Consider the following 57,671-nt stretch of genomic DNA (forward strand, 5'->3'; position numbering starts at 1 on the left):
GCGAGTGTGGTAAGGCAAGGGAGTAAAAGTGAAGGATTGTGAGTAAATGTTAGTAAAGTGACAACTGTTGATGAACCCCTAGCCGTTTCTATTCATCCAAGCGCAGCAGCTTACGGTAGAACCCTTTGGAAAAATCGACTGCACGAGAAGTCTTAAAAGTCATGATGACTTCTATTAAGAAGCTAACAAATTCATTATTAGCCAGGGTGATTTCATAACTGAGTTCTGCATTACCATCAAACTGCAAGCGACAGCGGGTAAGGTCTGATGGTAGCGCAGCCACATTCCAGGTAGCAACGAAGGGGATGCTCTCTCCTCCTTCTATTTTGCGTTTTCCCTCCAAAACCCCTTTTTCATAAAGACTTATAGCCTGGGGTAACAAATTGCGCTTATTACCTTGGTAGTAGGGCATATAGACGTTGACTCTCCGGGGGTCAGCGGGTGGCAGTTGATCGACAGTCATGTTCCCTCTTCCTTTTTTCTTGGGCGTCTAGATTCAGATTATGGTAGAATTCGCAAAATTTCTAGTTGGAGCGGTCTTCCCCGTTGAACCCGGACGCAATTGTCACTGGCATTATTTTACTGAGGAAGATCGGAGAAAGCAGAGGAATTTCAAATTTTAGATTTGAGATTTCAAATTTGAAATCTGCAATCTTCCTTCTTCCCCTAGCCTAAGAGTGCAGGGCGGCAAAAATAACCCATCAGTTCAAAAGTATTTAAATGCCTGACACTCAAAGGATTTTTGAATGCGTGACTTTTGCTCTTCGGCACTAGCCCCGATCTTCCTGGATCTATCATTGCCTAGTTGACGATCGATTGCACTCGGCTCGACTATGACAATGGCTAACCTTACTGTAAGGAACATAATGGCACCACTGGTTGCAAATTACTACTTAACATACCGCTGCAACGCTCGCTGTCATTTTTGTGACATTTGGGCTTTAGAACCGCCTAAAGAAGCGGATTTGGAGACAATTCGCCAAAATTTAGTCGATTTGCGTCGATTGGGGGTAAAATATATCGATTTCACTGGTGGAGAACCCCTGCTGCGGGCTGAGGTGGCTGAGATCTACACCGAAGCGAAACGGCTGGGATTCATAACCAGTATGACCACAAATACGATTCTTTATCCCAGACGAGCTTCTGAAATGAAGGGGTTGATTGACTTCCTGAATTTCTCTTTAGATGGCGGAGATGCCGAAACTCACGACCAGTCAAGGGGGGTCAAGATTTTTGACACTTTGGTCGAGTCGGTAGCTATAGCTAAATCCCTTGGCGAGTACCCCGTACTCAACCACACCGTCACCGCTCAAAATTACCAGCGCATTGCAGAGGTAGCCGAACTGGGGCTGCGTTTGGGCGTTCGAGTTTGGCTAAATCCAGCGTTTACAGCCCATAGCAACTACAATTCCAAGAAAAATCCTACCCCCGAAATCGTCCAATCCATAGAATCGGCAGCTAAGCAATACAACAACGTCGGGTACAATAAGGCAGCATTAGCTTTCATTGAAGCAGGGGGCAATGACACCAATAATCCCCGCTGTAAGGCGGTGGATGCCGTAATAGCTATTTCTCCAGACGACAAGCTCCTTTTACCTTGCTACCATTTTGCCCAAACGGGCGTTCCGATTAACGGTAGGCTATACGAGCTCTATCGGGAATCAGAAATAGTGGAAGAATACCGCCAATCTCAAGGCAAATTGTCGGTGTGTGAAGGCTGCACGGTCTGGTGTTATCTGATACCCAGCTTCTTCAAAGGTGTAGACAAATACTGGTGGTTGAATCAACTAACCTATGCCAGCGAATTCCTGGCCCGAAAACAATTCCTACAACGAGCTTGATGAAATCGGCTCTCTTTTATCCGAGCTGCCTCAGACTTTTGATGAGGAAGCTCAACCACCCTATCCTGGGTATGAGGGACGCAGGCGTAAAGCCGCTGTACTGCTGACAATAGTTTGGAGTGGCACGATCGCACTCCATCTATTCTCCTGGGGCACTTGGCTGGTCGTGGGCTTGACAACCCTCATGGGCATTCACGCTGTCCGCGTTTTGCGTTCGCGCCCTCCCGGCGTAGCCGTACCTTTGTCTGAGGAAACTCAGGATTCTTGGCCTTTTGTTTCTCTGCTGGTGGCGGCGAAAAATGAAGAAGCCGTCATCAGCAAATTGGTCAAGAATATTTGCAATCTCGATTACCCGGTAGATTTATACGAACTCTGGGTGATTGACGATCACAGCACAGACCAAACGCCAATATTGCTCAAGCAGCTAGCCCAGCAATACGAGCAACTGAAGATATTCCGGCGACCTGCCGGTGCTAGCGGCGGCAAATCGGGTGCCTTGAATCAAGTGCTACCCCTCACTCGCGGCCAAATTATCGCCGTGTTTGACGCCGATGCTCAAGTGCATTCCGATATGCTGCGCCGGGTACTGCCTGTTTTTGAGCAAGAACAGGTGGGTGCGGTGCAGGTACGAAAAGCGATCGCAAACGCCAATGTCAATTTCTGGACTCGCGGTCAAGCAGCTGAGATGGCTTTAGATAGCTTCTTTCAACAGCACCGCATTGCGATCGGCGGCATCGGTGAACTACGCGGAAACGGCCAGTTTATTCGCCGTTCTGCCCTAGAACGTTGTGGCGGCTTTAATGAAGAAACCATCACAGACGACCTCGATTTAACCATCCGCTTGCACCTCGATCGATGGGATATTGACTTTCTCATTGAGCCAGCAGTGGAAGAAGAAGGGGTCACCACTGCGATCGCCCTTTGGCATCAACGCAACCGCTGGGCAGAAGGAGGTTATCAGCGCTATTTAGATTATTGGCGTCCCATCCTCCGCAACCGCATGGGTACTCGGAAAACCTGGGATATGTTCATGTTTTGGATTACCCAGTACTTTCTACCCACAGCGGCATTGCCAGACTTTTTGATGTCTTTTGTCCGCAACAGTCTGCCCGTTTTCAGTCCCATCACGGGTCTGATGCTTGCCATGTCCCTGGTAGGTATGTTTAGAGGTTTGCGGCATATCCATAAAGAGGAAAAACTGACCTTTTCTACGATGTTTTTCACCTTGATTCAGACGCTGCGCGGCACTTTGTATATGCTTCACTGGGTAGCGATCATGGCTAGCGCCACCGCTCGAATGTCGGTGCGACCAAAGCGACTAAAGTGGGTTAAAACAGTACATAAAGGAAATGGGGAATAGGGACTGGGGAATTTCAAATTTAAAATTTAAGATTGCAAATGTAAATCTGAAATCTTAAATCTAAAATTTGAAATCTTCTTCCTCCTCATCTTCAAGTTCATCTGTCTCAAATTTAGCTAAAATATCACTTTTATTTAAGTGCAGTTGTTCTTGCTTAGTTGGAGATAGGGCAAGTTTTATATCTTCCCTCAATTCGATAATTTCGCCATCGAAAAAATAGGCCAGATGCTGGGCTGCGATCGCCACATTGGCTCTGTCGCCGATCGTCATTTCATCCTGCTGCTCCCAAATCCCTCTAGGCGTATCTGAAACGGGAGGGGTGATTGGTGGTGGTGATGGCGTAATTTCTGCGGGATGGTTTGGGGCTTCTACGATCTTCTGATATTCAACTTTTGGCGGTGATGGTGCAATTGTGGTAGCTGGTGGCGAAGCCAAAGTTTTTGGACTGCTACCACCCGACTTACCAGTATCAGAACGATCTGTGGGGGTTTGTAGCTGATTAGCAGAAGTATTCTGATTATCGATCGAATGTCCTACTGTCAAGCGTACCTTGACTGGACAATTGAAGGCTTTCTGAAAACCAGCTTCAATAGCGGGCAATTTTTTTTTAGCCGCATCCAGTAATGGCTGAGTACTCATACCGATCAGAGCTTGTTGATTCTTATAACTTAGCAAGCGTCCGTGTTGACGGAGCAGCGGTTTAGCCATTGGCGAATCGAGATGGAAAATTACTTTTTCCCAAATCTCATTTATAGACATTTCATCCAATGTCTCTTCATGTTGATTGGAAACAACATTATCTGGTTGAGAAATATCAATATTAGGTTTATTAGCCGGTGCATTAGGTACTTGATCCAAAACAGGATTAGTATCCTCTTTATTAAGTGTTATATTTTCAGTTTGAACAGGTGGATGAACGGAAATTGGCTCTGATTTTTCTGCTGCTTTTGTTGATTGATTCGACGAAAAGGTAGAATTTACATTTGGATTAATTGCCGGAGTTGACAGCGGTTTAGAAGTTGGTTGATTGCTAATCTCTGGAGGGCGGATACTTTCTCGCAAAGTTGGCAATAAGCTCAATAGCGTCACCTCTAACCACAGGCGCGGCTGAGTTGTATTTTTAATTTGAATTTCGCTATCTTTGAGATATTTTTGTCCAGCTAAAATATCGTTAATTTCCAAAGCGTTAAAATTACATAGGGCTTTCCAAGTTGGTTGGGTTACAGCAACTAAATCGGGACGGTTGGGTGCGCTTTTAGCAATTAGTAAATCTCGGTACAAACTTGCTAGATTCTGCAATACAATTAGAGGTTCTCGCCCTCGATCCATTAAGCGTCGGCTAATGTCTATCACATCTGTGGAGTTGTTGTCAGCGATCGCAATTAGCAAACTCATCAAATCTTGCTCTGGAACCGCCCCCACCAAATCCCAAACTTTTTCTAAGGTTACCTGACCGGATGATAAACTGAGTTGATCGAGGGTACTTTCTGCATCTCTCAGTCCCCCTTGGGCAATTTGGGCAACGAGAGTAATGGCATCATCGCTAATATTGATATTTTCTTTATTAGCAATATCCCGCAGATGGTTTACCATCGCGTCTAAGGGAATGCGCCGGAAATCAAAACGCTGACAGCGAGAGATAATCGTCGGCAATACTTTTTGAGGGTCAGTTGTTGCCAAGACAAATATAACCTGTTCTGGCGGTTCTTCTAATGTTTTTAATAAGGCGTTAAATGCGGCAGTGCTGAGCATATGACATTCATCAATAATATAAACCTTATAGCGACACTGCATCGGGGCAAATTGAGCCCGTTCGATTAATTCTCTAATATTGTCAACGCCTGTATTGCTGGCGGCGTCAATTTCAATTACGTCTAAAGCTGAACCTTTGGCGACTTCCTGGCAGATATTGCAGATCCCGCATGGTGTTTTCGTGGGAACTTTGCTAGAAATACAGTTGAGGGATTTAGCCAAAATTCTGGCACTGGAAGTTTTGCCGGTGCCTCTAGGCCCAGTAAACAAGTAAGCTGGAGCAATATGTTCTTGCTCGATCGCATTTATTAAGGTAGTTGCGATCGCATCTTGACCCACCAAATCCTTGAAAGTCTGAGGGCGGTATTTGTGGTGTAAGGGTTCGTAGGGCATGACAATTAAGATATAGCAAAGTGCTGAGTGGGGAGTGCGGAGTGCTGAGTGCTGAGTGGGGAGTGGGGAGTGGGGAGTGGGGAGTGGGGAGTCGAATGTCCTAACATATCTGACTATATGTTGCCAAAAAAAATGATTTAAGTAAGCCCGATCCAAATTACCATGCAATATTTTTCACGCCATCGCCGCCTCATTACTAATTTAGCCCTGGGGACATTTATCGGCTGGCAACTCCCGGCCATAAATCCCAACAGTGTTGGAGTAAATGCACAAGTAGCAGCCAATTGTCAAGGGCAGAAGCAAAATCAAGCCCAACAGGAGAAAACAAATTTTTTGGCGTTCGGCGGAGGCCCAGCGCCGTCAGCGAACGAAATTGCGATCGAAAAGAACATTCTCTACTTTCAGCGCACCTTAAGCGCAATGGGCTACAACCCCTCCCAGGCGTCCACCTACTTTGCCAACGGCAATGACGGACAGGCGACAGTTCGCTATCTCGATCCCACAGGACAACAGCAGTTTAAAGTACCACAGATTCCCAATCTCAAGGGTGCATCAACTATGGCCAACTTGGAGCGTTCCATTCAGGATTTGAGTAAGAACCCTAAATCTATTTTCCTCTACTTCACAGGACATGGCATTCCCAATCCCGAAGATATCGATAACAATGCCTTCCTGCTGTGGAATAAGGAGTTGCTGACGGTGCAGCAGTTTGCTACTATGCTAGATTCGCTGCCCGATCGCACACCTGTCGTCACCATGATGAGTCAGTGCTTCGCAGGCTCATTCGCTAATCTGATCTACCAAGGGGGCGATCCCAAACGTCCAGTTGCCCTACAAACCCGTTGCGGCTTCTTCGCCACCGTCAAAACTCGCCCTTCTGTCGGCTGTACGCCTGCTGTGAACGAAGCCGACTATCGCGATTACAGTTCCAGTTTCTTTGCCGGTTTAAGTGGGCGCAGTCGCACAGGTCAGCCAGTCTCCTCTGCTGACTATAACAAAGATGGGCAAGTTTCCTACGCGGAAGCCCACGCTTTTGCTAAAGTAGACGAGAAAACTACGGATTGGCCTATTTCTACTTCTGAGGCTTGGCTGCAAAATCAGGCGGACAAAATTACTCAGCAGGCGATCTTGAGTCGTCCGATTGCGGAACTTTTGCAAGCAGCTCGCCCGGAACAAAGTTATGCGGTCAATTCGATCGCCAAAATGTTTGACTTCAATCTGCAAAAGTCATTGCTGGCAAACCTCCAGGGACTCGATAACAGCAAAATCGAGACAGAAGAACAAAAGGCTTATATCATCCGTCTGGGGATGGAATTAACGAATATCGGCATGGAAAAGCAAATCCGCAGTTCGGAAAATAGCCAAGCTAGAGCAACCCTTGATAAGTTAATCAAATGCGAAAGTAGTTCTTGGAAGCAGTAGGCTAGGGGCTAGGAAAGTCAAAAGTCAAAAGTCAAAAGTCAAAACAAAAGAGGGCTAGGGGCTAGGGTCAGAGGGGCTAGGGGCTAGGGGCTAGGGGCTCCAGGGGAAAAAGAATGATAGATAATCTTCTAGCCCGAAGGGAGTAACCGAGGAGATGGTGAAGTCTCGTATTATTTGTACGGATGGATAGAGGTTTGTACAGAAATAGATGAAGTTGCGATCGAGCTACAATGCCCCTTCAATTTGATTAAGTGACATCACTCCGACCTGAAGGTGCGGAGCTTCTAAGAATCACTTCTTAGATTTCCTAGTTGCTCCCTTGCGGGTTTTCGACTTTGACCTAGACTGAGATATCTCAGTCCCCGGCAAACCGTCTGCATAGGCGTTTTGGATTCCGACGTATCCCGCCGTACTAATCAGTTCTATTCCTCTATTTCTGATTACTTGACCACTAGCTACATCTCTAGAGGTCGTAGATCCGCAACTAACACAATGATGTACTCTAATACTCAAGTCTTTTTTAACTTCTGCCCCACACTCAGGACATTCCTGAGAAGTCCCCCTTGCGCTAACTTCCGCGAAGAATTTACCACGCTTCCAACACACATACTTGGTGATAGTTCGGAACTGTCCAAAACCCGCATCAAGCATCTGTTTGCCAAGCATACCTTTTGCCAGAGTCCGGTAATCCAAGTCTTCCATGAAGACCATATCACCAGCGTCACAAAGGGCGTGAGCTTGTTTGAAATGGAAATCCTTGCGGGTATTGTCAATAGTGTAGTGAATTCTAGCAACCTTGATGCGTTGTTTCTCGTAGTTTTTAGAGCGCTTCTTTTTTCTAGAAAGTCTGCGTTGCAGCAATTTCAGCTTGCTTTGCATCACTTTCAGAAACTTAGGCGACTTTACAAGTACACCGTCACTGGTTGCCAAAAACTTTTCTATTCCTACATCTACTCCAATGGGATGACCGTATGGACTATGACTAGGAACGCTGACATCACATTGAATATTAATGTCAGCGTACCAAATATTTGCTTTGTTAATTATCCGAACTTGCTTAACCACAAATCCATTGGGAATTGGGCGATGCAAGTTAATTGGAATCAAACCCAGCTTGGGCAAAGCGATATGTATACCGATTACTGGATTTTTAGCAAATTGGGGAAACAACAAAGATTTGAATTGCCCAAACTTTTTAAATCTGGGGAATCCATGCCCAATTTTCTGAAATCCCTCCCAAGCTCGGTGCAACTGCTTGATAGCTTGCTGCAAAACCTGACTAGGTACTTCGCCCAATCGGGGGAATACCTTTTTAGCATTTGGCAGTGCGTTAAGTTGCTTTACTTCACTGGGAAAAGGACTATCAGCAGCCATGATGTATTCATGCCTAATCGAGCATCTGTCAACCAGACATTTCCGACTATTGCACCAGTCCTTAATTTCTCGCAGCCCATAGTTATAGGCAACGCGACAAATGTCCATCCACTCAATGAGCGACTGTTCTTGAGTGATGTTTGGGTAGATTCGATAGCGGTAATTCATGGTTAACATTCCACTATTTTAGCACATTTAGTGGTGAATGTGTCTCTGGTAAATATAAAGCCGTCCTACAAGGACGGGGTTTTAAACCCATTCTTCTGATAAAATCTGGGAAATAAGGTAAAGCGGGGATGCGAAAAATGAAAGGGCGGTTTTGGCGATATGCCTACAGTACGCTGAGGCGAATGCTAAGGAGGTGGTTTCGGCGTCCCGGCATCGGCAAAAAGCCCCAACCGACAAAATCTACCAAGCAATTAGAAACTGGGCCTTTAAATGATGCCGACTACGAATATTTTTTCATGCAGCTACTGGAAGGGGTCGATCATGGTTGGCGTCAGGAACAAGTTTTGAGAGTTTTTGAGGCGTTAGCCGAGCGTACCACAGTTGAACAATGGATCGCGTGGCTGCGTGGTTTTGGTGAAAAGCTGCTGACTTCTTCTACCCCAAATCATCAGTTAGCCAATGGGATGGTGCATTTAGGTGAGGTTGGTTGCGGCGAGTTTGGCGAAATTGCCAAGGAAATCGGTGTAAAGTTACTCGCACGCGCCCCCCATTCATACCAAGCGAATAACTCATTCGTCGATACAGGCGATCCCCAAGAGGCACAAGCATGGTTTCACCAAGGTATTCAACGATTTAATAATGGAGATTTTCAAGAAGCGATCGCTTCTTATGACAAGGCTTTAGCAATTCTACCAGAAGCCCACGAAGTCTGGTATAACCGCGCTAACGCCTTGTTTAAATTAGCACGCACTCAGGATGCGATCGCCAACTACGACAAAGCTTTGCAATACAAGCAGGACAAATCCGATGCCTGGAATAATCGTGGCAACGCCTTGTTTAAGTTAGGATCTGCGGAAGATGCCATATTAAGCTACGACAAAGCTTTAGAAATTGAACCAAACTACCAGCAAGCATGGTACAACCGAGGTGTAGCTCTGGGGAACGTGGGACGCCTGGAAGATGCTCTAGCTTCTTATGACAAAGCTGTGGCGATCGAACCTAAAGATCATCAAGCTTGGTTTAATCGAGGTTTGGTGCTGGGAAACTTAGGACGCCTGGAAGATGCTCTAGCCAGTTGGGACAAAGCCTTGGCATTGAAATCCGATCGCTACGAAGCCTGGTATAATCGCAGCGTAGCGCTGAGTAACTTAGGCCGCAACGATGAGGCTCTAGCTAGCTGGAACAAAGCTCAAGCTCTCAAACCAAGCTAAATCAATTTTTGGATTTTGGATGAAAGGATTTTGTTGATTAGCTAATTGCTATCTCCATCTCCCCTATTTTTTTGTACCCATATTTTCTTAAAATCAGAATCAATGCCACGCAGGGGAGGGGCAGCAAATGCTAAGGGGGATTTGGCAAAATATCTGGGCTACGCTGGCGCAAACGCTTCTAAAATGGTTTGAGCATTTATTTGGGTGGGGTTTTTGGTCACCGAGTCAGGTAAGCAAAGTACAACCTCCCCGCATTAAAGCTTACAAAAAAAAAGTAGAACCGCTTAAACTTCTAGACGATGCAGATTACGAGTTTCTGTTTATGCAGCTACTAGAAGGTGTGGCGTATGGTTGGGAACAAAAGAGGGTTTTGAGGTTTCTTGCTGCTTTAGAAAGTCGCACAAATGAGGCTGAATGGGTTGCTTGGTTGCGTCGCTTTGGTGAAAGATTGCTGGCAACACCCATGCCAAATTATCAGTTAGCAGCACAAATGATTAGTTTAGGTGAAGTTGGCTGTGGTAATTTGGGAGAAGTTGCCAAAGAAATTGGCAAGCGACTTTTGAGACGGGAGGAAAACGAACAAATTATTCATTTTCTCCTAGAAGATGTTGAACTAAATGGAAAGCAAATAGAAGCTCAAGCAGCTGAATTAATTTCGGTGAATGATTACTTATCAATCTTGCCGCCGAATGACAGTTTAGTCGAGCGAATTGCTAAGTTAATGCAAATTGAAACAAGGGAAGCACAAGAAATTATTGAAGCATTAATTGATAGATTCTTTGCTATTAATGCTATTAACAATAAATCTCAGGAATGGTTTCAAAAAGCCAATCAGCAATACATGAATGGCAATATTTTGGCAGCTATAGCCAGCTACGACAAAGTTTTATCAATCAAACCAAAGTTCCATGACGCCTGGTATAACCGGGGTGTAGCGCTTAAGGATTTAGGTCGTTATGAAGAAGCAATATTAAGCTACGATCGAGCGCTGGAACTCCAACCAGATTCTTCCGAAACTTGGAATAACCGGGGTGCTGCACTGAGAAGTTTAGGCCGGGTAGAAGAGGCGATCGCTAGTTACGATCGGGCTTTAGAATTGAAAGAAGATCGACATAAAAATTGGTACAACCGAGGTATTGCACTGTTTAATTTAGGCCGGATTGAAGATGCGATCGCTAGCTACGACAAAGCACTCCAATTGCAACCGGATTTTCACCAAGCCTGGAACAACCGTGGCAATGCGTTCATGAAATTGGGAAGATTTGCAGAAGCGATCGCCAACTATGACAAAGCTTTAGAAATAAAACCTGATAAAGCAGAAGCCTGGAATAACCGTGGCACAGCACTGTTTAACTCAAGCCATCTTGAAGAAGCAATTTCGAGTTACGACAAAGCTTTGTCAATTCAACCACACTTCGACGAAGCTCGGCAAAACCGGGAAAATGTGCTGAGGTTTGCACAGTTCCCTCGCGGGTAAGTTTGCAAACCATGAAAAATTAAATCTCGATAGCGGCGATTTGGCCTTCCTATAAGTGACAGATAGGAATTACCAAAAAAAAACCAGGTTATCTGAAAAATTCAGGGTTTAACAGCTAAATATGTACGAAGAAACCGGGTTTATAGCCCCCTCGTTGGCCTAAATATTGTAGAGACGTTTCATGAAACGTCTCTACAGTCGGTCAAGATAAGAGGGGTCATCGCAGCGGATTCCCTATAATGCTAAGAGAAGTCTAAAATCGAAATCAATGCGATGCAAGAGGGCGGTAGATGTTAAGGCGAATTTGGCAGAGAATCGTTCAGTTCTTTCGGCGCTCGTTTGGGAGTAGCACCTCAAGCCAGTCTTCTCGAACAGCACGGAGGAAGAAGCAAGCTTACTTGTCGCATGAGAGGGAACAGAGGCAGGCAGAACCGCCCAAATCCTTAGAAAATGCAGATTACGAGTTTCTGTTCATGCAACTGCTGGAAGGTGTGGGTCATGGCTGGCAACACCACCGAGTTTTGAAATTTATGGCAGAGTTAGAAGGGCGCACCACTGAGAAACAATGGGTGTTGTGGTTGCGCGGCTTTGGCGAAAGATTGGTGGTGTCACCGACACGCCATCAGGATTTAGCAGTTGCTATGCTTCAACTAGCTGAAGTTGGCTGTGGGGAATTGGGAGAGGTAGCTGGTGAAATCGGTCGCGATTTGTTAGAACGCTTAGATAGGCAACAACCGACACGACAAATTCCCACAAATCTAAACCCTCTTGAAGTCGTTCCGGTTGCTGGGGTGGCAAATTTCTCAGAGGAAGTGGAACCTATTTCTCTCGATCGGTTGTGGGATATCTTACAGCAGGATACGGATTTAGCTCAGCAAATGGCTGAGATATTTGAAGTTCAGACAACCAATCCGCAAAGCATTATTGAGGCGCTGATTAATCAAGGGACTGTAGCCTCTGAATCGACTACAGAGGATGCAGAATTCTGGTTTAATCAAGGTTTTCGGGAATATGAGGCGGGTGATTTTGAAGGGGCGATCGCAAGTTTCGATCGCGTTGTTGACCTCAACCCCGACGATCGCGAAGCTTGGTATAACCGGGGTAATGCTTTATCTGAGTTAGGGCGATTAGAAGAAGCGATCGCTTCTTTCGATCGCGCTATTGAAATTAAACCTGACGACTACGAAGCCTGGAACGACCGGGGTATAAACCTACACGACTTAGGGCGCTTAGAAGAAGCGATCGCTAGTTTCGATCGCGCTATTGAAATCAAGCCTGACAACTACGACACCTGGAACGATCGGGCCATAACGCTGCACAGCTTAGGACAATATGAGGAAGCGATCTCTAGTTTCGATCGCGCTGTGGCGATCGAACCCAATTACCAAGAAGTCTGGAACAATCGAGGTATTGTGCTGTCTAAGTTGGGACGCTATGAAGACGCGATCGCAAGCTTTGATAAAGCGCTAGAAATCAAGATTGACAAATGGGAAGCCTGGATTAACCGAGGTGCTGCGGCTGCAACTTCACTCTTCTTTGACCCTCTGCTGGCTTCCGCAAGTGCGATCGCCAAACAAAACCCATCTTTGCACCAACGCGGCTATGAAGGTCAATTAGCAAGCTATCAAGAAGCATTGAAATATGTTAGTCAAGACACTCAACCAGAAGGCTGGGCTTGGCTGCACAAACATATCGCTCAAGCTTACTACGATCGAGGCTGCATCGATTCCAAACCCCGTGAATATTGGCGTAAAGCTGTAAACGAATATCGCGAAGCACTCAAAACTCTCACCGAAGCAAGATTTCCCGAACTGCATCTAGAAATATTGCAAGACCTTTTCAAAGCCCTTTTGAGTTTAGGACAAACACCAGAAGCAGCACAATTACAAGAACGCGGTTCTGATTTATTGCAGCGCTTACTCAACGAGCAAAATCGTTCTGACTGGTATAAAAAACAAGTAGCTCTTAAATTTGTACCCTTTAACCAGTTGACCGTTGATTTAGCCGTTCAATCCAATCAATTCGTGCAAGCTTTAGAACTGGCAGAAAAAAACAAAACCGCCTGCTTAACATTGCTTTTGGACGGCTGGAGCAATAATATTACCTCACCTAAGTGGGTCGATATTCAACAATTGCTCAATCCCACAACAGCAATAGTTTACTGGCATCTAAGTCCATCTGCCCTACATACCTTCATTCTCAAACACAACGCGCCAGAACCCATTGTTTTGAAAGAAACCCCAGTTGCTGAAGAAACAAAATTTCCCAGCCGCGTAGTAGAATTTGAAAACTGGGTCAAAGATTGGAATCAACAATACAAAGAATATCGCAGCAGCAAAGATAAAAATCATCGCTGGCGGCAAGAATTAGAAGCTAAGCTAACCCATATAGGTAACATTCTCGATATCTCAGAAGTTATCGAAGAACTCGCAGACATCACCAAACTGATATTGATTCCCCACCGCGACTTGCATCGCTTTCCCCTGCATTACCTGTTTCCAGATAACTTCACAATTACCTATCTACCCAGTGCAAAAATCGGTTTAAATCTCAAGGTTGAGCAAGATGGGTGGCAGACAAAAAAATTGCTGAGTGTGGAATATCCCGACAGTCTGGGATTAGAAAAACTGCTTTATCCTGAAATTGAGGCAGCTGCCATTACCGAAATGTTTGACAATCCGACGCGCCTCCCCGACGAAGACGCCACAAAAGAACAGGTAATAGCAGCACTTTTTGATCAACACAATATCTTTCACTTCACGGGTCACGGTAGCTATAACTTCGCAATACCAAAGCTTTCAGCTTTAGCCTTAACTGGAAAAGACTTACTGACGCTAGAAGAGATTTGTCAGCTTCCCCTGAGTGACTACCAGCTAATCTGCCTTTGTGCTTGCGAAACCGCCGTCACTAGCAACCAAACGATCGCTACAGAATACGTGGGACTGGTTAGTGGTTTTGTCAGACAAGGCGCATCCCATGTCCTCAGCACCCTGTGGACGGTTCCAGAAGATTCCAGCGCCTTATTAGCGATCGAATTCTACCAACGCCTAAAAGCTCACCTTCCACCTGCTCAAGCCCTCAAAGAAGCCCAACAGTGGCTGCGTACCGTCACTAATACCGAACTAGCCCAAATGTATAAAAACCTCTCCATCCAGTTAACAGAATACGCACCTGGGGTCAGCGAATACCTGCGGTTTCAGGCTATGTTCCTGGAAGGAAAGCCAGATAAAATAAATTCATCCCAGCCCCCTTATGCCCATCCTTACTATTGGGCTGCTTTTACGATCGCTGGCAGATAATATCTCAAGTTGCTACTTAGTTCCATTGGCGCTTGTTCGGAATGGATAATGGGTAAGTTATTGCCCTAAAGCTCAACCAATACCTGCTGCAAAAGCCTTAATGATATATAGCAACCGACAGGGCGGTTAAGACATTCTTAATTCTTGAAACGTTGGCGGATTCTAAACCCTTCTGACCCTAGCCCCTTCTGACCCTAGCCCCTAGCCCCTCGCCCCTAGCCCCTTCTGACCCTAGCTATATATGAGAAAAGTCACAATGTCTTCGTTTCGCACAATTGAAAGTTTTTATACCGATGGAGCCTGTAGCGGCAATCCCGGCCCTGGCGGCTGGGGCGTTGTCGTCTATTTTGAGGATGGTTCTGTTTGCGAGATGGGCGGTGATGAGCCCCAAACTACCAATAATCGGATGGAGTTGCAAGCAGCCATCCAAGCCCTCAAATTCTTAGCAGCAACCGGACAAACCCAACCCGTCGCCCTTTACACCGATAGCGAATACGTTAAAAAGGGGATTACCGACTGGGTGAAAGGGTGGAAAAAGAAAGGCTGGAAAACCTCTCAAGGTAAAGCTGTACTCAACCAAGATCTGTGGGAGGCACTCGACACGCTCAATTGCAAGCAAGTAGACTGGCGGTATGTCCGGGCTCATGCCGGTGATGTTGGTAACGAACGCTGCGATGCGATCGCTCGAGGCTTTGCAATTGGTAAAAGCCCTACGCTGCAACAGCCAGACGTATTAGAAGCATTTAGTTCAGAGGCAACAAACGGTAATAGTTACGAAAAGTTACAATCCAGTGATGTATCCTCTAACCTTTTCACTACCGACTTGGCTATGACAGATTCCACCCCTAACTCCCCGACAGAAACAAACCACAATTTATCCAGTGAAGTTAGAGTCATTCAACTCCGCAATCTAATAGAAATCCTACGCATCGCCGATGACATTGCTACTAAAGGCCACCTGATTACAAGTTCTGAACTAGCAGACTTGATGGATATCCACACCAGCGCAGTTACAAGTCGTGGAGATAATTGGGTTTGGCGTAATTGGGTTGTCTCGCGGGTGCGGCGAGAAGGAAATCAGATTCTCTGGCAACTCGAACGGGTAGATTAATCGCAAATGGAAAATGAACGGGTGTTTTTTCGCTCCCAGGTACGTTGTTGCGCTTTAGCGCTCTTAGAGCGCTAAAGCGCAACAATGTACCCATTATCCATTCCGAACAAGAGCCAATAGAACTATATAACTAGCAACTTGAGTTATTAGTTAGATCGCTTCATTCGATCGTAACGTCGTCCGCGCCATTGAGTAGGCGTTTGGAGGGAGGATAGCAAAATTCGCAGAAAAGCTAAGGGGTCTGCCAAGGGAGAAAGGTAAAAGTAAAAAGGTAAAAGTAAAAAGTCAAAATATTTTTTACTTTTGTCTTTTGTCTTTTGCCTTTTGTTTTCGTAAGATGGTGCGATCGCCAATAGCAAGGCAAACCTAATTGCTAAGAGAAATAAATTCAGTCCTAACAACAGAAGCGGCAATTTCAAATTAAAGATTTCAGATAGCGGATTGAAAATACAATTTGCCATCTGCAATTTGCAATTTGAAATCATCAGGAAGAGGTAACTTAGTACAATGGGTAGTGGTAGACCCTGGAGGCTAAACAGCAGCCACAAATCTCCTAACACTTGAGAAGTCGAAGAAGCATCTTTAAGATCGAGACTCCGCCCCCACTCCTGCCAAGTTTGGACTGCACCCTCGTACATCCGCACCTTTAACACCTTGGCACCGTCCAGAAAACCAACCTTATACCCGCAAGAAGCAGCATAACGGGCTAAGGTAACATCATCGCAGAAAGAACTGCGGGCACTGGCGTATCCCCCCAGAGCCGCCAATACAGAACGACGGCAGAGGAAACACTGACCGTTCGCCATCACCCTTTCCGGCGACTGGTTAGCCGTCCCAGCCGGGTCAAATCGGTACAGCAGAGTCATCAAAAGCGCTGGTTGCAGCCACCACTCACCGGGATATTGAAGAATAAATTGGGGCGAGAGGGAAAGCAGGTCATATCCTTGAGCTTCAGCAGTTTTGATTAAACTGGCAACTAAGCCTGGGCTAGGCTGGGTATCTGCATCTATGCCCAAAATCCATTCACTTTTTTCGGAACTGTGCAGAAAACCCGTATGTAAAGCCCAAGGACGCCCCACCCAGCCCTCTGGTAAGGGGTCATCCGCAATCAGACGAAATCGCGGGTCTTTTTGCTGAGAAGCCTTCACCAAATCGGGGGTGCCGTCTTGGGAGTGGCTGTCTACCACAATAATTTCCCGCACTTCGTAGCCTTGGCGAGTTAAACCGGCCAGACAGGGCGCAATGCGATCGGCCTCATTGAGCGTGGGAACCACCACGCTGACTGCTCCCAAAAGCTCTGGGGTGGCACTGAGGGGTTCTATGGGAGGATGGCGACTTGGGCCTTTTAGCAGTCGCGAGATCAAAATAAATACTGCTGGTGCTTGAACGATCAGCACCACCAAAGTTACAGCACTTTTGAAATCTTCTGTCAAGAAGTTTGTTAACCAAAAGCTCACTTGGGAGCAACCCCCACAGAAGCGACTGGGGTTTCAGTTTTCCGGCTGATTTCAGAAGAGGCTAAATTAGCAGCAGCGGTATTAACTGCTAAGTTGAGGGAGGCGCTAGCCGATGCTGGTTTTGTTACCCACCAAAGGGTGACCGCAGGCGCAACACCCAGCAGCAAACCCAATCCAACGGGTATCCAAATTCCAGCTGCCAAGCTCATCACCGTTGCGAAGGCGAAGTTACCCAAATAAACGGTTAGGGGTAGATTTAATTGCGATCGCGTCAGCGTGCTGTAGGCATCTCGCGTCAGCGTGCTAGAGGCATCTCGCGTTAGCGTACTGTAGGCATCTTGGTTTGCAAAGGGTTTCTTGCTCCACAAAATCGCAGCCACTGTCATGAACACGGCACCTGTTCCGAACCAACCGAAAAAGTTTTGGTAAGGCATACCAAAGAAAGCACCAGGTGTTTTCCATTCCCAGAAAGGTGCTGCCGTTTGACTCATAGCTGGGTCAAGCACAAAGTCCCAAGAGGTGAGTAGCAAGGCCCCAAGTGCGATCGCACCCAATTGACGCCACCAACTCGGCTTCTGCTCTGAATTTAGACCAGTACGAGCCAGCAAATAAGAAGCCAACCCCAAATAAAACCAAGAAAGGGGTATCGTCACAGGAACTAGCCCAGCAATTTTATATCCCAGACCGCTCAGATAGCCATAGTGACCAAACGGAAACCCAGTACTGGTTCCCAGCAATTCGCTCCCCAGCGAGATAAAGACTGATGGCACCATAAAAGCCAGCCAACGCCACCACCCCAGCGTGCGGTAAGCATAAATGGCAACAGCAGCCGTTCCTAACACAATGTAAACAACGCCACCACCAGCCATGCTCCACTGGAAGAAGGTTTGCCCAGACGCCGGTAAACTTAAAATTAATCCCGGATTGGGTAAAACTAACAGCAGTCCTGCTAGTCCAAAAGCCATTGACACAATATGACCGATCAGGCAGAAGCGCTCGGCCATAACAAGTTGCTTCATAGAAACTCCTCTAAACAGATGATGCTCGGTAGCGCTTCTTAACAGTTTACAAATGTTTAACAAAAGTTAACCATGTAGCTCTAATTTTCTGCAACTGCTGGGGGAAGGGTTTAGAGGAAGAGGGCGATAAGCTCTGACGCCGGAGAGTTTGTAGGATCGCAATTTGTGACACTCTTGTGGAGTGGGCATCTTGCCCGCCCCATTTATACAACTTAGATGCGTGACAGCATAGGGGCTTGGAAGAAAAAAAAAAGTACTGAATTTGAGATATAAATTAGTTCATGTGACCATTGCAGCTCAGCTGGCTGTTATGCACCAAGGTTGCTTGTGAAAAAAATCCCGTGGCTCTCGCTAGCCCTACTGATGCTTACGTATACTACTCTGGGCTGGGTTTTATTTGCTGTTCCCTGGTATACGTTACTGTTGACCCTAGCCTTGATATTGCTATTAGCGGAGATTTTAGCTTCCCCTTTTTCCAACGTTAGAAAGGGTCTTATCTATTCTTTAAGTACTGATACCCGCGCTTTTATTTTAGCGATTAGCGTAGCTTTTTTTACTGCCCTGCTGGTGATCTGGATTCATATTGTTGTCCATGCCCTGGTTGTAATCGCCGCTGGGCTCTTAGCGAGGTTGGATCTGCTCACGGCTGGTTTTAGGGATTCGCAAGCGTTCTGGATTTTGTCTGTTTTTTCTATGGCTGGCTTTGGGCTGGGTTGGGCGGCACACTATTATGTGCCTATACTCGTATAAGAAAGCTCTCGCGACAGTAGCTTAAGATAGACACTCCATAAATCGTCACAAAGTAAGAGATTTTCAGCCCTGTATTTGAGGAAACTGGTGGATAGCGTTTAACTGTCCTTCTGCCCTACAGCACCTCTTGCCGTGGGGCAATTTTATTTTTAGCGATTCCCAAAGAGCCTTTAATCTGCGTTCTGATAGTCGCAAGTTACAATATTTTTTATCCAGGTCGTTATTTGGTCGTTAATATGTGTGTGACGAGAATGCCAGCAAAAACATTCGAGTAGAAGGTATTCGGATATTAAGCTAACACGCATCTAATTCGGATATTTCTAATCCGGCAATCAAACCTTCAATTCCTCTCCCACTCCCCCACTCCCCCACTCTCCCACTCCCGCTAAACATACAAATTAAATGCGTAGCAGCTTATCTATGGGCGCAGGGAAACTGTTTCAAACCTCGTTATTGCTGTGTCGAGGCAACGTAAGACCAATAACTCGCCAAGTCGAAAGCCTGTCGTCGATGAAACCAAAAGCCCACACTTACTGAGTCAACAGAAGTGTGGGTATTTAACTACCGTAAGCTACACCAACCGAAAAATAAATGGGTAGTGGTAGGGCTGGTCGGGATTGCTCAGACTCTGGAGAATGGCCATAATTGGCAGTACCCAACTCAGAATACCCAACAAAATAAGCAGGGGTATTCCAATCAAAAGCCAAGCCAGCACTCCAAAAATAATACCATAAAGCCACACATTAAAGTGGAAGTTGATGGCTTCTTTAGCATTTTCCTTGACTACCGGATCGTCGGAGATGAGCAAAATCCCAATCGGTATACCGATCGACACAAAAAGAGCGCTAATAAACAGCGAGCCATGACATAGAGCAGATAAAAGCTTTCGCTTGTCAGTATCGTACATATAACCAAGTCTCCTAAGTTCAGTTAGGTTTATTCTTTCGTTACGAAGCTATCATATCTGCTCAAGAGGCTGTGGGATGAGATTTCCGTACTATAAGTGGGGGTTTGCAGGAATAGCTCGATCGGGCCTTCGCTCCCCTTATCCGCACCGAGGTAGTGGTACACTTACATTTTCAAGGAATTTCTATAATGGTCTGGTGAAGATTCCCCTAGTAAGCGCCATTTATGACCACAGAACTTGAAAGCGAACTCCAAACAGCAGTTGAGCGTCGGCGCAACTTTGCGATTATATCTCACCCGGATGCGGGTAAAACTACGCTGACTGAAAAGCTCTTGCTGTACGGGGGCGCAATTCACGAAGCAGGTGCAGTCAAGGCGCGACGGGCGCAGCGGAAGGCGACTTCTGACTGGATGGAGATGGAGCAACAGCGGGGGATCTCGATTACTTCGACGGTGTTGCAGTTTGAATACCAGGGATCTCAGATTAATCTGCTGGATACTCCCGGTCACCAAGATTTTAGCGAAGATACTTATCGGACTCTGGCGGCGGCTGATAATGCGGTGATGTTGGTTGATGCAGCGAAGGGTTTGGAAGCCCAGACGCGGAAGTTGTTTGAAGTTTGTCGGATGCGAAGTCTTCCCATCTTCACTTTTATCAATAAACTCGATCGCCCCGGACGCGAACCTCTGGAATTGCTGGACGAGATCGAGCGGGAATTGGGTTTGCAGACTTATGCTGTAAATTGGCCGATCGGAATGGGCGATCGCTTCCAAGGTGTTTTCGATCGCCAGAAACGCCAAATTCACCTATTTGAACGCATGGCCCACGGCAGCCGCGAAGCTAAGGATACTGTTGTGGATATAGGCGATCCCCGCATTGAGGAATTGTTAGAGCCAGACCTCTATTACCAACTTAAAGAAGATTTAGAAGTTTTGGAAGAATTAGGCCCCCAATTGGATTTTGAGCAAGTTCACAATGGCAAAATGACGCCGGTATTCTTCGGTAGCGCCATGACCAACTTTGGAGTGGAACTATTCCTAAATTCCTTTCTAGACTATGCCCTTAAACCGGGTTCCCATAACAGCACCATTGGCGAAATTACGCCTACATATCCAGAGTTTTCGGGATTTGTGTTCAAGCTGCAAGCCAACATGGACCCCAGACACCGCGATCGCATCGCTTTTGTCCGCGTTTGCACCGGCAGGTTTGAAAAAGATATGATTGTAAGCCACGCCCGCACTGGCAAAACGGTACGCCTTTCCAGACCTCAGAAACTGTTTGCCCAAGAAAGGGAATCCATAGAAGAAGCTTATGCAGGTGATGTAATTGGTTTAAACAATCCGGGCGTTTTTGCGATCGGCGACACGATTTACACTGGTCAGAAATTAGAGTACGAAGGTATACCCTGTTTTTCGCCGGAATTGTTTGCTTATTTAAGGAATCCAAATCCTTCTAAATTTAAACAATTTCGCAAAGGCGTTTCGGAATTGCGGGAAGAGGGAGCGGTGCAAATCATGTACTCGGTGGATGAAGCTAAGCGCGACCCAATTCTAGCAGCGGTAGGACAGCTGCAATTTGAAGTAGTGCAGTTCCGCTTGCAAAATGAATACGGAGTTGAGACTCAGTTAGATATGCTGCCTTATAGCGTTGCTCGCTGGGTTGCTGGTGGCTGGTCAGCTTTAGAAAAAGTTGGGCGACTCTTCAATACCGTGACGGTAAAAGATAGTTGGGGACGACCCGTACTGTTGTTCAAAAATGAATGGAATTTGCACCAAGTGCAAGCGGATCAACCGGAATTAAAGCTAAATACTTCGGCTCCGGTAGTTGCCGGACAAGAACCAGAATCTTTGTGATGGTCTTACCCTTAGAATAAGAATTAAAAATTAAAAATGAAGTAGACCCATTTTTAATTTTTAATTCTTATTCTGTTTCGCTTTTTGAAATTTTTGCTCTCCATCCTCGCTTTTCAACCTGCCGCACGTTTTCCAGAGAACCGATTATTTCCAAGTACTTCAGCAGGAGAAAAAGTTCACAATCTTCCTCTTTACCTTCATACTTTTGGATCGGGATAGCATTGCCGTAGTTAGCCATAGACTTTTCAGGTGAATCATCAACGATCAACACTTTCTCCAAAGGATACCCTTTCTTTTTTACCTTCTTCAAGCGTTTCAGAACGTAATAGCTTCCCAATTCGTAATCGAGTCGCAGAGTACACTGTTTGCTGGTGAAGATAAACTTTAGCTGGTCAGTTTCTGGAAAGATTTGTCTAATAACTTGGTGGGCATACTCGAAACCGGATGCTGTCCAAATAGCTGTTTCAAACCAAGCTGTACAAACGGATAGGAAGTAATCAAGACCAGGCCGTTTGTATACATGGTACTGGAAAACTTTGAAGTCAGGATTCCGCAAAAGCGGATCTTCGGTACTGTAGACTAATGTTTCATCCAGATCTAAGATGAGTAGCTTGTGATATTTCGGCATAATGAAGCGATCGCCTTTTGGCACTATCGACGATTAAGAACCTCTGCAAAGTAGAATATTACAAATATAATACAAATTAGAAGTCAAGAGGCAGATAGACAATCTGTTTGCCGATCGAGACAGATGCTACTTATACCAAATCCGGGTGGAAAACCCCTTTTGGGGCCTCAATGTTTTTCCTTCTATTACTCCCCCACTCCCCCACTCCCCCACTCCCTCGAAGAATAACGATCGTAATCGAAGCGAATTTGGTATTAGGCTATGGTGGAAGAGATTGTGGTGCTTTGAACGAGTATGGCTTTTTCTCCCGATCCGCCTGAAAAAGGTGCGGAAACTTCTGGCAAAGAAAACCCCGCTCTGGAGGCTGGTTTAGCCGCCCTGAAGCAGGGAAATTACGAAGATGCGATCGCGCACCTAGAAAGCGTCTGCGAGATCGATCTGAATCAAAAATCAATTTTTAGGGCTCAGATGGGGTTAGCGATCGCTTACGAACGCATTGGCGATGTTCCTTCTTCTCTAGCCCTGTGTAAAACTCTGAGTAAAAATTCGAGTCCCCAAGTTAAAGAATGGGCCCTTCGCACTCTGGCTAGTTTGGCAGACCGCTACCCAGAAGAAAGCAGGGGAGCAGGGGAGCAGGGGAGCAGGGGAGCAGGGGAAAATTCTTCTGACACTGGTTTTGTTCCCCTAGACCCGACAGCGCTGACGCCCTCTATTAGGTCAAAGGTGCCTCTAAATCCATCCCCTGCTGGGGGAGCGGGGGAGCGGGGGAGCGGGGGAGCGGGGGAAAATTCTCACTCAGCACTCAGCACTCCCCACTCCCCACTCAGCACTCAGCACTCAGCACTCAGCACTCAGCACTCAAAGAGTCCTCAATCAAGAGTCCCTACAGAGGCGAAGCATTCGGACAAACAAGCTGAGAAATTGTCGCCTAATTCAGATCCAAATGCTTTGCCAGTAGAGGAGAAAAAAGAAACCCTAGCACCCTATCAAGCTGAATGGAAACAAGCTGGGCGGGCTAAGAAATGGCAACGCTTGCCAGCAAAGACAGGTTTCCACTTTGATGTGTCGCAGCTTTGGGGGGTGCAGGCATTAACTGCGATCGCGCTATTGATCTCTGTGTTTTGGGCGCTTGGTGCTATCATCAACTTCGCCATCAAAACCGCTCACAATCTTTTAATTAAATTGCGGTTTATCTACGTCAGCGACGATTACTATAGCAGCCCAATGCGGTTTGTTCCCGTTGCAACAGTAATCGCGACTCTAGCGCTGGTTGCAGCATCTCCCTGGTTAATGGATGGACTGCTGAGGTCTTATTATGGCCTCAAGTCATTATCATTAGAAACGCTGACCTCACGCAGTCCCGAAGCAGCTAGAGTGCTGCAACGTTTTACCCGCGAGCAACGCCTGCCCGCTCCCACCTTATTCGTGTTACCGGATTCTGCACCCCTGGCGCTGACTTATGGGAATCTGCGACGTACTGCCAGAATTGCAGTGAGTCAGGGATTATTAGATCGATTGGCGGATGACGAAATCGCTAGCATTTATGCCGCTCAATTGGGGCATATCGTTCATTGGGATTTTGTACTGATGTCCCTGGGCGTTCTGGTTTTCCAGGTTCCATACATTTTCTATTGGCGAGTATCAGCGTTGGGAGAACAGTCGCAAAACGCATTCCTGCGCTTTGTTGCCGGGGCATTTGCGGCTTTGGGTTACGGTATTTACTGGCTATTTCGCTGGCCGATTTTGTGGTTGTCAAGAGCGAGGATTTACTATAGCGATCGCATCTCCTGCGAAATCACTGGCAATCCCAACGGACTCACCCGCGCACTCCTGAAAATTGCGATCGGCATTGCTAATGATGTGGAGCGACAGGGACAGACAAGTTATCTGCTTGAAGGTTTTGAACTTTTGACACCAGTGGGGTATCGGCAGGCGATTACTTTAGGCAGTCTATATCCTCTTATTCCTCTAGAACCGATTTTGGCCTGGGATTACCTCAACCCCTCGACGCGGTGGTTAGCCATTAATAATTCTCATCCCCCAATGGGAAAGCGTTTGCAAATATTAGCCCGCTACGCGAGCTACTGGAATGTAGAAACTGAACTTAACTTTAGTTCCCAGTCTTCCCTAACCGCTCAAAAATCAAAATTTTTCTTACAAGGTTCGCCTTATTTGGGCGTTTTTCTGGGTTTAGCCCTTGCAGGTATATTGTGGTCGATTGGCGCGATTAGCAATCTGGTCAGATTCCGACCGCTTGATTGGATGTGGGGAGATCGATCGCTTTTATACGGTTCCCTGCTCATCGGCATAAGTATGGGCATCTTTTTGCGGATTAATTCTTTTTTTCCAGATATCAAACCTTTTAACTTGCCAGGTGAAGCGCTTTTACCAGACTTGCTTGCTAACCCCGCTGCCTTACCCGTGGATAGTCAGCCTGTTCGTCTGCAAGGAAAACTCTTGGGGCGTCCCGGTATCGGTAACTGGCTGTGCCAAGACCTAATTCTACAAACCCCAACTGGTTTGGTCAAATTACACCACTTCTCAAGGTTTGGCCCAATTGGGAATCTTTTGCCGCACTCAACCCGTCCTAGCGATTTGGTGAATCGACCTCTAACCGCAACGGGCTGGTTTCGCCGGGGAGCCACTCCCTGGATTGATATTGACACCCTACAAACCCAAACTGGCAGAACGAGTCAGAGCTTTCACCCGATCTGGTCTACGATTTTAGGACTGGCGGCTGCTGTCTGGGGAGCTTACATTATCTACAAAGGTGGGGGGTAAGAGTTTTTGAGTTTTAATACCAAGCTCGCTTAAAACGAAAAGTGGGGGAGTGGGAGAGTGGGGGAGTGGGAGAGTGGGGGAGTGGGAGAGTGGGGGAGTGGGGGAGTGGGAGAGTGGGGGAGTGGGGGAGTGGGGGAGTGGGGGAGTGGGAGAGAAATTTTCTTGACAACTGACCACTGACAACTGACAACTGACCACTGACAACTGACAACTGACAACTGACCACTGACCACTGACAACTGACAACTGACAACTGACAACTGACAACTGACCACTGACAACTGACAACTGACAACTGACCACTGACCACTAACTAAATGTAAAGAAAAGTTGCAGAATATTTACCGATCGTGTTACATTTCTTTACAGGAATTCCTTGTTGCTAGATCGGGCAAGAGGCAAATTTCTGAAGTAGCCTGTCTGTGGAAAAGTAATCCCAAAAGCTTTTGTAGCATTGGGGTGAAAGTGGTTCTAGTTATGCTTTATAGGTGTAAAAACATACAGATTGGGGTGCAGAGATATTTGTCCGTAGAATCGGTGACTACCAGGATTTCCTTCTCCCAACACAGCAAGCTCAACCAGCCAAAGCCAAAGGCTGGTTTTTGTTTGCTAGTGGGTAAAGATCTCTAGCCCTGTCGTACAATCTGTAGGAATGCCTATGGTAAAAACTCAAGTCCTGCCGGAGCAGTACTCCACCTGTGACAGATATGAAGCTGAGGCTGAAATCTATCCAGAGAACTGGTTCTATGCTAAAAGCCGTGATACCTTAAAGAATGGCGTCAATTTTTCATGCAAGCAAGATAAGAACAGAACACTTGACTTTAACTGGCTTAAAGTAGAGCCTTATGCCTGAAAGTTAGGTGTAAAATCTTGGGTACTGAGTATAAATGAGCGTTTTTTCATGCGATCGGCTGTTTGGTGGCAATTGGTCAGAGGGCACGTCTCTATGGCTGTTTAAGCGTTCGTCAATCCAGTTTCTCCTCAGCTAACACGCAGGGAGCGCTGGGCAATAAAGTTTTTTTAACTCAAAGTCTGGAGGATCTTCCATGTCCATTCGTCTGTATGTAGGCAATCTGCCCAAAGAAGAAATCGATCGCCAAGAGCTACAAACGGTTTTTGCTGAAGCTGGCGATTCCATTTCCACTAAGGTGATTAAAGACCGTAAAACTGGCAAATGCCGTGGTTTCGGTTTTGTGACTGTGCCGAATGATGAGCAAGCCGATCAATTCATTGAAAAGTTCAACGGCTATGTTTTCAAAGACAGCGCCTTAAAAATTGAAAAGGCATTGCCTCGTTCTAAAGGTCAAGGTGAGGAGGATGCACCTCCACCACAGCCAGTGATCGCCGCCAACAGGGCACCCAGCAGCAGTCCTGCTCCCAGCGGCGATAAGGGAGGTCGTCGTAACAACAAAAAGAGGAACCGTGGTGCCAGCAACAGTAGCGGCGGGAACACATCGGTTAGCACAGACGCAGTGCAACCCGATCCCCGTTGGGCGCAGGAGTTAGAAAAACTAAAGCAGATGTTAGCTGCTCAAACAACAAATCCTTAATATTGTCCCGACCCCCATTAGGGGGTGGGATTGTTGCATCAATTTCTAGATTTCTCTAGAAACTCAGTCGCTTGAATATTAACAATGGTTTTTACAAGCGGTGGGATTGTTGAGATAGTTCCAACGATTTGCCGGTTTGACGATCGGGCTGAAGCTGGAAGTTTCCTCCAAACTGCTACTGGGTGCATTCTTTGTCAGCCAAATTTTCTGGCAAACCACGGGTGTGCAAAAGTGGATTAGTCGATCGAGCTAACATCTGCGATCGGCATAGAGGTATAGTCGAGACAAAGATTTACCTCTACAAAGGCTGGGTACTGATACCTAAGCCTTTTTCCATATTTTTTTAAATATCTGTTTCAATAAATTTTACTTCCAGCGTTTAATTGATTAAAATTTTTGTTTGGGGTTGGCACGAATTCAGGTTATATTAAACCTGGAGCAAAAAAGATTCGCAAAAAAATAAAGTAGAGCTAGAATGCGGCGTCTAAACTTTTCTGTAATTCCTGAAATATCGATTATCCTGCCAACCTTTAATCGCGCTGAATATTTAAGCGATTGTATCAACAGTGTTCTCAATCAAACGTTTCGAGATTGGGAACTGATTATTGTCGATGATGGTAGTCAAGACAATTCCTTTAAAATTATCGCTCCTTTTATTCATGAATTTGATAATATTCGCTACATGAAGCATACAAACCGGAAAGCTGCATATGCCAGAAATGCTGGGATACAAGCATCATTTGGCACTTATATTACCTTCATTGACAGCGATGATAAATATAAGCCAGATCATTTGCAGTCGCGTCTTGACTATATGAAATCCCATCCAGAAATTGACCTGATTGAAGGTGGGGTGGAAATAGAAGGAGAAATGTGGGTTCCGGATTATTACCAACCAAATCAGCTTATTAACCTAAGTGAGTGTGTTTTGGGGGCTACTTTTTTTGGTAAAAGAGAGATTTTTTTTGAATTAAATGGCTTTAATAAAATGGATATTTTTGAGGATACAGACTTGTGGATGCGAGCGGAAAAAATGTGTAATACGGAAAAAATAAAAGAGCCAAAAACATACCTTTATATAAGATCACAAAACAGTACAACCAAAGATTTTATCAAGGATAATATAATTTAAGGCGATGATAGTTCGCTTTCGGTCTGCTGAAAATCTAAAATTGTTTCGCGAAAGTTTGCTGTGGTGTTGAAATATGCGATCGTCCACGAGTGGTTAACGCCCAAAGCCACCGGGGGTTCAGAACTGGTTGTGAGGGAAATCTTGAGGCATATAGATGCCGAGCTTTACGCCTTGATTGACTTTGAATCGACCAATCCAGAGAGCTATTTATATGAGCGCTCTATTGGCACGACCTTTTTGCAAGATTTTCCTTTTGCGCGTAACGGGGTGCAGAAATATCTGCCTTTTTTGCCGATCGCGATCGAACAATTGGATTTACGGGGGTATGATGTAATTCTTTCTTCCTCCCACACTGTCGCCAAAGGCGTCATTACGACGCCGCAGCAGCTGCACATCTGCTACTGTCATGCGCCTATGCGTTTCGCCTGGGACTTGACTTTTGATTATCTTGCCAGTAGTACGATGGGGAGAGGCATCCAGGGCATCCTGACGCGATATTTGCTGCATCGCCTGCGCCAGTGGGATGTCCTATCTGCCAATCGGGTGGATTATTTCATTGCCAACTCCAAACACACGGCGACGCGGATTTGGCGCTGTTACCGCCGCCGTGCGGAAGTAATTTACCCGCCAGTCAATATTGAGCGATTTACCTTTCAAGAGAAGAAAGAAGATTTTTACCTGACCGTTTCTCGGTTGGTGAGTTACAAGAAAGTTTCTTTAATTGTCAAGGCTTTTAACGAGCTGGGACGCCCTCTTGTCGTGATTGGGACTGGCCCAGAGTTGAAAAAACTCCGCGAGATGGCCGGCCCCAACGTGCAGGTGCTGGGGCCCCAGCCAGATGCGGTGGTGGAAAAATACATGGCCCAGGCAAAAGCGTTTGTGTATGCGGCTTGTGAGGATTTTGGGATTGCGCTGGTGGAAGCTCAAGCTTGCGGGACGCCAGTGATTGCTTACGGTGCTGGGGGTGCGAGGGAAACGGTGCGGGATATTCGGGAATACGCCGATACTGGTACTGGATTATTTTTTTCGGCACAATCGGAACTAGCTTTGGTGGAAGCTGTCAAGACTTTTGAGGCGCAGTCGGGTAATTTTAATCCTGAGATGGCGCTCAAGCAGGCGGTTAAGTTTGGGCCAATAATCTTTGAAAAGCGCTACCTGGCTTTTGTCTCACGCTGCTCGAGCAGATTCAAATTGCGCTAGAGAAACTAGATCCTTTTGACACTCCCCTTGTCCCCTGTTTATTTTGACTTTTGACTTCCTTGTCCCCCCAGCCCCTATTTCTTTTGTCTTTTGCACTTTTGACTTCCGCTTAATGTGTCTTAAGGCTTTATGATGTGGACTGTGTGTGGTGTGAAGTAGTGTAAGGAGTAAAATGACTGCCGAAAGCCCGTTGATCTCCGGCAAACTATTTCGGGGGTTTAGGAAGCGTGGTTTGCAGCCCAGAGTGCTTACAAGCAGAGACACAGGTCTGTCTCTTGAGGATGTAAAAGGGGACTTTGCCAAGCGGCTGTTCGATATTGTGTTTTCCTTATTGGTTTTGATCCTGTTTTCCCCGGTGTACCTGCTGTTAGCCTCATTGATTGCGATCGGTTCCCCAGGCCCGATTTTTTATAGGCAGAAACGCATTGGTAAAAATTACAAGCCTTTTGGCTGTATTAAATTCAGAACAATGGTTACCAATGCGGATGAAATCCTCCGGGACATGATGGAAACCTCGCCTGAGTTGCGGTCAGAATTCGAGGGTAATTTCAAACTCAAAAATGATCCCCGCGTTACCTGTATAGGAAAATTTTTGCGGGTAACCAGCCTGGATGAATTTCCCCAATTTTGGAACGTTTTAAAGGGGGATATGAGCGTTGTTGGCCCCCGACCTTTAGTTGTAGAGGAGCTATTCATGTACGGTCGCCATATTGATAAAATCTTGACCATTAAGCCCGGTATTACAGGGCTGTGGCAAGTTTCTGGACGTAATGATATCCCTTATGAACGCCGAGTCCAGATTGATGTCTACTATGTCAATTTCAGGAATTTATGGCTAGATTTGTGGGTGATTTTCAAAACCATTGGCGTTGTTATTTTTCCCACAAATAACGGTGCTTACTAAGAGCAAAATATAGCCATTAAATACATTATGGCTTACGTACTTATTTCGAGATTTGCTAAGTAAGAAATTCATCAAAATTATGAGTTTTGAGGCTATTAAGAAAAAATAATTTTTCTAATTCCTAACTCAAAACTCATAACTATTGAAGCTCCTTGAACTGGCTACGTAAGTCCAGACTCTGTTAAAAGGCTTTGACAATGATGCAAATTCTGATGATTCTTTGCAAAAACTACATTGTTTCTTGATACTTGCCCTGAGACTATGGGTTAACGTGGGAAAGGGTTGAAACCCTGCTACTCCTTCGCCTCCAGTCGGAAGCGAAGAAAGCAGGAGTTACAACGGATGCAGGTGAATTGCGCCAGTTCTGACATTAGCCGACTTTGTTTAAACTGCAAGTCAGTGGTGGGGAAGGCAGCGCCTGCAAGAGATGTGTTTTAGTTCAAAGATTGGTGGGGAATTGGGAAAATGACACAAAGGAAGCGAGCATTACTCACTGGCATTACGGGTCAAGACGGATCTTACTTGAGTGAGTTGTTGCTCGAACAAGGCTATGAGGTTCATGGGATTATCCGGCGGACTTCTACATTCAATACAGACCGGATCGATCATATGTATGTAGATCGGCACAATCCGACAGCGCGGTTGTTTCTGCACTACGGCGATTTAACCGATGGAACGACGCTGCGCCGGATTCTGGAGGAAGTCAAACCAGTAGAAATTTATAACTTGGGGGCTCAATCCCACGTTCGTGTTAGTTTTGACTCGCCAGAGTACACGGTTGATACGGTGGCGATGGGGACGCTGCGTCTGTTGGAGGCGATTCGGGATTATCAGCAGCGCACGGGAATTGAGGTGCGGTTCTATCAGGCGGGTTCTTCTGAGATGTTTGGCAAGGTGCAGGAGGTGCCGCAGAAGGAGACGACGCCGTTTTATCCCAGGAGTCCTTATGCTTGCGCTAAGCTTTACGCGCACTGGCAGACGGTGAATTATCGGGAGTCTTACGGGCTGTTTGCGTGTAATGGGATACTGTTTAACCACGAAAGTCCCCGTAGAGGTGAGACGTTTGTGACGCGGAAGATTACGCGGGCGATCGCACGTATTGTTGCCGGGAAGCAGAAAAAGACGTATCTGGGCAATCTGGATTCTAAGCGGGACTGGGGTTATGCTAAGGATTATGTTCGGGCGATGTGGCTGATGCTACAGCAAGAGCAGCCGGATGATTATGTAATTGCGACGGGTGAAACTTACTCGATTCGGGAATTTTTGGATTTGGCTTTTGGTTATGTCAATTTAGATTGGCACGACTATGTGGAGTTTGATGAGCGATATTTGCGCCCAGCTGAGGTTGAGTTGCTGATTGGCGATCCCTCTAAGGCAAAACAAAAGTTGGGTTGGGAACCTTCTGTGACATTTCCAGAGTTAGTTGGTTTGATGGTAGAAGCAGATTTGCAGAGATTGGGACTGACTTTACCTGATGGTAAGGGAGCGAAATTTGCGCCAGATATTGCTACTATTCGTCAAGAAATAGGCAGCCTTATGGATTGATGGAATAAAGCCCCGACAGATGAGGATCGAGATATGACAGGTTTAGATTTGAAAGATAAACGAATTTTGGTCACTGGCGGGGCTGGTTTCTTGGGCCGCCAAGTGGTGCGAGAATTGTGTGAAGCTGGGGCTGATGAGCAGAAGATTACGGTGGTGCGATCGCGCGAGTACGATTTGCGATCGATGGAAGCTTGTCAAAAAGTTGTCCAAAATCAAGATGTCATAGTTCACTTGGCGGCGCACGTTGGCGGGATTGGTTTAAATCGGGAAAAACCGGGGGAATTGTTCTACGATAATTTGATGATGGGCGTGCAATTAATTCACGCTGCATACCAAGCAGGTGTAGAAAAATTTGTCTGCGTGGGTACTATCTGCGCTTATCCCAAATTTACGCCAGTTCCGTTTAAAGAGGATGATCTTTGGAATGGTTATCCAGAAGAAACTAATGCGCCTTACGGTGTTGCCAAAAAAGCTTTATTGGTGCAACTGCAATCTTATCGGCAGCAGTACGGTTTCAATGGCGTTTACTTGTTGCCGGTGAATTTGTACGGCCCAGATGATAATTTCGATCCCCGCAGTTCTCACGTAATTCCGGCGTTAATTCGCAAAGTTCACGAAGCACAAGTACGGGGAGATAAACAGTTACCTGTTTGGGGTGATGGCAGTCCCAGTCGCGAATTTCTCTATGTAGATGATGCGGCGCGGGGAATTGTGATGGCGACTCAGTTTTACGATGAAGCTGACGCTGTGAATCTGGGAACTAATTATGAGATTACGATTCGCGATTTGGTGGAACTGATTTGCGAGTTGATGGGATTTGAGGGGGAAATTGTTTGGGAAACGGATCAGCCAAATGGTCAACCGCGTCGTTGTTTGGATACGGAACGGGCGAAGGAGAAGTTTGGCTTTACGGCGCAGATGGAGTTTAAGCAAGGGTTGAAGAATACGATCGATTGGTATCGTCAGCACGCTGAGTAATTAGGTACGTAGTTGCGCTGTAGCGCCCAAAGAGCGCTACAGCGCAACTACGTACAAAGACAAGATTTTTTGCGATCGCTCTTGCTATTTTTCTCTTTTGGTAGTATTATGTAAGAGTGGGAGAATGTGCGCTCAGGTAGACCCCTGAACAGAATTGTCGATATCGCAAAGGTACGTAGTTGCGCTTCAGCGCTCTTTTAATGGGACATCGTAACAACGTACAAAGATTGTTGGCGATCGCTCTTGAAATTTTTCTCTGATGGTAGTATTATGTAAGTGTGGGAGAATGTGCGCTCAGGTAGACCCCTTCTTAGAGTTGTAGATATGTCATTACCTAATAATTGGCGATGTGTTAGGACTCTGGAAGGTCATTCTGGCCCAGTTGTTTCTGTCGCCTTTAGCCCGAATGGACAAATTTTAGCCAGCAGTAGTAGCGACACAACTATCAAGTTATGGAATCCTAACACAGGCAAGGAATTTCATACTCTGAAAGGACATTTGAAGTCGGTTAATTCGATTACCATCAGTCCAGATGGACAGACTTTAGCTAGTGGTAGCACAGACGCAACTATCAAAGTCTGGAATCTTAGCACTGGGAAAGAAATTTACACTCTCACCGGACATTTAGAATACGTTAATTTGGTCGCTATCAGCCCAGATGGGAAGACTTTGGCGAGTGCGAGTGAGGACACGACTATCAAGCTTTGGAACCTCAGCACTGGCGAGGGAATCCATACTCTCAAGTGGGCTTGTCCACAAAAAGTGTATTACTTTTCTTCTCTTGTCTTTAGCTTAGATGGACGAATTCTTATCAGTAGTACGTGGGATGATGCTGTATCTCTAAGCGCTGTAGCATGGAATTTAACCAGTGGGGAACAAATCTGGTCAAAGGATTGGAAAGAAATGGATGAGGTTCATTCGATCGCTATCAGTCCAGATGGCCAAACTTTTGCCAGTAGCCATGTTTCGCGGCGGACTATCAAGTTATGGAAAATCTACACGGGAGAGGAAATTTATACCCTTACAAAAGCTTCAAATTCCGATCCATCTTTAGCTTTCAGTCCAGACGGTCAAGTTTTGGCAAGTGGCGGTCTTGATTTTGAAAGTGATGAAGACGATAGGGGTTACGGAACGATCTATCTGTGGAATCTTAATAGTAGAGAAAAAATTTGTACGTTAAACGAGCATTCAGAGGCAGTTTATTCCATCGCTTTTAGCCCAGATGGATATATTCTCGCTAGTGGTAGCGATGACAAAACAATCAAAATTTGGCAGCGAGAGTAAGGAGGTCAAATTAGCAGAAGATGATCTACTGGATGTAGCGGATAGACAATCAGAGCAAAGTTAAAATTAGCCTATTGTCGATTTGCCAAAATATATAGATAAGCCTATTGACAGGCTTTATTTTTTTATGATATAGTAATTTTGATGAGGAAGAACTATCGTTTAATAGTTAAATTTTGTCATATTTCCATTATTTCAATGATACACCAAAAAAGGGAAGGAAGTAAAGAGGCGATCGCACTTTTTTATCTTTTCCTCTATGATGATGTATAATATAATGTATATAGCTAGCTGGCAAAATCATGTCTGCCAAAATTCGCAAGCAAATCTACATAGAACCGCGTCAAGAAAACCTGCTAAAAGCGATCGCCCAACAAGCAAACATTAGTGAAGCGGAAATCATTCGCCAAGCGATCGATCTGCATATTGGTTCGATCGCTGTTCCTCAAACGAATCTTGCTGCTTGGGAAACGGAGAAAGAGTTTATTAACAGCATCAAAAACCGACCTTCTCTAGTTGGAGGACCAGACTGGCGACGGGAAGACCTGTATGAACGGTAAAATTTTGCTGGATACTAACATTCTCGTCTATATATATGACTCTTTAGATCGGACAAAACAAGATCGGGCAATTGAGGTTGTTGATAGATTAATTCGGACTAATCGCGCTGTAATTAGTACCCAGGTTATTGGGGAATTTTTCATGGCAACTACTCGCGCCAAACGTCCCCTTTTGACTCCTGCTGAGGCGCTGGCGCGGATGCGGAATTACTTGGCAGCTTGTCATGTCGTTAATGTGACACAGCTAATTAGTTTGGAAGCGATTCGGGGTGTGGAAACTCATAATTTCGGATATTGGGATGCTCAAATCTGGGCTACTGCTAGACTAAACCAAATTTTAGAAGTTTATAGTGAGGATTTTAACTCAGGTGCGATCGTTGAGGGAGTACGATTTACCAATCCTTTCACCGATGATTTTGAGTTGCCTTGATAATGTATGGATGAAGTTAATAATCAAGTAAATAAAGCCGAATTACGCCGTACTATTCTCCAAAAGCGAAAATCTATGCCTGTGGAAGAGTGGAGGGAAAAGTGCGATCGCATCTGCACCCATCTCCAATCCTCACCTTTGTTTACCCAAGCACAGACAATCCTGGCTTATTTTAGTTTCCGACAAGAACCAGATCTAGGCCAATTAGTTGACAATAAGCGCCGCTGGGGATTTCCTCGCTGTGAGGGCAATTCTATGAACTGGCATATTTGGAAACCCGGAGAACCATTACGAAAAGGTGATCATGGCATTTTTGAACCTAATTTGGATTTGCCAACGTTAAACGTCAATGAGGTAGATTTAATTCTGGTTCCGTCTGTTGCTTGCGATGGGCGCGGGTATCGACTTGGATATGGTGGCGGTTATTACGATCGCCTCCTGAGTTCACCTGAGTGGGCGTCAAAGCCTACAATTGGGATTGTGTTTGAATTTGCTTATCTGCCGCAGCTACCCATTCAAGAATGGGACATTCAGCTAAATGGCGTTTGTACGGAAATGGGTTTAAGGATGAGACGATGAAATTTCCAATTCTGATTATTCAACTCTCTGAACCCCGCGCAACGGACTATTGTCCGTTGCGCTCCAAGCACCTACCGATGTAGTGTTGGAAAGTGATTTACTCACTAAAATACAATTACTATATTCCCATGTTTCATTATACAAAGCAAGTGGTTTTACAAAGATTTACATAAATTTATGGGGAATAAATTAGGTGATTAGGTATTGATTTGGGAAGGATAAAGAAGAAGGGGAAAGAGAGATATTAGACTTGAAACATTGAGAATTGAGAGATTAAAAACCGATGCCGGAGTCAAAGCAGGTGAAAAACGTTAAGCTACCAAAGCCAGAGGCTAGAACAAAAAGTGCAAATCGGTCGAAGTGGCGACAGGTTGGGACGTATGGGGTGCTGAGTGCGATCGCGCTACTGATGCTTTTCCCCCTACTCTGGCTCATCGGTACCGCCTTCAAGTCGCCAACCGAAAATATTTTCCAGTTTCCGCCCCAGCTATTACCGAGTCAGCCAACATTCCAGAACTTTGTTACAGTTTGGCAGACTAATCCATTTGGACGGTACTTATTTAACAGTACCCTGATTGCGGTACTAACAGTCGGATTGAATGTGCTGTTTTGTTCTCTAGCAGCTTACCCACTAGCGAGACTAAACTTTCGGGGAAAAGATGTCATTTTTAGTGGGATTGTTTCCACGATCATGATTCCCTTTCAAATCGTGATGATACCTTTGTATGTTTTAACAGTACAGCTAGGTTTAAGGAATACATATTTAGGGATAATTTTTCCCAGTATAGCCTCGGCTTTTGGCATTTTTCTGCTGCGGCAAGCATTTCAAGGAGTGCCAAAAGAATTAGAAGAAGCTGCCAGAATGGATGGCTGTTCGGAACAGGGAATTTGGTGGTTTGTAATGCTTCCGGCTATTCGCCCTGCGCTGGTGACTTTAGCTATTTTTGTGTTTATCGGTTCTTGGAGTGATTTCCTTTGGCCTTTAATAGTCGTTGACCGACAGGAATATTACACCTTGCCATTGGGAGTAGCTTTGTTAGCGGGTACATTCTCTTTAGATTGGCGCTTGATTGCGGCGGGTTCGGTTATTTCCATTGCGCCTATTCTGATTTTATTTCTATTTATGCAGCGCTATATTGTATCAACCGATTCAGGTAGCGGCGTTAAAGGATGATATGTCTGTTTTCATCGTTGGTTAAATTTTAACCACAGATGAAGACGGATGAACACAGATGAACACAGATAAGAATAAGAACAAGAATTTTTTAGGGAACTGTTTTGGGATAAACGATGCGTTTGTGATGAAACTGTTGCCAGACTTGGACGAAGATTTCAGCAATTTGAGGCATTTCTTCGCGTCTTAGCCCTGAATCTACGAGTTGACGATCTTGCCAGCGGGCTTTGAGGATTTTATTGACAGTTACTAATGCTTCTTCATAGCTGACTTCTTTGAGACTTCGCAAAGCTGCCTCGCAGGCATCTGCCAGCATGACAATGCCAGTTTCTCGCGATTGAGGAATGGGGCCATCGTAGCGAAAATCAGGTTCTGGCACTGGTTGCTTGGAGTCTTGTTGGGCTTTGTGATAAAAGAAAGCAATCAAAATGGTTCCCTGATGTTCTGGTATAAAAGCTTGTATTGCTTTGGGTAAGCGACAGCGACGGGCCATAACCAGTCCTTCGGTGACGTGCTTTTTAATAATGTCGGCACTTTCCCAAGGGTCATTAATTTCGTCGTGCTTATTTGGCCTGCCCATCTGATTTTCAATAAATCCCTGGGGATCGTGCAGTTTGCCGATATCGTGATAGAGGGTTCCTGTGCGGACAAGCTCAACATTGCAACCCAAAGTCTTGGCGGCAGCTTCTGCGAGGGTGGAGACAAAGAGGGTGTGCTGGAAAGTGCCTGGGGCTTCTTCTGCTAATCGCTTGAGGAGAGGTCGGTTCGGGTTGGCGAGTTCTGCTAAACGGATGGGGGTTAATAGGTCGAACAGGTGTTCTAGATAAGGACTTAACCCTAGAGCGACAACGCTCCATGCCAAGCCGGTGAGACTGTATAAGGCGGCGTCAAGGAGTACGGTATACCAGATGGAACCGACAGCGCCACTGAGCATGAGATTGAGCAGCAGATAGACGATTCCTTCAGTTAAGCCTACTGCCACACCTAAGAGGGCGAGTTCTTCGCGCGATCGCAGCCGTCCCGCAATTAAGCTGCCCACCAAACCACCAGCAGCACCTGCCAGGAGATGTTCCCAGGCAATTTCCATGCTAATAGGCAGTCCGAGAGTGAGCAGTCCGACAGCGGTAACGCCCAAAGCCGAACCGTAGAAGCTGCCCATTAACAAACCAATGGCGGGCAAGCTGGTATAAGGCACGCCCAAGCTCACCAGCAGCGGCGTACTGAGAGTTAGAAGCAATATTAAGATGTGGTCTCGGCGGCGCAGTCCGGGGTGAAATCGCCTCTCCACGAGCCAAAAAACGCTGACGGCTCCGCTAACAAGGGCTCCGCACCCAATTAAGCCCAGCCAGTTAATGCCCCGACCGCTTAAGCCGAAACGATCGAGCAGGACAAAATCGGCTTGGCTAATGGCTTCGCCTGCAAGGACAATCACCTGTCCTTGCCGCACTTCAATTATTTCAGGTTGCACTTCTCGTGCGGCCAGTTCGGCTTGCAGCCTTGTTTGTTCGGCATCTTCCTTTAAATTGGGCTGCAACGCTGCGATTAGAATCTTGGTTGCCAGAGGTTGTGCCGCTTCTGCTATCTGGGTTTTCGCGTGCATATTCACTGCTTCCCGCAAGACTTGAGGAGGTAAGCCATGAGGAATGCCTTGGGTGAGAATGCGCTCTGCCACTTGCCGGAGGCCGGTTTGGGTTTGTTGCCAAGCTGCATCGGACAATTGCAATGCCGAGATATCTTCAGAAGTTCCAGGTTCTGAAACCGACTTGTTTGAGAAAACAGCGAGTGACCGGTTGTAAAGGTTCCGAACAACTGAGATTTTGTCAAGTAGGGCTGCTAATTCTGGGGAGGAAGTAGAGCTATGATAGGCTTGCAGTTCGGCAACAGCTCGCTGTTGGATAGGCGAGAGGGTGGGAGTGGGAGAAGGGGTGAGAGTGAGCCTCTGTCTTGATTTCCCGGTTATTTGGGTATCCAAGGCTGCTGCTATAGTCCGCCATTCCCATTCTTGGCTGCTGCGTAGGTAAAGCTGGGTGGAAAGTGATAGTACAGAGGTTTTGGTAAAAGGAAAGGGCCCTTGAAGCTTCCGAGCTTCGTTGATTTGGTCGATCGATTTTTCCAGATTTTCGTAAATCTGTTGATTAGCGGCTAAATCGATCGCTAAGACGGGCACTAAACCCCGGCGGGCTGCTTTTCGTTTGGCTTCCGTAGTTTTGGTGTCTTCGACCCTAGCGTCCACAGGAGCCGTAATTGTCGAGGGGGAAATGGTGCCGACATCGAGTTTTGGCTGGTTGTAGAAACGATGGCCTAAACTACTGGTGAGGGACAGCACTGCTAGAACCAAGGCAAGGCGAGGGCGATGAGATTTATGACGACGGGAATTTGCTCTGGGCGGATGCTGGCTTGGCAGTAGTTGTATGGGAGAGGAATTGGCCGCTAAAAGCGAACCAGACAATTGCTTTAGCAAAAGACTACCTAAAAAGCGGTGGTTATTACCTGTGTTTTTTGGACAGGTTATCTGCTTGGGAGCTACTGGTTTTTGCGTCGCCAGCTCGGAAGCGCTAACGCTAAGAGCAACGCCGTCAGGACGCTGACGCCAGGGCGAAGTTTGAACAAATGCTTTCGTGCAAACTTTAGCGAATTTGTGATGTCCTGGGGACTGGTTTCGCCAACGCAGATATTGATGGAACGCAACTCGCCGCCATTGCTTGAGCTGCTGTGTCAACGAGGTCAGCGTTTTCATGTAGGAGCGGCAGTGACACCCTGAATTTGGTAGCTCAATACTTAAAAGGGTGACCTTATACGTAATTATTATATAAGTCTGGTGGCTAAACTAGGCTCTACCACTAGGGGGATCGCAGGTGGATCGAGTTTTGTTTAGGGCTGGGGATCGCATATCCCAAGGGTATATTTACTTTATGCAGACCGATCGGTCACAGACCTTGCCAGCCAAAATAAATTTACCGATCTACCAGTCCCCAATGTACAAAGAGAGTGCGATCGCGTCAAGTAATAAGTTTGCTTTATAGATACTCTCCCAAAAAATCAAAACTATCGTTTTCCCAACCGGGATCGGGCCATAACAGAAGCAGATAGCTGGTAATAGTTGTTTCGATTTCATCGCTATCTTCCCGGTCAAATAGTTCTGCCAGAGCTTTTATGTCTCCTTCTCTCAGAGGCGTAAAAGGTGAGGCGTAACCATCTAGGATTGCAAATGATTCTATGCCGATCGTAGTGTCAGCTTCCTCATTTATTTGGTTGACCCGTTGCCAACGGGATGCTCTGGCAGGTTTAGAGCTTGTGACTTCGTTGGTAAAACGAATTAGTTCTGCCAGATTTGAGGCCCCCTCTTCACTGGATGTGCTGATAAACATATTGTCTTAAAAGGACTCAATCCCATCAATGGGGATGAGCCTCTCGCCCTAAAACTTCGTTTTTCTGTAAAATTAAGTGAAGTCTGGGCACCCTGATGCGATTGACTGAGCGCGAAGTTTTATGTTGGTCGCTGGCTCATCTGTTTGCTTTTACTTAAAGTTTCCCCAATATACATTCTCCCGGCGCGGAATGCAGAAATTTAAAGCAATTTTTCAGAGCCGCTGACTGCGGAAGCTTAGAACTTACCTGTTTCTGCTGGGGGAGCGCCAGTTCCCGGTTGATTGAAGAAGCGATTTTTATCGGCCTCGGTTTGATAGAGGCAGTCAATTTCGGGTGAATTCTCTAGAGCGTTAGTGTACCCAAAGGTGTTCATGCGGTTTTTACACTCTCGCACCTGCTCTGATGTCACCAGTTTTCTACTCTCCAGAATTGCCCAGTTATTGCTTCGCAGGACGCATCCGGGTTGCATACGCGGTTGGGTTACGTAGACGGTAAAGGGGTTTAATGTTACAAAGATGCGGGTGTCGGAGACGATCGCGCTGGCTCCATACTGAGCGCAAATATCGGGGTTCGGCGCACTGCGATCGATCACTTCGCGGGATGCCACATTTTCGATGCTAGAATTGGCTGTGGTGCTAAAGCCAATGCCGACCCCGATTCCCAAAATAAATACGCCTGCAAGAATTGCCAGGGTGGTGGAATTAAAGGCGGAGGATTGAGAGGCGGCTGTAGATTTACGTTTCATGGTTGCTCGTGCAGTTTACCAGATTTTACGGAGAGTTAGGTTGCAAGTTCTCTTCCAGTATGCCGTTAATTTTCGGGAAATATCCCCAATTTAAGAAAAAAGGCCGACATGACAGTTTCACCATAGACAATTCAGAGCCATAAATGTCTAGTTATCCGCTTGTTAGCATTTGTATCCCTGTATATAACGGCGCTGAATTTATTGAATCGCTTTTAAACACCATCCGTCAAACTACTTATCCCCATATAGAAATTATTATCTCTGATGATAATTCTCAAGATGAAAGCCTGAATTTGCTTCGTGCATCTGACTTAGCTAATTCCCATATTTTCACTCATTCCAGATACGGTTTAGTACCTAACTGGAACTATTGCATTTCCCAAGCGAAAGGCAAATATATTAAGTTCTTATTCCAAGACGATACTCTCGAACCAGACTGTATTACCAAGATGGTAAAAATGGCTGAGCAAGACGAAAAAATAGGTCTTGTTTTTAGCTGCCGCAACTTAATTTACGAACAGCCAATAGACATAGAATTTGTCACCGGAATGAAAGATTTACACAAACATTGGTCTAAGATTCAGTTTGTCCAATCTGGTATTACTCTTTTACAAGATCGTAATTTTTTTAAACCTCCCTACAACAAAATTGGCGAACCTACAAATGTCTTGATTTGTCGGGAAGTTTTTGAGCGGGTTGGCTTATTCGACCCGGCTTTTAAGCAACTCGCTGACTTAGAGATGTGGCTGCGGATTATGACATATTATAAGATAGGATTTATTGACGAAAGACTAGCTTCATTTCGCATTCATCCCAATCAAGCAACCAGCCACAATCTTGGCGAAAATAAAATTGAAACTTTGTTTGAGATTTATAAAGTATGGCTAAAAATTATTCGTAACAAAACTTATCAATCACTTCCCGGCGATTTACGCAAAAAAATGAGAGTGGAGCTAGTAAAAATTCTTTTAATTAAAGGTGTCAAAAGTGTAATATTATTAAGGTGGGATCAAGGTCGAAAAGTCAGGGCTCTGCTAAAAGAAGCTCTCGGCTCGACACCAGAGCCATCTGGGAATGAATTTCCAAGTTAGGTAGGGCAAAGCATTTGGACAAAAAACACGGGTTAGAGCCATAAATTTTCGCCCCAATGCTAATGCCTCCGGCACAAGTAAAGAGAACGCCCCACTAAGAAAGTTTGGCGTCAACAGAACTAACTTCAATTGAGGAACAATTTTATGACTGACCCTTCCAACATTCGTAAGCTACTATCTGACCCTAATCTAGGACTGTTACCGCATATAGACAAATCTCTCAAGGAGATGCAAATCGACTTTGGGCATCAGCAAGATAATTTCAAATGGGAGCCTTATGATTTAGAGTTGGGGGAGTGCCAAACTCACATGACACCTAATGATATAAAGCCAATAATAACGCAGTGGGTTTCTATTAGGTTCCCTGTACTTGGACAAATCAAAGATAAGTTTGAAATCTTGATGTTAGCGGCAGAATTTCAGAATTCGCTTGATGGTGCAATTATTGATTGGAGTACAAGGGAGCGGAGTCAGTATGATAATAAACCATTGAGGCGACCTGTTAGCACGATTACAGGTAAATTGGATTATGAGTTATTGAAGGAACCAGCTAACTCTTGCCGCGTTACGATTTATCGAGATTTTGAGTTAACATACGCGGCGACATTTTAATTTTTCCAGGAGCGATTAAGGGGGGGGAAGCGGAAACCCCCCCTTAAAAAGGGGGGCTGAGGGGATCTCTACGTAAGCCCTGCATTACTGAGAAATTTGCTGGTTTAATTCAAGATGGGTAGATTTCTAAAGTTACTGCTAACTATAACTATTTTGGTTTCATTGTTGCTTGTATCTCAGCAAGTGTTCGCACAACAGTGGCGTCCCGTCCGAGGCGGCATCCTTTTCGGTATTAGCGGTATGGCTATGATTCAGCAGCAAAAAAATTCTCTGGATTTGCTGATTGTCCATGACAATAAAGAAAAAGACCAGGGGCGTTTAGCGATCGTTACTATCAAGGGTAAAAATCAACCTCAATATTTGCCGTTGCAATGGCCAAACAACACAGATTTACCGAGAGATTTGGAGGGTATAACATCTGTTCCAGGAAGTTACAACCCTTTTTTCATGGCTCTAAGCAGTTCGGGAAAAATATATCATATTAAGCTGGATAATTCCCAGAAAAATATTTCGGTTCTCAAAATATTTAATTTACCTAATATTCCCGATCGAAGTAATTTTGAAGGATTTGCTTTACAGGAAATAGATGCAAAATTATTAGCTGTTTGGGCGCATCGGGGTGAAAGTGAAGAGGCGGCAATAATTTATTGGGGGATTCTAAATCCAGCTACATATCAAATTACAAAAACAGGTTCTGTTAATCTGAAAGTGCCGTGGCCTACTAGCAATGTTCGCCACATTTCCGATCTTAAGATAGATGGGGCGGGAATTCTTTTTATTACGTCAGCAACCGATCCGGGGAACGATGGGCCATTCGAGTCGGCTGTATACGTGGCAGGTGCGTTTGAGGTGAGTGGAAATGCGATTGGATTTCGCCAAAATCCCGAACTTGTTCCCCTCTACCGTTATGATTACCACAAGATTGAAGCGATCGAACTCGTACCGGGTGCAGGGGGTGGCGTAATCGTCGGTACAGATGATGAAAATATGGGTTCGTCTTTATACATTGGTGGAAGTGGCTGATGCCTTGCTTTGCAGGAATAGGGATATATGTCAACTGCTTTTTTTAATCCATCTGGTTCCCGCGCGGCATCATTGAATGCTTGTTTAGTTGCAGATTCAATTGTTATATCGCATCCATAGTATTTGACTATTTTTTGAGCAATACAGCAAACCGCAGCTGTATCGTTGTCAGATTCCGGAGTCCAGATACGCACGCTGGGCATACTAACTACCCACAATTTCTTCTATTAAGTGACTGTGATAAATTGCGCTACCTAATCCGAAATCATTCATCCAATCTAAGAGATCGTCACGATTTTCAGCCAACTTATCTAGTAAACAGGCTTTTGTGCCTGAATCATCTTTCTTACTCAAAAGAATTACTGAGATTTCAGATGATATTTCTTCCGGATCGAAGCAATCAAGTAACTGAGAACTATGAGTTGTAAAAACTACTTGAGTCCTTTTAGATAGTCTTTTCATTATAGAAGCAACATCTTTTAGAATACCTGGATGAAGATTTCTTTCTGGTTCCTCAATACCAATCAGCGGGGGTATATCGGACTGATAAAGCAGTATAAAATAAGCTATCAATCGGAGAGTACCATCTGACATACTGGACAATGGCATTTGTTTACCATCTGGTTCTAAAACTTTTACAATTTGCTCTCCCTCTTCAACTAGACTTAAGCTGATATTGAGACAATCTTTGAGTTCTTGACTAATCCCCTCAAAGGTATCTCTTTCATTTTGAGCCCAGTAGTTCAAAACTTCCTGAACTTCACCAGCTTGAGCGTCAAGGCTTGGTATACTCTCACTGGGGTTACTTCGTTGAGCGATACCTTTAATCATGCCCATCAAAGAAGGGTATTGTCTTATTATATCTGGATCTATATCATAAAACTTCCACTCTCTAATGTAGCTAGCTAGTTTTTTTGTAAAAGGTTTATTTCCGAAGTTTCCCGCCGATCTTAATGCTAAACCTTCTATACTTTCCGGGGCTGACTGATATTTTTGAGTGTTTTTACCATCTTCATCACTTACTTCTCCTTTGCCATTTATAATATTAATTACCTCCTTTCCATTTACTTTCAGATTTTCATGAGCTAGCAGAGTTTTTCGTCCGTTAGATGCAAGAGATAAACTATATTCTGCTTGCTTATCATCATCCTCTACAGTAATGCTATAACAGATATTGTCATTACCGTATCTTAACGCTCTCTGCATTCCTTCAACTGCGGGAAGAGATTCTCTAACAAGAAGACTGCTTAGAAACCTTAGCGCCTCTAAAGAGTTTGACTTACCACTTGAATTTGAACCGACAAGAATTGTTAAGTTTCTAAAGTTTAAGTCAAGATCACCCAAACTCTTGAAATTTTTGATTTTTGCCGATCTAAGTTTCAGATTCATAAGTCCATTTCCTGTTATATGAGTGAAATACCTACACATTAAACCTAAACAACAGCACATCTCCTTCCTGCACAACATACTCTTTTCCTTCACTGCGAACCAAACCTTTTTCCTTCGCAGCAGTCATCGATCCAGTTGCTACCAAATCTTTATAAGCAACTGTTTCAGCGCGAATAAAACCGCGCTCAAAATCAGTGTGAATCACACCAGCAGCTTGCGGTGCTGACATCCCGGCTGTAATCGTCCAAGCGCGAGATTCCTTCGGCCCAGTAGTAAAATAAGTACGCAATCCCAATAGTTCGTAAGTGGCGCGGATTAAAGATTTCAAACCGCCTTCTTCTACGCCTAGAGATGCCAAAAATTCTCCTCTTTCTGACTCTGGTAACTCGACTAATTCCGATTCTACTTGGGCAGAAACAATTACGACTTGAGCTTTTTCTTGAGCCGCAATTTGTCTCACCTGTTCTACATATTTATTCCCCGTTGCCAAATCATCTTCAGACACATTGGCGGCATAAATTATCGGCTTAGAAGTGAGCAAACCCAAACCCTTAATTGATTCAATTTCTTCTTCAGTTAAACTAACTTGACGTCCTGGTTTGCCTTCATTTAATACAGCACTGATTTTTTCCAATGCTGACAATTCAATTTGGGCTTCCTTGCTGGTACGAGCCATTTTCCGGGTGCGATCGATCTTCCGCTCAATTTGCGCCAAATCGGATAAAATTAACTCTAGATTGATGATTTCAATATCTCTCGCTGGGTCAACAGAACCGGCAACGTGGATAATGTCATCATTCTCAAAACAGCGCACTACATGAACTATGGCATCTACTTCTCGAATATGGGATAAAAATTGATTGCCCAGTCCTTCCCCCTGGCTAGCACCTTTCACCAACCCGGCAATATCTACAAACTCGACGCGAGTTGGCACAATTTGCTCGGAATTAGAAATTTTAGCCAGAACATTTAATCGTTCATCTGGCACTGCAACGACGCCAACGTTGGGTTCGATCGTGCAAAAGGGAAAGTTGGCGGCTTGCGCTTTGGCATTAGCAACCAAGGCGTTAAATAGGGTGGATTTACCAACGTTAGGAAGTCCAACAATTCCGGCTCTTAGCATTTTAGTTCGGGGGGAAAAACTGGGTAATTTTGATTTTAGAGTGTTTAGGGAACGGTTTGAGGAATTGGCCCTGGAACCGTCTGGGGAATGGGTGCAGGCACGGGTTCTGGGACAGGTCCTGGAATTGGTTCTGGGACAGGTGCTGGAATTGGCTGAGGCACTGGCCCAGGCACGGGTTCTGGCACTGGCGGTTGGGGAATGGGATTGGGTATGGGTTCTGGTATGGGACTGGGAATCTGGGGTTCGGGGAAAGGAAGAGGACTGGGATTAATCATGAGAATTTTGATTAAATCGTTCGACTCTATCAAATTAGGTAAAAACTGATAAAATAACATCCTCCTGAATAGCTACGCCCTACAATATGCCTTTTGAATAGTGTATCCAGATTTGCTACTGTAGCAGTAAAATTAGTTTTATGTCATTTGTCTCAGATTCTCAAGCAAAAACGCCATTGCTGGACGCCCTCCGGGAATATGTTAACAATTCCCATGCGGCGTTTTACACGCCGGGACACAAGCAGGGACAAGGAGTTTCTCAGCCGCTGGGAGAATTACTGGGTTATGGGGTGTTTCGATCGGACCTAACTGAGTTGCCAGGATTGGATAATCTGTCTGCGCCAGAAAATACGCTCCGGTTGGCGCAAGAATTGGCAGCAGAGGCGTTTGGAGCCGAATTTACCTGGTTTTTGGTGAATGGTTCGACTGGGGGGGTGATGGCGGCGATTTTGGCGACTTGCCGGACTGGTGACAAAATTATTTTGCCTCGAAATGTACATCAGTCTGCGATCGCAGGTTTAATCCTTTCCGGTGCTATACCGATTTTTGTTAATCCAGAATACGACCCTCTAAAGGATATTGCCCACAGTATCACGCCTTCTTCCTTGGCAGATGCACTACAGCAGCATCCAGACGCTAAGGCGGTGATGATGGTTTACCCGACTTATGATGGCGTTTGTGGAGATGTGGAGGCGATCGCAAACCTCGCCCATCAACACAACATCCCTTTGCTGGTAGACGAAGCCCACGGCCCCCATTTTACCTTTCATCCCGACTTGCCGCCTTCAGCCTTATCAGCTGGCGCTGATTTGACGGTCCAATCTATCCACAAAGTTCTCAGCGCCCTAACTCAGGCATCCATGTTACACATTCGGGGTAGCAGAGTCGATCGCTCTAGCGTCACCAAAGCCTTACAATTAGTGCAGTCTAGCAGTCCCAGTTATTTATTATTAGCTTCCCTGGATGCGGCGCGTCAGCAGATGGCATTGCATGGCGAACAGCTGATGAGGAGGACATTGCAGTTAGCGGATGAAGCGAGAACCAGAATCAGCGAAATTCCGGGATTATCTGTTTTAGAAACCGCATATACACCAGGTTTTGTGGCGATCGATCGAACGCGCCTGACTCTGACTGTTTCGCGCTTAGGTTTGACGGGATTTGAAGTGGATGAAATTCTATATCAAGACAGTGTAATAGCTGAGTTCCCATCAATGGAACATCTGACTTTTATTATCAGTCTGGGGAATAAAGAAGACGATATTGTGAAGTTAGTGCAAAGTTTAGCCACATTAGCCAAAAAATATCAAACAGCGAGTTATCCTGTTAAGAAGACGAGAAGTCTGGATTTAGTTGAGATGCCCGATCGTTACAAGATGCCCCTGATTTCACCCCGCGAAGCTTTCTTTGCTTCGACGGAAACATTACCCTTTGAACAGATAAGCCAACGCATTAGTGCTGAACTGGTTTGTCCTTATCCACCAGGGATTCCCATTTTGATGCCCGGTGAAATGATTACCCCAATCACCCTGGAATACCTATCAACCATTAAAGCAATGGGCGGAACGATTAGCGGTTGTACAGATCCAACCTTACAAACCTTAAAAGTTGTGAAAGATTGATACTCAATCGATTTCAGATTTAAAATTTCAGATTTAAAATTGTCAATTAAGAACAAATTTGAAATCTAAAATCTAAAATTTGAAATTTTTTGATGACTAATTGCTAACGTTGGATGTAATGGCGGAACGCAGTTCTTGATATTTAAAAGCTTTAGCGTAGTCACCTAAAGCATAGCAAGCAACTTTCAGGCTTCCTAGTGCCTGCTGTTCAACGCGATCGTCTTGGATTTGCCGTGCTAAAGCCAAGCGCTGTTCGTAGCACTCGATCGCCAGATCGAAGTTGGCTAAAGCTTCATAAGCAACTCCTAAGCTTCCTAACGTTTGTTCTTCTACTCGAAGGTCTTGAGTATCTTTTGCCAGAGTCAAGCGCTGCTGATAGTATTCGATCGCTTGAGTATAGTTACCCAGCGCGTAGCAAGCACTGCCCAGATTTCTCAGCACCTGTCCTTCCCCTCGCAAATCTTGGATATTCCGCGCCAAAGCCAAGCGCTGCTGGTAGTATTCAATTGCTGTAGGGTAATCCCCCAGAGAATAAAAAGCATTTCCCAAATTTCTCAGCAGCTGACCTTCTCCCTTGCGGTCTTTGATTTTCCGCATCAGCGTCAAGCTTTGCTGCTGGTAGTCAATTGCCTTGTTGTAATCTCCCAAAGCCTTGTAAGCAAGTCCCAGATTGTTGAGTGCTGCCACCTCTCCTCGGCAGTCTTGAATTTCCATCGCAATTATTAAGCTTTGCTGCTGGTACTCGATCGCTTTGAGGTGGTCTTCCAGGTGACGGTAAGCATTTCCCAGATTCCCCAGGGCCAGTCCTTCCGCACGACGGTCTTGAGTATCTTTTGCGATCTCCAACCATTGCTGGTAGTAATTAATCGCTTTAACGTACTCACCCAGAGCATAGCAAGCATTTCCCTGATTCCCCAGCACCTTCCCCTCACCTTGACGGCATTGGATGTCCCGGTAGATCGAGAGTGCCTGCTGGAAATACTGTAATGCCGCTTTAAATTGGCTAGCCTGATGCTGTTCGATTCCTTGGTCTACCAATCGGTTTGCCTGAGCGAGTTTGGCATTGTTTTCCGTTTCCTCCCGCAGTTTGCCTACCTCGTCTCCCTCCAGCGAGAAAGCGATCGTTGTACGCTCATTTTCAGGAATACCTTTTATAGGCTTATGGTCTGGTTGACAACCCTGGCTGTCCATATATGCTACCTCTCAAAAACGCCCTTCCTGGCAGTATCCCCATCTTTAGGCTTGGAAGGCATGACCTGGATCACTGAAAAAATGTTAATTTGATACGTTTCCACGAATAAAATTAACTCTTTGTTGTATTATTCCCAGATCTGGGCGTGGATCTCACAATAAAATATGCAGAAGCCCGTGCAGAAGCCGAAGATTGGGCCGAAAAGGTGGCTAGTGCCGCTACGCAAAAGTCAAAAATCCTTTGAGTGTAAGGCATTTACTCCTTTCTGGCTCTCAAGAATATCTATAAAGCCGCAGAGTAGCCCAGGAGCAGAGGCGAGGGAGTAAAAAGGGGGAAAAAATGATAGATAATCTTCTAGCAAGAAGGGATTAAACAATAAATTTATTGTTTAATCATAGACTAAAACGTTATTGATGTTGTTTATCAAATTTAGTTACACTCCCCATTAAATCAGCCCCAAATTTTGTAAAGTAGTATTAGCACGGGTAGAAGAAATAACCGTGCAAATGGGAGAAGAAAGCCATGCGAGCGCAATGGAAAAATTTTGTTCTAGGAAAATGGACAGAAGAAATTAATGTCCGAGATTTTATCCAAAAAAACTACACTCCATTTGAAGGAGACGAGTCCTTTTTAGCTAGCCCCACAGAAAGAACTTTTAAGCTCTGGAATCAAGTCCTAGAGCTAATGAAACAAGAGCGAGAAAAAGGCGTTTTAGATGCCGATACCAAGGTCGTTTCAACCATCACTTCACACGAGCCTGGTTACATCGCTCAAGAACTAGAGCAAATTGTTGGTTTGCAAACCGATAAACCGCTAAAACGAGCCATCATGCCTTTGGGTGGTATTCGAGTGGTAAAAGCCTCCTTGGAATCTTACGGCTACAAACTTGACCCCCAAACTGAAGAGATTTTTACCAAGTACCGCAAAACTCACAACGATGGAGTTTTCGACGGCTACACCCGCGAAATGAAACTAGCGCGGCACTCTGGAATTATCACTGGGTTACCGGATGCCTACGGACGAGGTAGGATTATCGGTGACTATCGGCGAGTTGCTTTGTACGGTGTCGATCGCCTAATTACCGACAAGAAAGAACAACTCAAAGAACTGGAACTCGACGCAATTGTAGAATCAGTTATTCAGTTAAGAGAAGAGATTTGCGAACAAATGCGGGCGCTGCAAGAACTAAAACAAATGGCAGCTAGCTACGGATTTGATATTAGCCAACCCGCAGCCAATGCCAAAGAAGCCGTTCAGTGGACATACTTTGGTTATCTTGCAGCCGTGAAAGAACAAAATGGCGCGGCGATGTCATTGGGTCGAGTTTCCACATTCTTGGATATCTATTTTGAGCGCGACTTGCAAAATGGCGATATTACAGAACCAGAATTGCAAGAAATTATCGACCATTTTGTGATGAAGTTACGCATGGTGAGATTCCTGCGGACACCAGATTACAACGATCTGTTCTCAGGCGATCCAACTTGGGTAACAGAATCGATCGCAGGTATGAGCGAAGACGGCAGAACTCTTGTCACTAAGAACAGTTTCCGTTTCTTGCATACCCTATATAATTTGGGGCCAGCACCAGAACCGAATTTGACCATTCTTTGGTCGGAAAGATTGCCAGAAAGCTTCAAACATTTCTGTGCCAAAGTTTCCGCCGCTACCAGTTCGGTACAATACGAAAACGACGATTTGATGCGTCCGTATTACGGTGATGATTATGGAATTGCCTGTTGCGTCTCCGCGATGCGGATTGGTAAGCAGATGCAATTCTTTGGCGCACGCGCCAACCTCGCCAAAGCTTTGCTGTACGCCATTAACGGCGGAAAGGATGAAAAAGCGGGAGAGCAAATTGCGCCAGAATTTGCCCCTGTTACATCCGAATACCTAGATTATGATGAGGTGAAGGCGAAATTCGATCGCCTGCTAGATTGGTTAGCGAAACTATACGTTAACACCCTCAACGTCATCCACTATATGCACGACAAATACTGCTACGAAAAGCTGGAATTTGCCTTGCACGATCGCGAAATTCTCCGCACTCTCGCTTGTGGCGTAGCTGGTTTGTCGGTAGTAGCAGATGCCTTCTCGGCAATGAAGTATGCCAAGGTAAAAGTGCTGCGAAACGAAAACGGTTTGGCAGTAGATTATGAAATCGAAGGCGATTTTCCCAAATACGGGAATAACGACGACCGAGTTGATAGCATTGCGGTCAATTTGGTGAAAGATTTCATGAACAAGATCCGCAAGAACAAAACATACCGAAATGCAACGCCAACCCAGTCTGTTTTGACCATTACTTCTAACGTTGTGTACGGCAAGAAGACTGGGAATACGCCAGATGGACGCAAAGCTGGAGAACCCTTTGCGCCTGGGGCAAATCCGATGCACGGACGAGATACAAAAGGTGCGATCGCATCGCTCGCCTCAGTCGCAAAACTCCCCTACGAACACGCCCAAGATGGCATTTCCTACACCTTCTCGATCGTGCCGAAAGCATTAGGTAAAACTGATAGCGATCAGGAGAAAAACCTAGCTGGAATGTTGGATGGCTATTTCCACGATGGCGGACATCATATTAATGTGAACGTCCTCGATCGCGAAACGCTGCTAGAAGCGATGGATCATCCAGAAAAATATCCGCAACTCACCATTCGGGTATCGGGATATGCCGTTAACTTCATCAAGTTAACTCGCGCACAACAACTCGATGTAATCAACAGGACATTCCACGATCGCATCTAATTATTAAACGCAAAGGTTCACGCAGAGTAACGCAAAGAAATAAAAAATCCTCTCTTTTCCTCTGCGTCCCTTTGCGATTACCTCTGCGTCCCTTTGCGTTAAAAAAACTCTTTCCTCTCTTACTATGACTGTTTGCGGACAAATTCATTCTGTAGAAAGTTGCGGTACAGTTGATGGCCCCGGTATTCGATTTGTCATCTTTACAAAGGGTTGTCCTCTGCGCTGCCTGTATTGCCACAACCCCGATTGTCGCACTATTACCAATGGCAAGCAAGTCACCGTTGATGAATTAATTGAAGAGATTCAGAAGTACAAATCTTATATGCGCTTTTCTGGCGGCGGCGTTACTGTCAGCGGTGGGGAACCGTTAATGCAGCCTCACTTTGTGGCGGAAATCTTCAAACGCTGTAAAAAACTTGGTATCCATACTGCCTTAGATACCTCTGGTTATGCCGATTTGGAACACGCAGCCAAACCAGTGGTTGAGTACGCCGACTTAGTGCTGTTGGATATCAAATCCTTTGAACCTGAAATTTATCTTAAAGTTACCAGTGTTCCCATCGAACCTACTTTAAAATTAGCTAAGTACCTAAGCGAGATTAAAAAGCCGACATGGATTCGATTTGTTTTAGTGCCTAATCTCACCGATGACCCCGGTAACATTGAGGGACTTGCTAGTTTTATCTCTACTTTGGGAAATATAGAAAAGGTGGAAGTTCTGCCCTTTCACAAAATGGGCGAGTACAAGTGGGAACAGTTAGGCTATGACTACCAACTGAAAGATACGCAACCGCCAACACCAGAGGTAGTGGAGCGTACTGTAAATATCTTTAAAAAACACGGTCTTGCTGTCGTGTCGTGAAGCCTACAAATTACTGGTGCTAAAAACTATCCAAAAAATCTGTTCGTAGGTGACTAAACACCTGCGTACCCTGCGGTCAGGCTGCGCCTACATCTGCATTAATATGCGGTTAAAAGTAGTTTGTTCATAAATAGGAAAAACCAATTTAACCTGGAAATGAAAATGGATAGTGCTGACAAAATCAAACATGGTAATATATACTTAGAGTGTAAATGAGAGATAGGAGCCTAAAAATACTTTCAAGAAATAGTTAGCTAGTAAGTTTCCCTGGGTAAACTATAAATAGGTAAACACTGTAGCGTTACCCAGATTACTAAAGCGAAGTCAGCCCTACAATTTTCCATTCTCAACGCGATCGTAGCCAGGATCGTTCTAGTAATCGACCCTATCTCTATTAAGACCGACATTCAAAAGGAAATGGTCATGACAGTAACAAATATAAACGAACTCGAAGAACTAATTCAACGAGTCAAAGCGGCACAACAAAAATATGCCACTTATACCCAAGAACAGGTGGATATTATCTTCAAGAAAGCCGCCCTTGCAGCCAACACTCAGCGCATCCCATTAGCAAAGATGGCGGTTGCCGAAACCGGGATGGGAGTGGTAGAAGATAAAGTAATTAAAAACCACTTCGCTTCGGAAATTATCTACAACAAATATAAGCACGAGAAAACTTGCGGCATTATCGAAGAAGATAAATCTTTTGGATTCCAGAAAATTGCCGAACCAGTAGGACTTCTGGCGGGGATCGTGCCGACAACAAACCCGACATCGACAGCAATTTTCAAAGCACTACTCGCCCTAAAAACGCGCAACGGGATTATTTTCTCTCCTCATCCACGGGCGAAGAAATGCACGATCGAAGCGGCAAAAATTATATTGCAAGCTGCCGTTGCTGCTGGCGCACCTGAAGGGATCGTTGGTTGGATTGACGAACCGACAGTGCCACTTTCGCAAGCTTTGATGCAGCACCACGATATTAAGCTGATTCTAGCTACGGGTGGCCCTGGAATGGTGAAAGCCGCCTATTCTTCGGGACACCCATCGCTGGGGGTGGGTGCTGGAAATACGCCTGCTGTGATTGATGAAACTGCTCAGATCAAAATGGCGGTATCTTCAATTCTGATCAGCAAAACTTTTGACAATGGCATGATTTGTGCCAGCGAACAATCTGTGGTTGTTGTGGATGAAGTTTACGACGCTGTTAAGGAAGAGTTTAGCGATCGCGGTGCCTATTTCCTCACCCCGGAAGAACGGGAAAAGGTGGCGAGCAAGATTATCGTCAACGGGCGTTTAAATGCCGATATTGTCGGACAATCGGTACAAACCTTAGCTCAACTAGCTGGGATTACGATTCCGCCCGACAGCAGAGTTTTGATTGGCGAAGTGGAAGAAATCGGTGTCAACGAACCTTTTGCTTACGAGAAATTATCGCCAATTCTGGCCATGTATCGGGCCAAAAATTTCCCAGATGCAGTAGCTAAAGCAGAGGATTTGATTAAGTTTGGCGGTTTAGGGCATACTTCAGTGCTTTATACTGCCCCAGGGAATCAAGAGCATATCAAACACTTTGAATCCGTATTAGAGACAGCTAGGGTGCTGATCAATACACCGTCTTCTCAAGGTGCGATCGGTGATTTGTACAACTTCCGACTCGATCCGTCTCTTACCCTGGGATGCGGTAGCTGGGGCGACAACTCAGTATCGGAAAACGTTGCACCTCATCACTTATTAAACATCAAAACCGTTACCGAACGGCGGGAAAATATGCTGTGGTTCCGCATACCGCCGAAAGTTTATTTCAAGTCCGGTTGCTTGCCAGTTGCACTGCGGGAATTGGAGGGTAAACACAGGGCATTCATAATCACAGATAAGCCGCTATTCAACTTAGGAGTAGCGGAGAAAGTTACAAATGTTTTGGATGAAATCGGTGTCAAGCACCAAATCTTCTTTGATGTGGAACCCGATCCAACTCTGGCGACAGTCAATAAAGGATTGGCGGAAATAAATAACTTTAATCCAGATGTGATTATCGCCATTGGTGGCGGTTCGCCGATGGATGCTGCCAAAGTAATGTGGTTGATGTATGAATATCCTGATACCGATTTTGAAGGTTTGGCAACCAGATTCATGGATATCCGCAAACGGGTATATGAATTAGCGCCTTTGGGTGCGAAAGCGATGATGGTGGCAATTCCGACAACATCGGGAACTGGTTCGGAAGTGACGCCGTTTGCGGTGGTAACAGACGATCGCACTGGCATTAAGTACCCCCTGGCAGATTACGCCATAACTCCGAATATGGCAATTGTAGACCCGGAATTAGTGATGAATATGCCCAAGAAGCTGACAGCTTATGGCGGCATAGATGCTTTAACTCACGCGCTGGAAGCTTACGTATCGGTGGTAGCTTCAGAGTTTACAAACGGATTAGCATTAGAGGCAATTCGACTGTTACTGAAATATCTGCCCGCTGCTTATAAAGAAGGTGCAAACAATCCCAAAGCGCGAGAAAAAGTACACTATGCTGCTACTATGGCGGGGATGGCTTTTGCTAATGCTTTCTTGGGAATTTGTCACTCTATGGCGCACAAATTGGGTTCGACTTTCCACGTACCGCACGGTTTGGCAAATGCACTGATGATTTCTCACGTCATCCGCTACAATGCGACGGATTTACCGTTCAAACAAGCGATTTTCCCGCAGTACAAGTATCCTAATGCGAAATGGCGTTATGCCAGAATTGCAGATTATTTGGGATTGGGTGGTACTACGGAAGATGAGAAGGTTGAAAAGCTGATTGAAGCGATCGAAAATCTGAAGAAAGAAGTGGGTATTCCGCTGACAATTAAGGAAGTTTTGCCGTCAGAGGAGAAAGCTTTCTACGAACAAGTGGAAGAAATGGCAGATCGAGCTTTCGACGATCAATGTACTGGTGCTAATCCTCGCTATCCGCTGATTCGCGATTTGAAGGAACTGTACACCTTGGCTTACCGTGGCTGTCAAGTTGGTGCAAGTTTGTATCATCAAAATGATGAAGTTGTGGCTGCTAACGGTGATGGTAAATGTGATGATGAAACGGATTATAAATATGTTCGCGAGGCAATACCTTCGCATCCATTGCAAACGCTAAAATAAGGCTTGAGTCCTTGCTGCTGTACGCATACCCGATCGCACCCATGTCTGTACAATTCCTAGACGCTTTTGATATCATCGTTGTCGGTGCAGGTCATTCCGGCTGCGAAGCCGCACTTGCTACCGCACGCCTTGGTTGTCGTACCCTGCTGCTAACCTTAAATTTGGATAAAATTGCTTGGCAACCCTGCAATCCGGCAGTTGGTGGCCCGGCTAAGTCGCAATTGACACATGAGGTAGATGCACTCGGTGGCGAACTGGGGAAAATGGCCGATCGCACTTATCTGCAAAAGCGTGTGCTAAACTCCTCCAGAGGGCCAGCAGTTTGGGCGTTACGCGCACAGACTGATAAGCGGGAATATGCGGCGGTAATGAAACGGATTGTCGAAAATCAGGATAATTTGACAGTCCGCGAAGGCATGGTCACAGATTTAGTACTCGGTAAAAATGACGAGATTATCGGTGTTGAAACATACTTCGGTGTCGCCTTCCAGTGCAAAGCAGTAATTCTCACCACCGGCACATTCCTGGGTGGTAAGATTTGGGTGGGTAACAAATCGATGGCAGCCGGACGCGCTGGAGAATTTGCGGCTGTTGAATTGACGGAAACTCTCAACCGTCTGGGTTTTGAAACCGGACGACTGAAGACGGGAACTCCGGCAAGAGTTGATAAGCGATCGGTCGATTACAGTAAAATGGAACCGCAACCCGGTGATGAAGAGGTGCGCTGGTTCAGCTTTGACCCCGAACTCTGGGTAGAACGGGAACAAATGCCTTGTCATATCACCCGCACCACAGCCGAAACTCATCGCCTAATTCGGGAAAATCTGCACCTCTCCCCAGTATACGGCGGTTGGGTGGATGCCAAAGGGCCGCGTTATTGTCCCAGCATAGAAGATAAAATTGTCCGTTTTGCCGATAAGGAAAGTCACCAGATTTTTATCGAACCCGAAGGTCGCGATATTCCAGAATTGTATATCCAAGGTTTCTCGACTGGGTTGCCAGAAAGTTTGCAATTGCAGATGTTGCGGAGTCTTCCCGGTTTGGAAAACTGCGCGATGTTGCGTCCGGCTTATGCGGTTGAGTATGATTATTTACCGGCAACTCAGTGTTTTCCGACGCTGATGACTAAGAAAGTAGAGGGTTTGTTCTGCGCCGGACAAATTAACGGTACTACTGGATACGAAGAAGCAGCAGCACAGGGTCTTGTAGCTGGGATTAATGCAGCAAGATTTGTGTCTAATTCAACACAAATTATTTTCAAGCGGGAGGAGAGTTACATCGGTACGCTGATGGATGACTTGTGTACCAAGGATTTGCGGGAACCTTACCGGATGCTAACTTCGCGATCGGAATATCGTTTATTATTGCGATCGGATAATGCGGATCGACGCCTGACGCCTCTTGGTCGGGAAATTGGCTTAATCGATGACCGTCGCTGGGACTTGTTTAGCGCCAAGCAAGCGAATATTGCCGCCGAGAAAGAACGGTTGCAGGCGACGCGGGTAAAAGAGCATGATGAGATTGGGAAAGCGATCGCATCCGATACCCAGCAACTCATCAAAGGTTCCATTACCACCGCCGACTTGTTGCGTCGTCCGGGATTCCATTATATTGACCTAGACAGATACGCATTAAGCAATCCCGACCTCTCTCTAGCCGAAAAAGAAGGCGCAGAGATAGATATCAAATATTCTGGATATCTACAACGACAACAACATCAAATTGACCAAATTGCCCGTCACGAACATCGCAAACTGCCACAAGATTTGGATTACGCCGCGATAGAGACACTTTCCAAAGAGTCTCGCGAAAAGCTTGCCAAAGTGAAACCGCTGACAATTGGACAAGCAGCAAGAATTGGCGGCGTTAATCCAGCTGATGTTAACGCCTTGCTAATATATTTGGAAGTGCGAAGTCGTCAGGTAGCAATTGTTGGCGAAGCTCATTAATTCGGATCTTCCTTACTTAGGCTATTTGAGCAGAGGAGCAGAGGAGAAAAGAAATAAAAATACGAAAGAACTACCCGATGAAAAAACGTTACTTGAAATGTTAGAAGTTTTTAAAGACGCGGAACAGAAAGCAAGAGAAATGTCTGAATTTGCAACTGCGATCGCCTTAAAGTATCAAAAACGAATGGCGCAGGTTAGAGAAGAGAAACAAGTGCAAGTTATAGCAACCGCCAGGGCGATTAAGCCAACTCCAACTGTTACATGAAGTCCATAATCCCTTACGGAGTAACCTCTTCCCTCTTCCCTCTTCCCTAGCCCCTAGCCCCTAGCCCCTAGTCCCTAGCTATAGCAGCGCTGAATAAGAGTTTCAGAGGCGTCTTAGTTTGACAAA

The 57,671-nt window shown here is 45.5% G+C and carries 47 protein-coding genes (1 of these 47 running past the window's edge); 31 read left to right on the forward strand and 16 right to left on the reverse strand.

Features of this window, described 5'->3' with window-relative positions; genetic code table 11:
* Positions 1–88: 88 nt before the first annotated feature.
* Positions 89–463: a type IV pilus biogenesis protein EbsA gene (ebsA, locus tag LAY57_RS11875; protein WP_249066753.1), complete on the reverse strand. Its 375-nt coding sequence runs from the start codon at positions 461–463 to the stop codon at positions 89–91.
* 403 nt (positions 464–866) lie between these two features.
* Between ebsA and LAY57_RS11880 the strand changes: the two genes are divergently transcribed.
* Both LAY57_RS11880 and LAY57_RS11885 read left to right on the forward strand, forming a co-directional pair.
* Positions 867–1,841, forward strand: coding sequence for a radical SAM protein (locus tag LAY57_RS11880; RefSeq protein WP_249066755.1), 975 nt, complete (start codon positions 867–869; stop codon positions 1,839–1,841).
* Complete coding sequence (locus LAY57_RS11885) at positions 1,795–3,201, forward strand: glycosyltransferase family 2 protein (protein WP_249066757.1); 1,407 nt, start codon at positions 1,795–1,797, stop codon at positions 3,199–3,201. The genes LAY57_RS11880 and LAY57_RS11885 overlap by 47 nt, the downstream gene beginning before the upstream one ends.
* A 60-nt stretch (positions 3,202–3,261) precedes the next feature.
* On the opposite strand, the gene LAY57_RS11890 is transcribed toward LAY57_RS11885, so the two are convergent.
* Positions 3,262–5,346, reverse strand: a complete 2,085-nt coding sequence (locus LAY57_RS11890; protein WP_249066875.1) for a DNA polymerase III subunit gamma/tau — start codon at positions 5,344–5,346, stop codon at positions 3,262–3,264.
* 162 nt (positions 5,347–5,508) lie between these two features.
* On the opposite strand from LAY57_RS11890, the gene LAY57_RS11895 reads away from it, so the two are divergent.
* The gene (locus tag LAY57_RS11895; RefSeq protein WP_249066760.1) at positions 5,509–6,768 is read left to right on the forward strand and encodes a Caspase domain-containing protein; all 1,260 of its coding nucleotides are present in this window, start codon (positions 5,509–5,511) and stop codon (positions 6,766–6,768) included.
* A gap of 291 nt (positions 6,769–7,059) precedes the next feature.
* Here the strand turns inward: LAY57_RS11895 and LAY57_RS11900 are convergent, their stop codons facing one another.
* Positions 7,060–8,310 (reverse strand): RNA-guided endonuclease InsQ/TnpB family protein, encoded by a 1,251-nt coding sequence (locus tag LAY57_RS11900; protein ID WP_476727012.1) that lies wholly within the window; start codon positions 8,308–8,310, stop codon positions 7,060–7,062.
* A 137-nt stretch (positions 8,311–8,447) separates the two neighbouring features.
* On the opposite strand from LAY57_RS11900, the gene LAY57_RS11905 reads away from it, so the two are divergent.
* The 4 genes from LAY57_RS11905 to rnhA all read left to right on the forward strand — a co-directional run bounded on the left by LAY57_RS11905 (position 8,448) and on the right by rnhA (position 15,408).
* Complete coding sequence (locus LAY57_RS11905; RefSeq protein WP_249066763.1) at positions 8,448–9,521, forward strand: tetratricopeptide repeat protein; 1,074 nt, start codon at positions 8,448–8,450, stop codon at positions 9,519–9,521.
* Positions 9,522–9,648: 127 nt separating this feature from the next.
* Positions 9,649–10,998 carry a tetratricopeptide repeat protein gene (locus LAY57_RS11910; RefSeq protein WP_249066765.1) on the forward strand — a complete coding sequence of 450 codons (1,350 nt, stop codon included), beginning with the start codon at positions 9,649–9,651 and terminating at the stop codon, positions 10,996–10,998.
* 290 nt (positions 10,999–11,288) lie between these two features.
* Complete coding sequence (locus LAY57_RS11915; RefSeq protein WP_249066768.1) at positions 11,289–14,297, forward strand: CHAT domain-containing protein; 3,009 nt, start codon at positions 11,289–11,291, stop codon at positions 14,295–14,297.
* A gap of 256 nt (positions 14,298–14,553) precedes the next feature.
* Complete coding sequence (gene rnhA, locus LAY57_RS11920) at positions 14,554–15,408, forward strand: ribonuclease HI (RefSeq protein WP_249066770.1); 855 nt, start codon at positions 14,554–14,556, stop codon at positions 15,406–15,408.
* A gap of 146 nt (positions 15,409–15,554) precedes the next feature.
* On the opposite strand, the gene cruG is transcribed toward rnhA, so the two are convergent.
* The gene (cruG, locus tag LAY57_RS11925) at positions 15,555–16,841 is read right to left on the reverse strand and encodes a 2'-O-glycosyltransferase CruG (RefSeq protein WP_275993890.1); all 1,287 of its coding nucleotides are present in this window, start codon (positions 16,839–16,841) and stop codon (positions 15,555–15,557) included.
* Between the two features lie 20 nt (positions 16,842–16,861).
* A complete protein-coding gene (cruF, locus tag LAY57_RS11930) occupies positions 16,862–17,884 on the reverse strand; it encodes a gamma-carotene 1'-hydroxylase CruF (protein WP_249066774.1) in 1,023 nt (340 codons plus the stop codon).
* A 327-nt stretch (positions 17,885–18,211) separates the two neighbouring features.
* Between cruF and LAY57_RS11935 the strand changes: the two genes are divergently transcribed.
* Positions 18,212–18,634, forward strand: coding sequence for a hypothetical protein (locus LAY57_RS11935; protein ID WP_249066776.1), 423 nt, complete (start codon positions 18,212–18,214; stop codon positions 18,632–18,634).
* A 571-nt stretch (positions 18,635–19,205) separates the two neighbouring features.
* Here LAY57_RS11935 and LAY57_RS11940 read toward each other — a convergent pair.
* Positions 19,206–19,541, reverse strand: coding sequence for a DUF4870 domain-containing protein (locus LAY57_RS11940; protein ID WP_249066778.1), 336 nt, complete (start codon positions 19,539–19,541; stop codon positions 19,206–19,208).
* Positions 19,542–19,765: 224 nt separating this feature from the next.
* Between LAY57_RS11940 and prfC the strand changes: the two genes are divergently transcribed.
* The gene (prfC, locus tag LAY57_RS11945) at positions 19,766–21,394 is read left to right on the forward strand and encodes a peptide chain release factor 3 (RefSeq protein WP_249066780.1); all 1,629 of its coding nucleotides are present in this window, start codon (positions 19,766–19,768) and stop codon (positions 21,392–21,394) included.
* A gap of 67 nt (positions 21,395–21,461) precedes the next feature.
* Here the strand turns inward: prfC and LAY57_RS11950 are convergent, their stop codons facing one another.
* Positions 21,462–22,022 (reverse strand): HAD family hydrolase, encoded by a 561-nt coding sequence (locus LAY57_RS11950; protein WP_249066782.1) that lies wholly within the window; start codon positions 22,020–22,022, stop codon positions 21,462–21,464.
* A 294-nt stretch (positions 22,023–22,316) separates the two neighbouring features.
* On the opposite strand from LAY57_RS11950, the gene LAY57_RS11955 reads away from it, so the two are divergent.
* A complete protein-coding gene (locus LAY57_RS11955; RefSeq protein WP_249066784.1) occupies positions 22,317–24,803 on the forward strand; it encodes a zinc metalloprotease HtpX in 2,487 nt (828 codons plus the stop codon).
* 13 nt (positions 24,804–24,816) lie between these two features.
* Here LAY57_RS11955 and LAY57_RS11960 read toward each other — a convergent pair whose 3' ends face one another.
* Positions 24,817–25,113, reverse strand: a complete 297-nt coding sequence (locus tag LAY57_RS11960; RefSeq protein WP_249066785.1) for a hypothetical protein — start codon at positions 25,111–25,113, stop codon at positions 24,817–24,819.
* 348 nt (positions 25,114–25,461) lie between these two features.
* Here LAY57_RS11960 and LAY57_RS11965 point away from each other — a divergent pair, with 348 nt between their 5' ends.
* The 12 genes from LAY57_RS11965 (at position 25,462) to LAY57_RS12020 (ending at position 36,139) form a co-directional block, all read left to right on the forward strand.
* Positions 25,462–25,656, forward strand: coding sequence for a hypothetical protein (locus LAY57_RS11965; RefSeq protein ID WP_249066787.1), 195 nt, complete (start codon positions 25,462–25,464; stop codon positions 25,654–25,656).
* Positions 25,657–25,849: 193 nt separating this feature from the next.
* Positions 25,850–26,353 carry an RNA recognition motif domain-containing protein gene (locus LAY57_RS11970; protein WP_249066789.1) on the forward strand — a complete coding sequence of 168 codons (504 nt, stop codon included), beginning with the start codon at positions 25,850–25,852 and terminating at the stop codon, positions 26,351–26,353.
* Positions 26,354–26,828: 475 nt separating this feature from the next.
* Positions 26,829–27,485 (forward strand): glycosyltransferase family 2 protein, encoded by a 657-nt coding sequence (locus LAY57_RS11975; protein WP_249066791.1) that lies wholly within the window; start codon positions 26,829–26,831, stop codon positions 27,483–27,485.
* Between the two features lie 60 nt (positions 27,486–27,545).
* On the forward strand, positions 27,546–28,685 hold the full coding sequence (locus tag LAY57_RS11980; RefSeq protein WP_249066793.1) for a glycosyltransferase: 1,140 nt from the start codon (positions 27,546–27,548) through the stop codon (positions 28,683–28,685).
* A 172-nt stretch (positions 28,686–28,857) separates the two neighbouring features.
* Complete coding sequence (locus LAY57_RS11985) at positions 28,858–29,589, forward strand: undecaprenyl-phosphate galactose phosphotransferase family protein (RefSeq protein ID WP_249066795.1); 732 nt, start codon at positions 28,858–28,860, stop codon at positions 29,587–29,589.
* 465 nt (positions 29,590–30,054) lie between these two features.
* A complete protein-coding gene (gmd, locus tag LAY57_RS11990) occupies positions 30,055–31,134 on the forward strand; it encodes a GDP-mannose 4,6-dehydratase (protein ID WP_249066797.1) in 1,080 nt (359 codons plus the stop codon).
* A 33-nt stretch (positions 31,135–31,167) separates the two neighbouring features.
* Positions 31,168–32,112 carry a GDP-L-fucose synthase family protein gene (locus LAY57_RS11995; protein ID WP_249066798.1) on the forward strand — a complete coding sequence of 315 codons (945 nt, stop codon included), beginning with the start codon at positions 31,168–31,170 and terminating at the stop codon, positions 32,110–32,112.
* 324 nt (positions 32,113–32,436) lie between these two features.
* Positions 32,437–33,396 carry a WD40 repeat domain-containing protein gene (locus tag LAY57_RS12000; RefSeq protein WP_249066801.1) on the forward strand — a complete coding sequence of 320 codons (960 nt, stop codon included), beginning with the start codon at positions 32,437–32,439 and terminating at the stop codon, positions 33,394–33,396.
* 302 nt (positions 33,397–33,698) lie between these two features.
* Positions 33,699–33,956 (forward strand): hypothetical protein, encoded by a 258-nt coding sequence (locus tag LAY57_RS12005; RefSeq protein ID WP_249066803.1) that lies wholly within the window; start codon positions 33,699–33,701, stop codon positions 33,954–33,956.
* Positions 33,946–34,386, forward strand: coding sequence for a PIN domain-containing protein (locus LAY57_RS12010; RefSeq protein ID WP_249066804.1), 441 nt, complete (start codon positions 33,946–33,948; stop codon positions 34,384–34,386). The genes LAY57_RS12005 and LAY57_RS12010 overlap by 11 nt, the downstream gene beginning before the upstream one ends.
* Positions 34,387–34,392: 6 nt before the next feature.
* Entirely contained in the window at positions 34,393–34,965 is a 573-nt protein-coding gene (locus LAY57_RS12015; protein ID WP_249066806.1) for a 5-formyltetrahydrofolate cyclo-ligase, read from the forward strand.
* 385 nt (positions 34,966–35,350) lie between these two features.
* Positions 35,351–36,139, forward strand: a complete 789-nt coding sequence (locus tag LAY57_RS12020) for a carbohydrate ABC transporter permease (protein ID WP_476727013.1) — start codon at positions 35,351–35,353, stop codon at positions 36,137–36,139.
* A 91-nt stretch (positions 36,140–36,230) separates the two neighbouring features.
* Here LAY57_RS12020 and LAY57_RS12025 read toward each other — a convergent pair whose 3' ends face one another.
* From LAY57_RS12025 to LAY57_RS12035, 3 genes are all read right to left on the reverse strand, one after another.
* Entirely contained in the window at positions 36,231–38,876 is a 2,646-nt protein-coding gene (locus LAY57_RS12025; protein ID WP_249066810.1) for an HD family phosphohydrolase, read from the reverse strand.
* A gap of 280 nt (positions 38,877–39,156) precedes the next feature.
* Positions 39,157–39,507, reverse strand: a complete 351-nt coding sequence (locus tag LAY57_RS12030) for a hypothetical protein (RefSeq protein WP_249066812.1) — start codon at positions 39,505–39,507, stop codon at positions 39,157–39,159.
* A gap of 236 nt (positions 39,508–39,743) precedes the next feature.
* A complete protein-coding gene (locus LAY57_RS12035) occupies positions 39,744–40,253 on the reverse strand; it encodes a DUF3172 domain-containing protein (protein ID WP_249066814.1) in 510 nt (169 codons plus the stop codon).
* A 143-nt stretch (positions 40,254–40,396) separates the two neighbouring features.
* Here LAY57_RS12035 and LAY57_RS12040 point away from each other — a divergent pair, with 143 nt between their 5' ends.
* From LAY57_RS12040 to LAY57_RS12050, 3 genes are all read left to right on the forward strand, one after another.
* Positions 40,397–41,344 carry a glycosyltransferase family 2 protein gene (locus LAY57_RS12040; protein ID WP_249066816.1) on the forward strand — a complete coding sequence of 316 codons (948 nt, stop codon included), beginning with the start codon at positions 40,397–40,399 and terminating at the stop codon, positions 41,342–41,344.
* A gap of 144 nt (positions 41,345–41,488) precedes the next feature.
* Positions 41,489–41,956 carry a hypothetical protein gene (locus LAY57_RS12045; RefSeq protein WP_249066818.1) on the forward strand — a complete coding sequence of 156 codons (468 nt, stop codon included), beginning with the start codon at positions 41,489–41,491 and terminating at the stop codon, positions 41,954–41,956.
* A gap of 114 nt (positions 41,957–42,070) precedes the next feature.
* The gene (locus tag LAY57_RS12050) at positions 42,071–42,979 is read left to right on the forward strand and encodes a hypothetical protein (protein ID WP_249066819.1); all 909 of its coding nucleotides are present in this window, start codon (positions 42,071–42,073) and stop codon (positions 42,977–42,979) included.
* Positions 42,980–43,183: 204 nt separating this feature from the next.
* Here LAY57_RS12050 and LAY57_RS12055 read toward each other — a convergent pair whose 3' ends face one another.
* Genes LAY57_RS12055 through LAY57_RS12065 form a run of 3 tightly spaced genes read right to left on the reverse strand, consistent with a single transcriptional unit; the run spans position 43,184 to position 45,826 of the window.
* Positions 43,184–44,368 (reverse strand): AAA family ATPase, encoded by a 1,185-nt coding sequence (locus LAY57_RS12055; RefSeq protein ID WP_249066821.1) that lies wholly within the window; start codon positions 44,366–44,368, stop codon positions 43,184–43,186.
* Positions 44,369–44,399: 31 nt separating this feature from the next.
* Positions 44,400–45,491: a redox-regulated ATPase YchF gene (gene ychF / locus LAY57_RS12060; RefSeq protein ID WP_249066823.1), complete on the reverse strand. Its 1,092-nt coding sequence runs from the start codon at positions 45,489–45,491 to the stop codon at positions 44,400–44,402.
* Positions 45,492–45,535: 44 nt separating this feature from the next.
* Positions 45,536–45,826: a hypothetical protein gene (locus LAY57_RS12065; protein ID WP_249066824.1), complete on the reverse strand. Its 291-nt coding sequence runs from the start codon at positions 45,824–45,826 to the stop codon at positions 45,536–45,538.
* Positions 45,827–45,906: 80 nt separating this feature from the next.
* Here LAY57_RS12065 and LAY57_RS12070 point away from each other — a divergent pair, with 80 nt between their 5' ends.
* Positions 45,907–47,385, forward strand: coding sequence for an aminotransferase class I/II-fold pyridoxal phosphate-dependent enzyme (locus tag LAY57_RS12070; protein ID WP_249066825.1), 1,479 nt, complete (start codon positions 45,907–45,909; stop codon positions 47,383–47,385).
* 96 nt (positions 47,386–47,481) lie between these two features.
* Here LAY57_RS12070 and LAY57_RS12075 read toward each other — a convergent pair whose 3' ends face one another.
* Positions 47,482–48,576, reverse strand: a complete 1,095-nt coding sequence (locus tag LAY57_RS12075; RefSeq protein ID WP_249066826.1) for a tetratricopeptide repeat protein — start codon at positions 48,574–48,576, stop codon at positions 47,482–47,484.
* Positions 48,577–49,099: 523 nt separating this feature from the next.
* On the opposite strand from LAY57_RS12075, the gene pflB reads away from it, so the two are divergent.
* From pflB to LAY57_RS12100, 5 genes are all read left to right on the forward strand, one after another.
* Complete coding sequence (gene pflB / locus LAY57_RS12080) at positions 49,100–51,328, forward strand: formate C-acetyltransferase (protein WP_249066827.1); 2,229 nt, start codon at positions 49,100–49,102, stop codon at positions 51,326–51,328.
* A 124-nt stretch (positions 51,329–51,452) separates the two neighbouring features.
* Positions 51,453–52,190 carry a pyruvate formate-lyase-activating protein gene (gene pflA, locus LAY57_RS12085; protein WP_249066828.1) on the forward strand — a complete coding sequence of 246 codons (738 nt, stop codon included), beginning with the start codon at positions 51,453–51,455 and terminating at the stop codon, positions 52,188–52,190.
* A gap of 417 nt (positions 52,191–52,607) precedes the next feature.
* On the forward strand, positions 52,608–55,331 hold the full coding sequence (gene adhE, locus LAY57_RS12090) for a bifunctional acetaldehyde-CoA/alcohol dehydrogenase (protein WP_249066829.1): 2,724 nt from the start codon (positions 52,608–52,610) through the stop codon (positions 55,329–55,331).
* Positions 55,332–55,372: 41 nt separating this feature from the next.
* Positions 55,373–57,280, forward strand: coding sequence for a tRNA uridine-5-carboxymethylaminomethyl(34) synthesis enzyme MnmG (gene mnmG / locus LAY57_RS12095; RefSeq protein ID WP_249066830.1), 1,908 nt, complete (start codon positions 55,373–55,375; stop codon positions 57,278–57,280).
* Positions 57,264–57,545, forward strand: a complete 282-nt coding sequence (locus LAY57_RS12100; RefSeq protein WP_249066831.1) for a hypothetical protein — start codon at positions 57,264–57,266, stop codon at positions 57,543–57,545. Before mnmG ends, LAY57_RS12100 begins: the two co-directional genes overlap by 17 nt.
* A gap of 113 nt (positions 57,546–57,658) precedes the next feature.
* Here the strand turns inward: LAY57_RS12100 and uraD are convergent, their stop codons facing one another.
* Positions 57,659–57,671 carry the 3' portion of a 2-oxo-4-hydroxy-4-carboxy-5-ureidoimidazoline decarboxylase gene (gene uraD, locus LAY57_RS12105; protein ID WP_249066832.1) on the reverse strand. Its footprint extends 476 nt past the window's final position, so only the last 13 of its 489 coding nucleotides appear in the window; its start codon lies beyond the right edge, outside the window; its stop codon occupies positions 57,659–57,661.

The organism is Argonema antarcticum A004/B2 (genome assembly GCF_023333585.1).
Classification (GTDB): domain Bacteria; phylum Cyanobacteriota; class Cyanobacteriia; order Cyanobacteriales; family Aerosakkonemataceae; genus Argonema; species Argonema antarcticum.

What these genes read in the sequence shown, in the direction of transcription:
- LAY57_RS12045 (WP_249066818.1), top strand. Translation starts at nt 41,489, where the DNA reads ATGACTGACCCTTCCAACATTCGTAAGCTACTATCTGACCCTAATCTA.
- LAY57_RS11900 (WP_476727012.1), bottom strand. Translation starts at nt 8,310, where the DNA reads ATGAATTACCGCTATCGAATCTACCCAAACATCACTCAAGAACAGTCG.
- LAY57_RS11995 (WP_249066798.1), top strand. Translation starts at nt 31,168, where the DNA reads ATGACAGGTTTAGATTTGAAAGATAAACGAATTTTGGTCACTGGCGGG.
- LAY57_RS11940 (WP_249066778.1), bottom strand. Translation starts at nt 19,541, where the DNA reads ATGTACGATACTGACAAGCGAAAGCTTTTATCTGCTCTATGTCATGGC.
- LAY57_RS11910 (WP_249066765.1), top strand. Translation starts at nt 9,649, where the DNA reads ATGCTAAGGGGGATTTGGCAAAATATCTGGGCTACGCTGGCGCAAACG.
- LAY57_RS11895 (WP_249066760.1), top strand. Translation starts at nt 5,509, where the DNA reads ATGCAATATTTTTCACGCCATCGCCGCCTCATTACTAATTTAGCCCTG.
- LAY57_RS12015 (WP_249066806.1), top strand. Translation starts at nt 34,393, where the DNA reads ATGGATGAAGTTAATAATCAAGTAAATAAAGCCGAATTACGCCGTACT.
- LAY57_RS12070 (WP_249066825.1), top strand. Translation starts at nt 45,907, where the DNA reads ATGTCATTTGTCTCAGATTCTCAAGCAAAAACGCCATTGCTGGACGCC.
- LAY57_RS11955 (WP_249066784.1), top strand. Translation starts at nt 22,317, where the DNA reads ATGGCTTTTTCTCCCGATCCGCCTGAAAAAGGTGCGGAAACTTCTGGC.
- LAY57_RS12010 (WP_249066804.1), top strand. Translation starts at nt 33,946, where the DNA reads ATGAACGGTAAAATTTTGCTGGATACTAACATTCTCGTCTATATATAT.
- adhE (WP_249066829.1), top strand. Translation starts at nt 52,608, where the DNA reads ATGGTCATGACAGTAACAAATATAAACGAACTCGAAGAACTAATTCAA.
- LAY57_RS11905 (WP_249066763.1), top strand. Translation starts at nt 8,448, where the DNA reads ATGAAAGGGCGGTTTTGGCGATATGCCTACAGTACGCTGAGGCGAATG.
- ychF (WP_249066823.1), bottom strand. Translation starts at nt 45,491, where the DNA reads ATGCTAAGAGCCGGAATTGTTGGACTTCCTAACGTTGGTAAATCCACC.
- prfC (WP_249066780.1), top strand. Translation starts at nt 19,766, where the DNA reads ATGACCACAGAACTTGAAAGCGAACTCCAAACAGCAGTTGAGCGTCGG.
- LAY57_RS11885 (WP_249066757.1), top strand. Translation starts at nt 1,795, where the DNA reads ATGCCAGCGAATTCCTGGCCCGAAAACAATTCCTACAACGAGCTTGAT.
- gmd (WP_249066797.1), top strand. Translation starts at nt 30,055, where the DNA reads ATGACACAAAGGAAGCGAGCATTACTCACTGGCATTACGGGTCAAGAC.
- LAY57_RS11985 (WP_249066795.1), top strand. Translation starts at nt 28,858, where the DNA reads ATGACTGCCGAAAGCCCGTTGATCTCCGGCAAACTATTTCGGGGGTTT.
- LAY57_RS11880 (WP_249066755.1), top strand. Translation starts at nt 867, where the DNA reads ATGGCACCACTGGTTGCAAATTACTACTTAACATACCGCTGCAACGCT.
- LAY57_RS12065 (WP_249066824.1), bottom strand. Translation starts at nt 45,826, where the DNA reads ATGTTATTTTATCAGTTTTTACCTAATTTGATAGAGTCGAACGATTTA.
- ebsA (WP_249066753.1), bottom strand. Translation starts at nt 463, where the DNA reads ATGACTGTCGATCAACTGCCACCCGCTGACCCCCGGAGAGTCAACGTC.
- cruF (WP_249066774.1), bottom strand. Translation starts at nt 17,884, where the DNA reads ATGAAGCAACTTGTTATGGCCGAGCGCTTCTGCCTGATCGGTCATATT.
- pflB (WP_249066827.1), top strand. Translation starts at nt 49,100, where the DNA reads ATGCGAGCGCAATGGAAAAATTTTGTTCTAGGAAAATGGACAGAAGAA.
- LAY57_RS11970 (WP_249066789.1), top strand. Translation starts at nt 25,850, where the DNA reads ATGTCCATTCGTCTGTATGTAGGCAATCTGCCCAAAGAAGAAATCGAT.
- LAY57_RS12050 (WP_249066819.1), top strand. Translation starts at nt 42,071, where the DNA reads ATGGGTAGATTTCTAAAGTTACTGCTAACTATAACTATTTTGGTTTCA.
- pflA (WP_249066828.1), top strand. Translation starts at nt 51,453, where the DNA reads ATGACTGTTTGCGGACAAATTCATTCTGTAGAAAGTTGCGGTACAGTT.
- LAY57_RS11890 (WP_249066875.1), bottom strand. Translation starts at nt 5,346, where the DNA reads ATGCCCTACGAACCCTTACACCACAAATACCGCCCTCAGACTTTCAAG.
- LAY57_RS12000 (WP_249066801.1), top strand. Translation starts at nt 32,437, where the DNA reads ATGTCATTACCTAATAATTGGCGATGTGTTAGGACTCTGGAAGGTCAT.
- LAY57_RS11975 (WP_249066791.1), top strand. Translation starts at nt 26,829, where the DNA reads ATGCGGCGTCTAAACTTTTCTGTAATTCCTGAAATATCGATTATCCTG.
- LAY57_RS11950 (WP_249066782.1), bottom strand. Translation starts at nt 22,022, where the DNA reads ATGCCGAAATATCACAAGCTACTCATCTTAGATCTGGATGAAACATTA.
- LAY57_RS11965 (WP_249066787.1), top strand. Translation starts at nt 25,462, where the DNA reads ATGGTAAAAACTCAAGTCCTGCCGGAGCAGTACTCCACCTGTGACAGA.
- mnmG (WP_249066830.1), top strand. Translation starts at nt 55,373, where the DNA reads ATGTCTGTACAATTCCTAGACGCTTTTGATATCATCGTTGTCGGTGCA.
- LAY57_RS12075 (WP_249066826.1), bottom strand. Translation starts at nt 48,576, where the DNA reads ATGGACAGCCAGGGTTGTCAACCAGACCATAAGCCTATAAAAGGTATT.
- LAY57_RS12030 (WP_249066812.1), bottom strand. Translation starts at nt 39,507, where the DNA reads ATGTTTATCAGCACATCCAGTGAAGAGGGGGCCTCAAATCTGGCAGAA.
- LAY57_RS12040 (WP_249066816.1), top strand. Translation starts at nt 40,397, where the DNA reads ATGTCTAGTTATCCGCTTGTTAGCATTTGTATCCCTGTATATAACGGC.
- rnhA (WP_249066770.1), top strand. Translation starts at nt 14,554, where the DNA reads ATGTCTTCGTTTCGCACAATTGAAAGTTTTTATACCGATGGAGCCTGT.
- LAY57_RS12025 (WP_249066810.1), bottom strand. Translation starts at nt 38,876, where the DNA reads ATGAAAACGCTGACCTCGTTGACACAGCAGCTCAAGCAATGGCGGCGA.
- LAY57_RS12055 (WP_249066821.1), bottom strand. Translation starts at nt 44,368, where the DNA reads ATGAATCTGAAACTTAGATCGGCAAAAATCAAAAATTTCAAGAGTTTG.
- LAY57_RS12005 (WP_249066803.1), top strand. Translation starts at nt 33,699, where the DNA reads ATGTCTGCCAAAATTCGCAAGCAAATCTACATAGAACCGCGTCAAGAA.
- LAY57_RS12035 (WP_249066814.1), bottom strand. Translation starts at nt 40,253, where the DNA reads ATGAAACGTAAATCTACAGCCGCCTCTCAATCCTCCGCCTTTAATTCC.
- LAY57_RS11915 (WP_249066768.1), top strand. Translation starts at nt 11,289, where the DNA reads ATGTTAAGGCGAATTTGGCAGAGAATCGTTCAGTTCTTTCGGCGCTCG.